Source organism: Embleya sp. AB8, from assembly GCF_049739465.1.
GTDB lineage: Bacteria > Actinomycetota > Actinomycetes > Streptomycetales > Streptomycetaceae > Embleya.
In genome coordinates this window covers 1-55928 of record NZ_JBMHHY010000022.1, presented here as the reverse complement: position 1 = coordinate 55928, position 55928 = coordinate 1, and the positions used below count along the sequence as shown (strand labels likewise).

Annotated in this window: 59 protein-coding genes and 1 pseudogene (1 of these 60 running past the window's edge); 39 read left to right on the top strand and 21 right to left on the bottom strand. The window is 71.3% G+C overall.

Features of this window, described 5'->3' with window-relative positions:
- The 4 genes from hutI to ABIA38_RS30075 all read left to right on the top strand — a co-directional run.
- Positions 1–286, top strand: the 3' end of a protein-coding gene (gene hutI, locus ABIA38_RS30090; protein WP_424642017.1) for an imidazolonepropionase. Its footprint begins 881 nt before the window's first position; the window shows 286 of its 1167 coding nt (coding positions 882–1167); the start codon falls outside the window, past its left edge; its stop codon occupies positions 284–286.
- 172 nt (positions 287–458) lie between these two features.
- Positions 459–1655 carry an acyl-CoA dehydrogenase family protein gene (locus ABIA38_RS30085; RefSeq protein ID WP_424642016.1) on the top strand — a complete coding sequence of 399 codons (1197 nt, stop codon included), beginning with the start codon at positions 459–461 and terminating at the stop codon, positions 1653–1655.
- A gap of 206 nt (positions 1656–1861) precedes the next feature.
- Positions 1862–2743 carry an alpha/beta fold hydrolase gene (locus ABIA38_RS30080; RefSeq protein WP_424642015.1) on the top strand — a complete coding sequence of 294 codons (882 nt, stop codon included), beginning with the start codon at positions 1862–1864 and terminating at the stop codon, positions 2741–2743.
- A 91-nt stretch (positions 2744–2834) separates the two neighbouring features.
- A complete protein-coding gene (locus ABIA38_RS30075; RefSeq protein ID WP_424642014.1) occupies positions 2835–3335 on the top strand; it encodes a general stress protein in 501 nt (166 codons plus the stop codon).
- A gap of 113 nt (positions 3336–3448) precedes the next feature.
- On the opposite strand, the gene corA is transcribed toward ABIA38_RS30075, so the two are convergent.
- Positions 3449–4525: a magnesium/cobalt transporter CorA gene (gene corA / locus ABIA38_RS30070; RefSeq protein WP_424642013.1), complete on the bottom strand. Its 1077-nt coding sequence runs from the start codon at positions 4523–4525 to the stop codon at positions 3449–3451.
- Between the two features lie 495 nt (positions 4526–5020).
- Between corA and ABIA38_RS30065 the strand changes: the two genes are divergently transcribed.
- The 4 genes from ABIA38_RS30065 (at position 5021) to ABIA38_RS30050 (ending at position 9264) form a co-directional block, all read left to right on the top strand.
- Positions 5021–5629 carry a suppressor of fused domain protein gene (locus ABIA38_RS30065; protein WP_424642012.1) on the top strand — a complete coding sequence of 203 codons (609 nt, stop codon included), beginning with the start codon at positions 5021–5023 and terminating at the stop codon, positions 5627–5629.
- Between the two features lie 171 nt (positions 5630–5800).
- The gene (locus ABIA38_RS30060; protein WP_424642011.1) at positions 5801–6802 is read left to right on the top strand and encodes a GlxA family transcriptional regulator; all 1002 of its coding nucleotides are present in this window, start codon (positions 5801–5803) and stop codon (positions 6800–6802) included.
- Between the two features lie 475 nt (positions 6803–7277).
- Positions 7278–8009 (top strand): SDR family NAD(P)-dependent oxidoreductase, encoded by a 732-nt coding sequence (locus ABIA38_RS30055; RefSeq protein ID WP_424642010.1) that lies wholly within the window; start codon positions 7278–7280, stop codon positions 8007–8009.
- Positions 8010–8529: 520 nt separating this feature from the next.
- Complete coding sequence (locus tag ABIA38_RS30050) at positions 8530–9264, top strand: Type 1 glutamine amidotransferase-like domain-containing protein (RefSeq protein WP_424642009.1); 735 nt, start codon at positions 8530–8532, stop codon at positions 9262–9264.
- A gap of 46 nt (positions 9265–9310) precedes the next feature.
- Here the strand turns inward: ABIA38_RS30050 and ABIA38_RS30045 are convergent.
- The 3 genes and pseudogenes from ABIA38_RS30045 to ABIA38_RS30035 form a co-directional block, all read right to left on the bottom strand.
- Positions 9311–9493, bottom strand: a pseudogene (locus ABIA38_RS30045) (IS630 family transposase); the annotation flags it as partial.
- A 584-nt stretch (positions 9494–10077) separates the two neighbouring features.
- Complete coding sequence (locus tag ABIA38_RS30040; protein ID WP_424642008.1) at positions 10078–10293, bottom strand: hypothetical protein; 216 nt, start codon at positions 10291–10293, stop codon at positions 10078–10080.
- The gene (locus ABIA38_RS30035; RefSeq protein ID WP_424642007.1) at positions 10290–11081 is read right to left on the bottom strand and encodes a phosphotransferase; all 792 of its coding nucleotides are present in this window, start codon (positions 11079–11081) and stop codon (positions 10290–10292) included. Before ABIA38_RS30035 ends, ABIA38_RS30040 begins: the two co-directional genes overlap by 4 nt.
- Before the next feature lie 658 nt (positions 11082–11739).
- On the opposite strand from ABIA38_RS30035, the gene ABIA38_RS30030 reads away from it, so the two are divergent.
- The 3 genes from ABIA38_RS30030 to ABIA38_RS30020 all read left to right on the top strand — a co-directional run bounded on the left by ABIA38_RS30030 (position 11740) and on the right by ABIA38_RS30020 (position 13346).
- On the top strand, positions 11740–12594 hold the full coding sequence (locus ABIA38_RS30030; protein WP_424642006.1) for a helix-turn-helix domain-containing protein: 855 nt from the start codon (positions 11740–11742) through the stop codon (positions 12592–12594).
- Positions 12591–12800: a DUF397 domain-containing protein gene (locus ABIA38_RS30025; protein WP_424642005.1), complete on the top strand. Its 210-nt coding sequence runs from the start codon at positions 12591–12593 to the stop codon at positions 12798–12800. Before ABIA38_RS30030 ends, ABIA38_RS30025 begins: the two co-directional genes overlap by 4 nt.
- Positions 12801–12893: 93 nt before the next feature.
- A complete protein-coding gene (locus ABIA38_RS30020; protein ID WP_424642004.1) occupies positions 12894–13346 on the top strand; it encodes a methyltransferase domain-containing protein in 453 nt (150 codons plus the stop codon).
- 183 nt (positions 13347–13529) lie between these two features.
- Here the strand turns inward: ABIA38_RS30020 and ABIA38_RS30015 are convergent, their stop codons facing one another.
- Positions 13530–13700, bottom strand: a complete 171-nt coding sequence (locus ABIA38_RS30015; RefSeq protein ID WP_424642003.1) for a hydrophobic protein — start codon at positions 13698–13700, stop codon at positions 13530–13532.
- Positions 13701–14316: 616 nt separating this feature from the next.
- On the opposite strand from ABIA38_RS30015, the gene ABIA38_RS30010 reads away from it, so the two are divergent.
- A complete protein-coding gene (locus tag ABIA38_RS30010; protein WP_424642002.1) occupies positions 14317–14931 on the top strand; it encodes a hypothetical protein in 615 nt (204 codons plus the stop codon).
- A gap of 130 nt (positions 14932–15061) precedes the next feature.
- Here the strand turns inward: ABIA38_RS30010 and ABIA38_RS30005 are convergent, their stop codons facing one another.
- Together ABIA38_RS30005 and hutH are read right to left on the bottom strand one after the other, a co-directional pair.
- A complete protein-coding gene (locus ABIA38_RS30005) occupies positions 15062–15922 on the bottom strand; it encodes a MurR/RpiR family transcriptional regulator (RefSeq protein ID WP_424642137.1) in 861 nt (286 codons plus the stop codon).
- A 215-nt stretch (positions 15923–16137) separates the two neighbouring features.
- Positions 16138–17709: a histidine ammonia-lyase gene (gene hutH, locus ABIA38_RS30000; protein ID WP_424642136.1), complete on the bottom strand. Its 1572-nt coding sequence runs from the start codon at positions 17707–17709 to the stop codon at positions 16138–16140.
- A 126-nt stretch (positions 17710–17835) separates the two neighbouring features.
- On the opposite strand from hutH, the gene fdhD reads away from it, so the two are divergent.
- Entirely contained in the window at positions 17836–18690 is an 855-nt protein-coding gene (fdhD, locus tag ABIA38_RS29995) for a formate dehydrogenase accessory sulfurtransferase FdhD (protein WP_424642001.1), read from the top strand.
- 364 nt (positions 18691–19054) lie between these two features.
- Here fdhD and ABIA38_RS29990 read toward each other — a convergent pair whose 3' ends face one another.
- Positions 19055–20857 (bottom strand): sensor domain-containing diguanylate cyclase, encoded by a 1803-nt coding sequence (locus ABIA38_RS29990; protein ID WP_424642000.1) that lies wholly within the window; start codon positions 20855–20857, stop codon positions 19055–19057.
- Positions 20858–21251: 394 nt separating this feature from the next.
- On the opposite strand from ABIA38_RS29990, the gene ABIA38_RS29985 reads away from it, so the two are divergent.
- Positions 21252–21647 (top strand): SRPBCC family protein, encoded by a 396-nt coding sequence (locus ABIA38_RS29985; RefSeq protein WP_424641999.1) that lies wholly within the window; start codon positions 21252–21254, stop codon positions 21645–21647.
- A gap of 64 nt (positions 21648–21711) precedes the next feature.
- Here the strand turns inward: ABIA38_RS29985 and ABIA38_RS29980 are convergent, their stop codons facing one another.
- The 3 genes from ABIA38_RS29980 to ABIA38_RS29970 all read right to left on the bottom strand — a co-directional run bounded on the left by ABIA38_RS29980 (position 21712) and on the right by ABIA38_RS29970 (position 24406).
- Positions 21712–22782 (bottom strand): adenylate/guanylate cyclase domain-containing protein, encoded by a 1071-nt coding sequence (locus tag ABIA38_RS29980; protein WP_424641998.1) that lies wholly within the window; start codon positions 22780–22782, stop codon positions 21712–21714.
- Positions 22783–22820: 38 nt separating this feature from the next.
- Positions 22821–23351, bottom strand: a complete 531-nt coding sequence (locus ABIA38_RS29975) for a PH domain-containing protein (protein WP_424641997.1) — start codon at positions 23349–23351, stop codon at positions 22821–22823.
- A 239-nt stretch (positions 23352–23590) separates the two neighbouring features.
- Positions 23591–24406 (bottom strand): biotin--[acetyl-CoA-carboxylase] ligase, encoded by an 816-nt coding sequence (locus ABIA38_RS29970; protein ID WP_424641996.1) that lies wholly within the window; start codon positions 24404–24406, stop codon positions 23591–23593.
- A 103-nt stretch (positions 24407–24509) separates the two neighbouring features.
- On the opposite strand from ABIA38_RS29970, the gene ABIA38_RS29965 reads away from it, so the two are divergent.
- The 6 genes from ABIA38_RS29965 (at position 24510) to ABIA38_RS29940 (ending at position 28705) form a co-directional block, all read left to right on the top strand.
- Positions 24510–26096, top strand: a complete 1587-nt coding sequence (locus ABIA38_RS29965; protein WP_424641995.1) for an acyl-CoA carboxylase subunit beta — start codon at positions 24510–24512, stop codon at positions 26094–26096.
- A gap of 72 nt (positions 26097–26168) precedes the next feature.
- Complete coding sequence (locus tag ABIA38_RS29960; RefSeq protein ID WP_424641994.1) at positions 26169–26366, top strand: acyl-CoA carboxylase subunit epsilon; 198 nt, start codon at positions 26169–26171, stop codon at positions 26364–26366.
- A 99-nt stretch (positions 26367–26465) separates the two neighbouring features.
- Positions 26466–26582, top strand: a complete 117-nt coding sequence (gene mmpB, locus ABIA38_RS29955) for a morphogenic membrane protein MmpB (RefSeq protein WP_424641993.1) — start codon at positions 26466–26468, stop codon at positions 26580–26582.
- A gap of 34 nt (positions 26583–26616) precedes the next feature.
- Positions 26617–27225 (top strand): nucleoside triphosphate pyrophosphatase, encoded by a 609-nt coding sequence (locus ABIA38_RS29950; protein WP_424641992.1) that lies wholly within the window; start codon positions 26617–26619, stop codon positions 27223–27225.
- A gap of 98 nt (positions 27226–27323) precedes the next feature.
- Positions 27324–27791: a hypothetical protein gene (locus tag ABIA38_RS29945; protein WP_424641991.1), complete on the top strand. Its 468-nt coding sequence runs from the start codon at positions 27324–27326 to the stop codon at positions 27789–27791.
- A 77-nt stretch (positions 27792–27868) separates the two neighbouring features.
- Complete coding sequence (locus tag ABIA38_RS29940) at positions 27869–28705, top strand: helix-turn-helix domain-containing protein (protein ID WP_424641990.1); 837 nt, start codon at positions 27869–27871, stop codon at positions 28703–28705.
- Between the two features lie 29 nt (positions 28706–28734).
- Here ABIA38_RS29940 and ABIA38_RS29935 read toward each other — a convergent pair whose 3' ends face one another.
- The gene (locus tag ABIA38_RS29935) at positions 28735–29265 is read right to left on the bottom strand and encodes a hypothetical protein (protein WP_424641989.1); all 531 of its coding nucleotides are present in this window, start codon (positions 29263–29265) and stop codon (positions 28735–28737) included.
- Positions 29266–29466: 201 nt separating this feature from the next.
- Here ABIA38_RS29935 and ABIA38_RS29930 point away from each other — a divergent pair, with 201 nt between their 5' ends.
- From ABIA38_RS29930 to ABIA38_RS29920, 3 genes are all read left to right on the top strand, one after another.
- Entirely contained in the window at positions 29467–29679 is a 213-nt protein-coding gene (locus ABIA38_RS29930) for a hypothetical protein (RefSeq protein ID WP_424641988.1), read from the top strand.
- A 214-nt stretch (positions 29680–29893) separates the two neighbouring features.
- Positions 29894–31660 (top strand): acetyl/propionyl/methylcrotonyl-CoA carboxylase subunit alpha, encoded by a 1767-nt coding sequence (locus ABIA38_RS29925; protein WP_424641987.1) that lies wholly within the window; start codon positions 29894–29896, stop codon positions 31658–31660.
- 110 nt (positions 31661–31770) lie between these two features.
- Positions 31771–32529 (top strand): hypothetical protein, encoded by a 759-nt coding sequence (locus tag ABIA38_RS29920; protein WP_424641986.1) that lies wholly within the window; start codon positions 31771–31773, stop codon positions 32527–32529.
- Positions 32530–32556: 27 nt separating this feature from the next.
- Here the strand turns inward: ABIA38_RS29920 and ABIA38_RS29915 are convergent, their stop codons facing one another.
- Positions 32557–33411 carry a DeoR/GlpR family DNA-binding transcription regulator gene (locus tag ABIA38_RS29915; RefSeq protein WP_078975593.1) on the bottom strand — a complete coding sequence of 285 codons (855 nt, stop codon included), beginning with the start codon at positions 33409–33411 and terminating at the stop codon, positions 32557–32559.
- 479 nt (positions 33412–33890) lie between these two features.
- Positions 33891–35309: an NAD(P)H-quinone dehydrogenase gene (locus ABIA38_RS29910; RefSeq protein WP_424641985.1), complete on the bottom strand. Its 1419-nt coding sequence runs from the start codon at positions 35307–35309 to the stop codon at positions 33891–33893.
- A 36-nt stretch (positions 35310–35345) separates the two neighbouring features.
- Here ABIA38_RS29910 and ABIA38_RS29905 point away from each other — a divergent pair, with 36 nt between their 5' ends.
- From ABIA38_RS29905 to ABIA38_RS29890, 4 genes are all read left to right on the top strand, one after another.
- Complete coding sequence (locus tag ABIA38_RS29905; RefSeq protein ID WP_424641984.1) at positions 35346–35786, top strand: gamma-glutamylcyclotransferase; 441 nt, start codon at positions 35346–35348, stop codon at positions 35784–35786.
- A 115-nt stretch (positions 35787–35901) separates the two neighbouring features.
- A complete protein-coding gene (locus tag ABIA38_RS29900) occupies positions 35902–36408 on the top strand; it encodes a hypothetical protein (RefSeq protein WP_424641983.1) in 507 nt (168 codons plus the stop codon).
- Between the two features lie 340 nt (positions 36409–36748).
- Positions 36749–37558 (top strand): purine-nucleoside phosphorylase, encoded by an 810-nt coding sequence (locus tag ABIA38_RS29895; protein WP_424641982.1) that lies wholly within the window; start codon positions 36749–36751, stop codon positions 37556–37558.
- 56 nt (positions 37559–37614) lie between these two features.
- Positions 37615–39309: a phospho-sugar mutase gene (locus ABIA38_RS29890; RefSeq protein WP_424641981.1), complete on the top strand. Its 1695-nt coding sequence runs from the start codon at positions 37615–37617 to the stop codon at positions 39307–39309.
- A 121-nt stretch (positions 39310–39430) separates the two neighbouring features.
- Here ABIA38_RS29890 and ABIA38_RS29885 read toward each other — a convergent pair whose 3' ends face one another.
- Together ABIA38_RS29885 and ABIA38_RS29880 are read right to left on the bottom strand one after the other, a co-directional pair.
- Positions 39431–39601, bottom strand: a complete 171-nt coding sequence (locus tag ABIA38_RS29885; RefSeq protein WP_424641980.1) for a hypothetical protein — start codon at positions 39599–39601, stop codon at positions 39431–39433.
- 58 nt (positions 39602–39659) lie between these two features.
- A complete protein-coding gene (locus tag ABIA38_RS29880) occupies positions 39660–40982 on the bottom strand; it encodes an MFS transporter (protein ID WP_424641979.1) in 1323 nt (440 codons plus the stop codon).
- Positions 40983–41044: 62 nt separating this feature from the next.
- On the opposite strand from ABIA38_RS29880, the gene ABIA38_RS29875 reads away from it, so the two are divergent.
- The 3 genes from ABIA38_RS29875 to ABIA38_RS29865 all read left to right on the top strand — a co-directional run bounded on the left by ABIA38_RS29875 (position 41045) and on the right by ABIA38_RS29865 (position 43917).
- On the top strand, positions 41045–41983 hold the full coding sequence (locus tag ABIA38_RS29875) for a LysR substrate-binding domain-containing protein (RefSeq protein ID WP_424641978.1): 939 nt from the start codon (positions 41045–41047) through the stop codon (positions 41981–41983).
- Between the two features lie 150 nt (positions 41984–42133).
- The gene (locus ABIA38_RS29870; RefSeq protein WP_424641977.1) at positions 42134–43267 is read left to right on the top strand and encodes an adenosine deaminase; all 1134 of its coding nucleotides are present in this window, start codon (positions 42134–42136) and stop codon (positions 43265–43267) included.
- Positions 43268–43545: 278 nt separating this feature from the next.
- Entirely contained in the window at positions 43546–43917 is a 372-nt protein-coding gene (locus ABIA38_RS29865; RefSeq protein WP_424641976.1) for a hypothetical protein, read from the top strand.
- 154 nt (positions 43918–44071) lie between these two features.
- Here the strand turns inward: ABIA38_RS29865 and ABIA38_RS29860 are convergent, their stop codons facing one another.
- The 5 genes from ABIA38_RS29860 to ABIA38_RS29840 form a co-directional block, all read right to left on the bottom strand.
- Positions 44072–45106, bottom strand: coding sequence for a trypsin-like serine peptidase (locus ABIA38_RS29860; RefSeq protein WP_424641975.1), 1035 nt, complete (start codon positions 45104–45106; stop codon positions 44072–44074).
- 133 nt (positions 45107–45239) lie between these two features.
- Entirely contained in the window at positions 45240–45386 is a 147-nt protein-coding gene (locus tag ABIA38_RS29855; RefSeq protein WP_424642135.1) for a PspC domain-containing protein, read from the bottom strand.
- A 126-nt stretch (positions 45387–45512) separates the two neighbouring features.
- On the bottom strand, positions 45513–46193 hold the full coding sequence (locus ABIA38_RS29850; protein WP_424641974.1) for a hypothetical protein: 681 nt from the start codon (positions 46191–46193) through the stop codon (positions 45513–45515).
- Entirely contained in the window at positions 46190–47908 is a 1719-nt protein-coding gene (locus ABIA38_RS29845; protein ID WP_424641973.1) for an ATP-binding protein, read from the bottom strand. Before ABIA38_RS29845 ends, ABIA38_RS29850 begins: the two co-directional genes overlap by 4 nt.
- Positions 47905–48582: a response regulator gene (locus ABIA38_RS29840; protein WP_424642134.1), complete on the bottom strand. Its 678-nt coding sequence runs from the start codon at positions 48580–48582 to the stop codon at positions 47905–47907. Before ABIA38_RS29840 ends, ABIA38_RS29845 begins: the two co-directional genes overlap by 4 nt.
- Positions 48583–48748: 166 nt before the next feature.
- Here ABIA38_RS29840 and ABIA38_RS29835 point away from each other — a divergent pair, with 166 nt between their 5' ends.
- From ABIA38_RS29835 to ABIA38_RS29795, 9 genes are all read left to right on the top strand, one after another.
- Positions 48749–49375 (top strand): SigE family RNA polymerase sigma factor, encoded by a 627-nt coding sequence (locus ABIA38_RS29835; protein WP_424641972.1) that lies wholly within the window; start codon positions 48749–48751, stop codon positions 49373–49375.
- A gap of 277 nt (positions 49376–49652) precedes the next feature.
- Positions 49653–49982: a hypothetical protein gene (locus tag ABIA38_RS29830; protein WP_424641971.1), complete on the top strand. Its 330-nt coding sequence runs from the start codon at positions 49653–49655 to the stop codon at positions 49980–49982.
- A gap of 107 nt (positions 49983–50089) precedes the next feature.
- Positions 50090–51079 carry a hypothetical protein gene (locus tag ABIA38_RS29825; protein ID WP_424641970.1) on the top strand — a complete coding sequence of 330 codons (990 nt, stop codon included), beginning with the start codon at positions 50090–50092 and terminating at the stop codon, positions 51077–51079.
- Positions 51076–52101: an endonuclease/exonuclease/phosphatase family protein gene (locus tag ABIA38_RS29820; RefSeq protein WP_424641969.1), complete on the top strand. Its 1026-nt coding sequence runs from the start codon at positions 51076–51078 to the stop codon at positions 52099–52101. Before ABIA38_RS29825 ends, ABIA38_RS29820 begins: the two co-directional genes overlap by 4 nt.
- 224 nt (positions 52102–52325) lie before the next feature.
- Positions 52326–52481, top strand: a complete 156-nt coding sequence (locus tag ABIA38_RS29815) for a hypothetical protein (protein ID WP_424641968.1) — start codon at positions 52326–52328, stop codon at positions 52479–52481.
- Between the two features lie 40 nt (positions 52482–52521).
- Positions 52522–52812, top strand: a complete 291-nt coding sequence (locus ABIA38_RS29810) for a hypothetical protein (RefSeq protein WP_424641967.1) — start codon at positions 52522–52524, stop codon at positions 52810–52812.
- A complete protein-coding gene (locus ABIA38_RS29805) occupies positions 52809–54134 on the top strand; it encodes a hypothetical protein (RefSeq protein ID WP_424641966.1) in 1326 nt (441 codons plus the stop codon). Before ABIA38_RS29810 ends, ABIA38_RS29805 begins: the two co-directional genes overlap by 4 nt.
- Positions 54135–54222: 88 nt before the next feature.
- Positions 54223–54951: a hypothetical protein gene (locus ABIA38_RS29800; protein WP_424641965.1), complete on the top strand. Its 729-nt coding sequence runs from the start codon at positions 54223–54225 to the stop codon at positions 54949–54951.
- Positions 54948–55664: a hypothetical protein gene (locus ABIA38_RS29795; RefSeq protein WP_424641964.1), complete on the top strand. Its 717-nt coding sequence runs from the start codon at positions 54948–54950 to the stop codon at positions 55662–55664. Before ABIA38_RS29800 ends, ABIA38_RS29795 begins: the two co-directional genes overlap by 4 nt.
- Positions 55665–55928: the final 264 nt, after the last annotated feature.

Here is a 55928-nt window from a genome sequence, read left to right as displayed (position 1 = left end):
CGAGATCGCGCTGTCCACCGACTGCAACCCCGGCTCCAGCTACACCACGTCGATGCCGTTCTGCATCGCGATCGCGGTCCGCGAGATGGGCATGACGCCCGATCAGGCGCTGTACGCGGCGACGGCGGGTGGTGCCCGTGCGCTGCGTCGCACGGATGTGGGGGTGTTGCGTCCGGGCGCCCGCGCCGACGTGGTCGAGTTGGCCGCGCCCTCGCACGTCCACCTGGCCTACCGGCCCGGCGTACCGCTGGTGCACAGCGTGTGGCGGGCGGGGGTAAGGGTCTGACCGGGGGCGATGCGCCGACAGACCGTTCGAAATCGCGGCGCCCACGTTACGGACCCCCTCTGTCGCGACGCCTCGCGCTCGTGGATACTCCCCGGTAACTCTCTCAACCAGAAGCGTGGCCGGGACCCCGGTGGTGGGGCCCGGACATGCGCAGACGGAAGGAGCGCCGCCCATGGGCCGCCTCGCACAGACCGACGGACTCACCGAAGTCCAGCGGGAGATCCTGGCAACCGTCCGCACCTTCGTGGACAAGGAGATCATCCCGGTCGCCACCGAGCTGGAGCACCGGGACGAGTATCCGGCGGAGATCGTCGAGGGCATGAAGGCCATGGGCCTGTTCGGCCTGATGATCCCGGAGGAGTACGGCGGCCTCGGCGAGTCGCTGCTGACCTACGCACTGGTGGTCGAGGAGATCGCGCGCGGCTGGATGAGCGTGTCCGGGATCATCAACACACACTTCATCGTCGCGTACATGATCAAGCAGCACGGCACCGACGAGCAGAAGGCGTACTACCTGCCGAAGATGGCCGAGGGCGAGATCCGCGGCGCGTTCTCGATGTCCGAGCCGCACTGCGGATCGGACGTCTCGGCGATCCGTACCAAGGCGGTGCCGGACGGCGAGTTCTACGTACTCAACGGCCAGAAGATGTGGCTGACCAACGGCGGTACGGCCAACCTGGTCGCGGTGCTCACCAAGACCGAGCTGGGCGAGGAGTCGGTCTACCGGAACATGACCACGTTCCTCGTGGACAAGGAGTCCGGCTTCGGCGAGACCCGGCCGGGGCTGACCATCCCCGGCAAGATCGACAAGATGGGCTACAAGGGCGTCGACACCACCGAGATGGTGCTCGACAACTGTCGGGTGCCGGCCGATCGTATTCTGGGCGGGGTGCCCGGCAAGGGCTTCTACCAGATGATGGACGGCGTCGAGGTCGGCCGGGTGAACGTGGCCGCGCGCGGCTGCGGGGTCGCGCAGCGCGCGTTCGAGCTGGGCATTCGGTACGCGCAGCAGCGGGAGACCTTCGGCAAGCCGCTGACCGGCCACCAGGCGATCCAGTTCAAGCTCGCCGAGATGGCCACCAAGGTCGAGGCCGCGCACGCGATGATGGTGAACGCGGCCCGCAAGAAGGACGCGGGCGAGCGCAACGACCTCGAGGCGGGGATGGCCAAGTACCTGGCCTCCGAGTACTGCAAGGAGGTCGTCGAGGACGCGTTCCGGATCCACGGCGGGTATGGCTTCTCGAAGGAGTTCGAGATCGAGCGGCTCTACCGCGAGGCGCCGATGTTGCTGATCGGCGAGGGCACGGCCGAGATCCAGAAGATGATCATCGGGCGGCGGTTGTTGGAGGACTACAAGCTGCGCGGCTGACGGCCGGGGGCGGTGCACTCCGTCCGATGGCTCGGATGGCGGGGCGGGGGCGGGGTGCACGGGCGTTGGCCGGCGGTCGGGGCACGCCGCCAAGTGGGTTTGGTATGGGTCCGGTTGGCGGTAATGGTCGCGTCGTTGCCGGTTCGGGCCTCGGGTGCGACCGATGATGGCGAAATCTGCCACCGCCAGTGATCGGGGAGCCCACCATGGCTGCGAAACGCCCGGTGCCGGTCCCGCCCGGCGAGTTCGTCCGGATCGACGGGACCGCGCTGCATGTGGTCCGCGAGGGCACCGGCCCGGTGCTGATCGCCACCAGCGGACTCGCCGGCGCGTGGTTCGACTGGGACCCGGTGGTGCCGCTGCTCACCCCGCACTGCACGGTGGTCCGTTTCGACCGCCCGGGACTCGGCTTCTCCCAGCCGGATCCGCGACCGCCGACGCTGGCCCGCGAGGCGGACCGGATCGCCGGGCTCGCCGACGCACTCGCGCTGCCCGGGCCGTATGTACTGCTCGCCCACTCGCTCGGCGCGTTCCACGTCGAGGGCTTCGCCCGGATGTATCCCGAGCGCACCGCGGGCCTGGTCCTGGTGGACCCGAGCAACGAGGAGAAGCCGCGCCCGCGCCCGGCCCGGCGGGCTCGGGTGCGGGCCGCCCGGATCGGCGGGGGCGCGATGCGGGTCAGCGGCCTGGCCCACGCGATCGGCCCGGCGGCGCGGCGTTCGATCCTGTTCACCCAGTCGCGCCGGCACCGCGATATCGCGGATACGCGGTGGGTGCGCGGTGCGTATGGATCGGGCCGCTTCTTCGCCACCGCGCTGACCGAGAACACCACGTACTTCGACGTGGCCGCCGAACTGGTCGAGTTGCGCCGGGACGCACCGCTGCCGGATGTACCGCTGCGGGTATTGGCGGCGGCCGGTGGCTACGAGAGCCTGGCCGCGCGGGCCCGCTGGGTACGCGCGCTGCGCACGTTGGCGAATCTGTCCCCGCAGGGGCGGTGCGAGGTACTGGACGACTCGGCGCACTACGTGATGCTGGATCGACCGGACGCGGTGTCGGACGCGGTACGTGAGGTCCTGTCGGATTAGTCACGTGTTGTCGCGAATAGCACCGGGTACAGGTGCCGGGTTGAACAACCCCCCGGTCCACCACCCGGCAGCAGCGAGGCGAGGCATCAACATGTTCGGTCAGCAAAACGTTCCCCCGGGCGCCGGCGCGTCCGGCCCCGACCTGGCGAACACCGGCACGGTCATCGCGTCGTACGCGAACTACGCGGGCGCCCAGCGCGCGGTCGACTACCTGTCCGACAACGAGTTCCCGGTGCAGAACAGCGCGATCGTCGGCGCCGACCTGCGGATGGTGGAGAGCGTGCTGGGCCGGCTCACCGCGAGCAAGGCGGCGGCGTCCGGCGCGGCCAGCGGAGCCTGGTTCGGGCTGATGATCGGGTTGTTCCTGGGCATCTTCGCGGTCCGCGCGCACGGTTGGTTGTGGCTGGTGCTGATGGGGCTGATCTGGGGCACCGCGGCGGGCGCGTTGTTCGGCTGGCTGGGCTACCGGGCGATGGGCGGGCAGCGCGACTTCGTCTCCACGAGTCAGATCGTCGCGTCCCGCTACGACGTGATGGTGCGCCCGGACCTGGCCGAACGGGCGCGGAACCTGGTGGGACGACTCGATCTGTAGCGCTTCTTCGGGCTGTGGCGCTTCCTCGGGCTGTAGCGCTTCTTCGGGCCGTAGCACTTCTTCGGGCTGTAGCGCTTCTTCGGGAGCGCGGTCGGGGCGGGCGGTCGGGTGGGCTACAACCAGCCGTTACGCCGGAAGCCCCGGTGCATCAGCGTGCAGACGAGCAGGGTCACCGACATCGTCATCGGGTAGCCGTACCGCCACTTCAACTCCGGCATGTACTCGAAGTTCATCCCGTACACCCCGGCGATCATCGTGGGTACGGCGAAGATCGCCACCCAGGCCGAGATCTTGCGCATGTCCTCGTTCTGCGCGACGGTCACCTGCGCGAGGTTGGCCTGCAGGATCGAGGTCAGCAACTCGTCGAACGAGGCCACCTGTTCGCTCACCCGGGACAGGTGGTCCTCGACGTCGCGGAAATACTCGCGGATGTCGGGGTGCACCTGGCGCATCGGCCGCTCGGCGAGCTGGTGCAGCGGGCGGGCGAGCGGGGCGACCGCACGCTTGAGTTCGAGCAGTTCGCGCTTGAGCTGGTAGATCCGGCCCGCGTCGCCGGCCCCGCCGCCGCCGAACACGTCGTTCTCGACCTGGTCGATGTCGTCCTGGATGAGCTGCGCGACGTCGAGGTAGGTGTCCACCACCCGGTCCGCCACCGCGTGCAGCACCGCCGACGGCCCGGCGGCGAGCAGTTCGCCGCCGTCCTCCAGCCGACAGCGCAGCTCGCCGAGCGCGCCGTGCCGGCCGTGCCGCACGGTGACCACGAAGTCGTTGCCGAGGAAGACCATGATCTCGCCGGTCTCGACGATCTCGCTGGTGGCGGACAACTGTTCGTGCTCGACGTAGGTGACCGTCTTGAACACCGCGAACAGGGTGTCGTCGTAGCGCTCCAGCTTGGGTCGCTGATGCGCGTGTACCGCGTCCTCGACGGCGAGCGGGTGCAGGCCGAATCGCTCGGCGATACCCGACAGTTCGAGCGCGCTGGGCTCGTGCAGGCCGATCCAGACGAAGCCGCCGCCGGCGCGCACCTCGTGGATCGCCGAGTCGGGGTTCGCGTAGCCGTCCAGGCGCCGACCGTCCCGATACACCGCGCAGTCCACCACACAGTTCCCGGTCGGCGCGGGCGTGTGCGCCGGCAGCGGGGCGCGGCGGTGCGGGCGGACGGCGGCGCGGAGGTCGCGGATCATCGACATGACGGGCTCCTGGACTGACCGGCGCGTGCCGTCGTCGAGGCACCGCGGCGGGCAGGCCGTGATGCGTCGCTCGGGTCGACACGGGCAAGCGGAACGAATCACCGAAAGAACGGCAAAGGATCCTGATCCTGACGCCCCGTCACGGAGGACATTCGGAGCACGAGGACCGGGCCGATCGACGGCGGTCGGAACTCGCGGAAGGTCTCGGAATCCCTCAGAAAGGGCGGGGCGTGCGACTGGATCGGGGAAGATCGGGTGAGCCGCCGGTACTGCACGGTGTGCTGGTATGCACCACGATCACCTCCCACTGCCGGTCCCCGCTGGGGGAAGGCTCCCGCGCGTCGACCGGGTGGGTCGGGGCGAGAACGAGTCCGTCATCCCAAAGGCGCGCGCGAGATGTCCACATCCGGCGGGCCGACTAGGCAGAGTACACCAGAGTGGCGGTGCCAATGGCCGGTACGCCAACGGCTCCTGACGGCGAATTAGCATGCGGGCATGTTCGACTTCACGCCGGGACCCGAGCCCGTCGACCCCACCCCGCAGGTCGAGGCGCACCTGACGGCGACCTTCGGCGACCCGACCGGGCGGGCCGGCGTCACCTTCGTCGGCACGGACCGGATCGAGGTACTGCGTTTCGGCCCGGACGCCGACGGCGTGGTCCGCTACGCGACGCTGGGCATGTCCCGGGCGCCGATGGCCGACCCGGCGGCACTGCTGGCCGACCCGATCGCGGGGCCGCGGGGGGAGTTGGTGCTGTCGGTGCGGGGTGGGCACGACTCGGTATTGCGGCCCCTGGCGGTATTGGCGTCGACGCCGCAGGTGGAGGGCCTGGTGATCGCTCCCGGTGCCTCCCTCGATTTGGGCGGGCCGCTGTGGGAGGGCGGCGCGTTTCATGCGGTTCTGGTCGCCGAGCCGGGGGGCCTGTTGGCCGATCTGCCGCTGCCGGCCCCCGCCGACCCGGTCCGCTTCTTCCCGCTGCTCCCGATGACCCCGGCCGAGGCGGCGTGGAAGCGGGCCCAGGGCGCGGAGGCCCTCCAGGAGAAATGGCTGAAACACGGCACCGACCTGAGGGACCCGAACCGGCGCGCGGTGTTGCTGGGCTGAGGGATCGACCTCGGCGGCGGGCCCGGTGCCGCTGGGCTGAGGCATCGACCGTCGGCGGGCGGCCTACCGGGGAGGCGAGCCGGCCGGCACGCCGGGGAGGCGAGCCGGGTGGCGTGATTTGTGGGGTGTGCGTCGTTGACGCCATTCCCACCGCGCGGGCAGCCTTATGCCATGCGTCGAGTGGTTTTCGTAGTGTTCGAGGGGTTCCAGGCGGTCGACCTGGTGGGCCCGCATGCGGTGTTCCATTACGCCCAGCAGACGGTCGGCGGCTACGACTGCCAGGTGGTGGCTCCGAACGCCGGTCCGGTCCAGTCCTCGAGCGGTCTGCCGATGCTCGCCGCGTACGGAATCGAGGACCTCGGCCCCGAGGGACTGGACACCCTCGTCGTGGTGGGCGGACCGGGTGTGAACGATGCCCGCCGCGACCCCGCACTGGTGGCCTGGATCGCCGCCGCGGCGTCCGGTGCCCGGCGGGTGGCATCGGTGTGCAGCGGCGCGCTTCTCCTCGCGGCCACCGGGTTCCTCGCCGGGCGACGGGTCACCACGCACTGGGCCCGTGAGCGGCAACTCGCCGATGAGCACCCCGAGCTGACGGTGGACTGCGACCCGATCTTCATCAGGGACGGTTCGGTGTGGACCTCGGCCGGGGTCAGCGCCGGCATGGACCTCGCGCTCGCCTTGGTGGAGGACGACCACGGTCCGGAGGTCGCGCTGGCCGCCGCCCGCGAGATGGTGCTCTACCTCCGACGGCCGGGTGACCAGTCGCAGTTCAGCGTCCCGCTGTGGTCGGCGCAGCCGACCACCGGCCCGATTCGCAAAGCCGTCCGGGCGATCCAGGACAAACCCGGCGGCCGGCACAACGTCGCAGAGCTGGCGGCCTGCGCCGGCCTGAGCCCGCGTCACCTGCAGCGGCGCTTCACCGCAGAGGTCGGCGTGGGACCGGCGGCCTACGTCGAACGTGTCCGGGTGGAGGCGGCCCGACGGGCGCTCACCGAGGCGGACGAGCCGGTAGCCGTGCTGGCCCGCCGCCTGGGCTTCGGCACCGCCGAAACCATGCGCCGCACCTTCCACCGCCGCGTCGGCATCGCCCCCGGCGAATACCGCGACCGCTTCGGCTCGACTGCGACACGAGGCCCTGCCCTCGACCGGGAGGCCGGCGCCGAAGCGGTCTGAAGGGCGAGGTCGTCTGAAGGACGGAGTCGTCTGAAGGGCGACGGCGGACCGCCCCGGAACCGATCGGCGCGGAACAGCCGCGCGCCGGGACCGCCGACAGCGCTTGCGCGTGCGCTGCCCGGCGCTGCCCGGCCCGGCACAGCCGGGCAAAACCAGGGCGAACGAACCAACCCTCCGCAACGCCCGTTCCGCCGCCGAAGCCCCTACCAGGGGCCGCTGCCGGACACCCTCGGCCGCCACGAGCGGCGGCGCCTGCGCTTGCCGATGCTCTCTCGGCAGCGCCAGCAGCGCCCACTGCCGCACCGCTCACGCGGGCGGGGCACAACGACTCACCGACCGACCGCCCTACCCACCAGGGGCTGCCTTCCGCACCGGAAGGCAGCGGCACCATCGCCGCACGCCCCGCGACCGAGCAGCACAAGCAGCACGAACTACACGAGCAACGTCGAATACGCACACATCCTGGGAGATGAACATGCAAGCACAACTCGTGACGGTGGTCACCGGCGGAAGCCGCGGGATCGGCGCAGCAGTCTGCGCGCGCCTCGCGAGCGAGGGACACGACATCGTCCTCGGCTACCACTCGGACAGCTCCGCAGCAGCGGCGGTTGCCGCAACCGTCCGGCAGGCCGGCCGCAAGTGCGTCACCGTCCGTGTGGACACCGCCGACGAGACGGACGTCAACCACCTCTTCGACCGAGCCGCCGACATCGGTCCCGTCACCGCGCTCGTGAACAACGCCGGGACCGGCGGCCCGAACGGACGGCTGACCGATGCCGACCCTGCCGGTATCCGCCGGGCACTCGACGTCAACGTGCTCGGATACCTCCTGTGTGCCCGGCGTGCCATCCAGGACATGGAACGCAACGGCGGCGGAGCGATAGTCAATATCTCCTCGGCCGCGGCCACGCTCGGCAGCCCGGGACTGTACGTTCACTACGCGGCGGCCAAGGCCGCTGTCGACGCGATGACCATGGGGCTGTCCAAGGAGGTCGGCCCCCAGGGCATCCGCGTCAACGGCGTTGCACCCGGCACCATCTGGACCGACTTTCACCAGGACCCCGAACGCCCCGGCAAGGTCGCCGCCGCCATCCCCCTGGGTCGCGCCGGACAGCCGGAGGAGATCGCCGCAGCCGTCTCCTGGCTGCTCTCCACCGATGCGTCGTATGCAACCGGGGCGATCCTCCGGGTGGCAGGCGGACTCTAGTCCGATCGTCCACGCGGCCCCGGTCGAACCGCCTCGTCGCACACGGGAGTTGCTCTCGTCGTTCCTCGTCGTTCCTCGTCGCCGGAAACCGGCTCACCGCCCCGCGGCAGGCCCGCCATGGCACGCCCATGGCGGGCCTGCCGCAGTGTCCGGCCCTAATGGCGCGCCGAACCGGGGCCACCTCGACCAGGCCGAACGCGCAGGTGCGCCGCCCTCGCGCCTGCGTGTCAGTGAACACACCTCCGCGCCCGGAGCAGGTGTCGCGGCAACTCGCCCGTCGGTAGCGCTCGATGAACGCGCGGCCCTGGTCGAGGTCCCAGGTGCTCTGACCGCTTACGTTGGCCGGGTTGTGTCGTACCTGCCTTTTAGGGTGTCGGGGTGTCTCGTTGTCGTGATCGGACCGATGTTCGGGCGGTGCGTCGCACCACCCGGATCGGTCTGGATCTGACCCAAGCGCAGGTCCAGCGAGGTTCGGGGCGCAGCGAGTGCTCCGCAGTAGGCAACTCAGGGAGGTAGGCACATGAGAGCACTCCTCACGTCGTCCGGGATCAAGAACGCCAGCATCCATGACGCGCTGGTCGACCTGCTGGGCAAATCGATCGCCGAGTCCAACGCCTTGTTCATCCCCACCGCCATCTACCCCTTCCCCGGCGGGCCCGGCATGGCGTGGCGGGCGATATCCGGTGAGGGTCCGTCGCCGTTGTGTGGATTGGGTTGGAAATCGTTGGGGATTCTGGAGCTGACGGCGCTGCCGAGCATCGAGGAGGCTGCTTGGGTGCCAACGGTCCAGGCCGCCGACGCACTGCTGGTATGGGGCGGCGACCCGCTGTTTCTCGCCAACTGGATGCGGCGCTCCGGTTTGACCGGCCTACTGCCGACGCTGCGTTCCGAGGCGGTCTACGTGGGGGTGAGCGCCGGGAGCATGGCTGTTGCCTCCACCTTTGTCGAGACCTACCACGAACCGCCCCGCGGGAACGATGGACCGTTGAGGTCGGAAGACATCGTCTTCGCCACGCCTGAGGGTGACGTCGACAGAATCCTGGTCACGGGACAGGGGGCAGGACTCGTCGACTTCGCGGTGATCCCGCACCTGGAGCACCCGAACCACCCCGACGCCTCCTTGGCCAACGCGGAGAGGTGGGCGGCACGGATTCCCGCGCCGACGTATGCGATCGACGACCAGACCGCCATCAAGGTGGTCGACGGCGCCGCCCAAGTCGTCTCCGAGGGGCAGTGGAAACTGTTCCAGCCCTGACCGCACCGGGCAGTTCCTGAAGGGAACGTCGGTCGGGTCGTTCCCTCGTCGACCTGTCCGTCCGCACGAGTTGGGCGACCACCGGCACCCGGTTCCCGCCGGCCGAGGCCGGCAGCATCATCGCCCGCCGGTAGCGCACCGAACTGGTGCTGCCCCGCCGCACGATCCTCTGTAACTGCCGGCCCTCCTGGTCGGTCAGCCTCCGGACCTTGACCGACGCTGCCGCCACGCCTCCTGCATCGGATCGGATGTCGGCCTACATCCCACCGGTTAAGGCGCCGTCACCACCAACCCGGCGAACGTTGTCGGTCACAGCACTGGCTCGTACTCCCCGGAACCCGCCGCCGGGTACTCACCGTGTGCCCCGCCGGCCTGCCCGGAACGCGCGCAACCACACGAGCAACCGCCACAGCCGGCGCGGTCGCCCGCTCGGTGTCGGAGGCGGCGCCGGTAGGGGCATCTCGACGTCCGCCCCGTCGACCCACTCCCGGACCAGCAGACTCAACCGCTCGTCCTGGACTCGATCCACGGTCGACGTGTTCGGCGGAGCACCGCGTGTCCACCCGAATTGGTATGTCATCGCGGGTACGTCTCTTCTCTGTCGGGGCGCGCGGGGTGGGGTCCACTTCCAAGGTCGAGCCCCACTCCCACACCCGTCTCCTGATGCACCGGCCGGATCAACTCCCTTGCCAGACACAGGAGTTGCTTGCGCCAGTCATCGTCGCCGGGAACCGGCTCGGCCGGCGCGATCGGCAACCCGCCTCAGGACATCGCCATCGGCACGCCCTCGCGGGCCGGCCGCAGTGTGCGGCCCTAATCGGCGCGCCCGACCGGGGGCGCCTCGACCAGGGCGAATGGAAACGACCGCCGTCGCCCGTCGCGGTCCTCCACCGTGACCGTGCCTCCCGGCAGGTCCACGGACACGACGTGTCCCGACCCGATCTGGTCGCCGTCGGGGTGGAAGGTCCACACGAAGTCCCCCACATCACAGGGGACTTCCTCCTCCTCGTCGGGAATGCACCCGCTCATCGCCCCACCTCGCCGCATCGGACCGGGGCATCGGCCAGGTCGAGCCACCAGGTCGCCTCGCCCGCCGTATGCCCCACCATCGCCTCCGCCAACGCCCGCCGAGCCGAATGCGGGGTCCGACGCCACTCGGGAAACCGCCACATCCACCGCCGCACCTCACCCAACTCGTTCCCGGCACCCACCAGATGCGACCCGAGAAACCCGACCTCCGCCCACCGCGGTCCGACGGCCACCCGACCCCAATCCACCACGGACACCCACCCGTCCGCCCGACGGATCATGTTCGCCGACGTCAGATCGGTGTGCAGCAACCGATCCCCACACAACGGCCCGCCACGCCCCTGCGCAACGTGCTCCCGCAACCGCCCCACCAACGTCGGCAACCCCGCACCGCGCCCCGGCCGAATCCGCCCGATCCGATCCACGACACCCACCACCTGCGCCAGATCCTGCGACCCCAGAGCCAACCGCACCGGCCGCCCCTCGACATGCTCGAACACCAGCACCCGCCACCCGTCCACACACCCGTGCCCGAGCAACCGAGGCGACAAGACCCCGACCACCGCACTCGCCGCAACCTCACTGGTCTGCGCCCGAGCCGACAACGGCGCAGTGGCCTCCTCCGCCACCTTCACGAACACCGTCCCGGAAGCAGTGGTCACCGCCCCGGTAAAGGAACTGGTGTACGGCCCGACCACCGGCACCACCGACTCGACGGGACCGACCATCGACGTGACGAACTCCCATACCAGAACCGGAAGTTCCGACCACCCATAACGTGGACTCATCCCGCCACCCGCACCGAAACACCCCGCGCAGTAGGCGGCAGGCAGCCAACCCCGACCGGCAACGCCACCGCCTCCAACGCCCGCCCGAGATGATCCACCCGCCACAACTCCCTTACCACCGAGGCAGGTTCCGCATCAGAATCCGCCTCCGAATGACCGACCGAGCACCAGTGCGCCGACCGCCCAACCGGTCCATCCGCCTCCCGAGCCGTGACGACCTCGCCAACGACCGCACCGGCCATCCGAAGGACGTCCGAGTCGCGGTGATCGCAGGCGTGGCGTGTCGCGCGGGTGATCCTGCGCATACGTTCGACGTGTCCGGCGCGAGAGTCGAACTCCACCTCGATGCAGCCGCGTTCGAGTCCTCCGAGGACCGACACAGGTGATTGCGCGAAGGTTGGCGGCAGTTCTGCCAGTAGCTGATGTCGAAGCACAGCCAGTCGCCTCCAAAGGGACGCACGCGGGCAGCAGTGAGCAAGCGTGACGGCAGCGCCGATCACACCCCGCGTGGATAAGATCACTACACGTAGTGCTGGTTGCGTCAGAATCTCTCGCGCAACTTCTATTTGCAACACGCATCAGTCAAGCGAAGGTAAAATCTGGCAGCACCATGCGTGCATGGCGCTTCACTGGTGCGCTGACCAGGGAGGGACAACAGATGCCTACGACACCGATGTTGGCTCGACGGAGGCTCGGCAATGAACTCCGCACGTTGCGAGAACTGCGGCGACTCACGGTCGAGGAGGTAGGAGCACAGCTCGGGTGGCACAAATCAAAGGTGTCGCGCATCGAGAATGCGCAGTCCGGCGTCACGCGTCGCGATCTGTACAAGCTCATGGAGTTGTACGAGGTCGACTCGGACGGTCGGGACAAATGCGAAGCGCTGGTCGCGGATGGGCGAGAGCGCTCTTGGTGGGCAGTAGCGCCGTATGCCGACGTCCTCAACAACGACTACCAGGAGCAGATCGGGCTTGAGGCGGAAGCCGCTGCGGCGTGGGAGTACCAACCGCTGCTCATCCCAGGCTTGTTGCAGACGGCCGACTACTCGCGGGCGGTCATCGGGAGCGGGCCGTTCGTTCAGGATGAGGAGGACATCGAAACGCTCGTCGAGGTACGCCAGCGGCGCCAGCGCGTGTTGCTCACCGAGGACGACCCCGTGGAGTACTCGGGCGTGATCACCATGGCAGCCCTCATGTACGAGATTGGCGGGAAACACGCACTGCGTGCCCAACTCGCACACCTGCTGGACGTGGCCGAGCGACCCAACGTCACGGTGCAGGTGATCCCCTACGACGCGGCGGCGCCAACTACTGCCGGTCTGACGCTCCTGCACTTTCGAGACGCCCAGGATCCGAGCGTTGCCTTCGTGGACACTGTTTCTGTGAGCTTTCAGCGGGATAATGCCCGTGAGATCCGACGGTACGTACGGTTCTTCGATTACCTGCGCACCCACGCTCTCGATAGCCAGAACACCCAAGCGATCATCAAGAAGCGACTGGAAGACCTCAAGTGACTCAGCTTCCCCCCGTCGTGCAGCAGGCGTCCGAGTACGGCCACCTGACCTGGTTCAAGAGCACCCGCAGCGGCCAGCAGAACGGCTGCGTTTCCGTGGCCCACACGGACGTCCAGACGGCCGTTCGTGACAGCAAGAACCCCACAGGGCCCGCCTTCGCGGTCCGGTCCGACGCCTGGACGTCGTTCATCGCCGCAGTTCGCTGACCTTCGGGAACGCGAAAGCCCCTCCCTTGGAGGGGCTTTCGCTTTTTGTGGCACTGCTTGTCGCAAACAGGACGAAGAATATTAGTTGCAAACATGGCGTCCTGGACCAACTCGGCATACGACAACCGAACGCTGGTGACACAGGTCGGGGACGCGCACGCCGACACGGCCGGCGACGACGTGGTGCCGGCCTCCGATCGACCTCCCACCTCGTCATCGACGTTGCCCTCGCTCGTGCTGCGCATGTTCGACGTCGCGGAGATCGAGGAGGGCATGCGGGTGCTCGACCTCGGTACCGGCAGCGGCTATTCGGCCGCCCTGCTCGGACGTCGCCTCGGTGACGATCACGTGCTGTCGGTGGATGTGGACGAGTATCTGGTGAACGCCGCCCGTCAGCGGCTCGGTCCGGTTCACCGGTGGTTCATTCGTCAGGCCCGTTCGACTTGTGGGGGCAACTCGAACGCGCGCGGCACTTCATCGCGGAGTATGGACCGGTCGATCCGGCCTCCCTCCGTATGGAGATCACCGCAGACAGTCAGCAGATGATTTGGCCTGCCGCGAGCCTGACGCTCCCCCTTTGACGAACCGCTCGTATCACGACCGCCCGGGCAGCACCATCAACCGGTCAACGGCGAAAACCTCGCCCATCGCGATGAGTTCCTCGACTGACGCCGACGGGTTGCGGAACCGTGCCCGACTACGTGACGGCACCGTCGTGGGGCGGCACTGCTACCAGCGGTACCAGCGGCCACGGCCGCCACCGCTGCCGGTCGAACGGACGACGAAGCCGAGTGCCCAGACGATCAGGACGACGATCGCGGCCCACCAAAGGATCTTCACCGCGAAACCGGCACCGAAAAGGATCAGGGCGAGGAGCAGAACTACAAGCAAGGGAACCATTGTTTTTACCTCCGCCACTCTTGTGCCCAGCCAATTCGGGTGCATGCCTCGAAAAAAGGCCGTTTGCCGGGCCTATTTTCGGGCAGGGATCGCAACTGATTCTTCGCTCGGCAATCATTGCGCTTTCCCCCGTCCAGGGCCTGTTCCTCTTTCCTCGCGCGCGCGGGCGAGGAAAGAGGTCGCCGACCCGCAGTAAACGTGTTGGCGTCCGGGCGCCCGGATCGCCGACGATCCCCGTCGCCGGACTCCCGCGCGCCGCGCCCAGCACCCCACGCCCCGCGCCCAGCCCCAACGCGGCGTAACTGCGCCGGTCAGGGCAGGTCCACCAGCCCGCTCGGCTACACCCACGGCGCTCGGGCCCGCCGTCGCCGGACTCCCCGGCCGCACCTCGCGTCCATCGCGCACACGCCCGCCCGGGGCGTCCCTCGGGGCATCGGGTGACCCTCATATCGTGATCGGAAAACGATATTTACCGCGAAAGTTCGACCAATGCAGCCGAGTGGAGAAATATAATCGGCAAATCGGGGTCGGAATGGGAGATTCCTGCTTAGAGTGATTTCTGTCGGCCGGAGAATTTCTCCGACCGTACACATCGAAAGGCACTCTCATGCGCTTCATGCGCACTCCCGCCATTTCCCGGACCCTCGTGGTCGCCGCGATCGCCGTGGCCGGCCTGGCGACCCCAACCCTTGCCTCCGCGTCGGCCCTGGCCGACGCGGGCGGCGCTGGGACCCACATCAGCCTCGGCATTCTCGGCTTCCCCGGTAACAACGGCGCCAACGGCGTCGGCACCCACGGTGGCCTCGGCGGCCTGGGCGGTACCGGCGGCGCGGCCGGTGCCAACGGCAACGGCGGCATCGGCGGCGCCGGCGGCAACGCCGACGGCAGCGCAAGCGTCGGCGGCGGTGGCGGTACCGGTGGCGCGGGCGGCGCCAACGGCAACGGCGGCAGTGGTGGCAGCGGCGGCGCGGCCACCCTCGGCGGAACCGGCGGCAAGGGCGGCGTGGGCGGTGTCGGCGACGCCGGCGCCGGAATCGCCGGCGGCAGCGGCGGCAACGGCGGGGCCGCCACGGCGGGTGGCGGCCACAAGGGCGGCCTCGGCGGCGCCGGCGGCGCGGCCAGCCCGGTCTGCCCCGGCAAGCCCGGCGGCAACGGCACCGCCGCCACATTCACCGCGGACGGCACCACCGGCGCCACCGGCGCCGCGGGCCACACCACCCTCCCCTGCTGAATCGACACCCGATCACCGACCGCTGACGCGCGGTGAACGAAAATCGGCTGGGCGGCGCTCCGTCGGGACTTCCCGGCGGAGCGCCTACCCATCGCGGTCCGAGGTCTTCGGGCCACCCGCCGCCGACCGATCAGACGTCGAACAGTCCGCGCTCCCCCGCCTGGCGTTCGAAGTCCTCCAACCGGGCCTGGGCGCGGGCCGGTTCGATGTCGCACATGGCCTGGAGCAGGATCTGGCCCATCAGGATCGGCGCCCCGTACGAGTCGAAGACCAGCTGGGAGCCGACCCCCGCGATCAGCACCGCGTCGGACAACACGGCCGCCGGTGCGAACGGGCTGTCCGTCACGGTCACGATCCGAAAGCCCAGATCCCGCGCGATCCGCAGCCCGTCGCCCAGTTCCCTCGGATAACGCGGCAGCGCAAAGCACAGCAGCCCCGTCGCCCCCGCCGCCCGCGCCTGGTCCAGCCGGTCCACCAACTGCGAGCCGCCCTCGTCCAGCACCCGCACCTCGGGCAGCACCTTCGCCGCGAAGTAGCCGAACCCCCGCGCCGGCGCCATCCCGGTCCGCAACCCGAGCACCACCAGCGGACGCGACGGCGCCAACAACGCCGCCGCCCGCGCGATCGGGCCGGGGTCGGCGAGCTGCTCGGCCAGCCTGCTCAGGTTGGCGATCTCGGCATGCACGGCGCCCACGTACTCGTTGCGGTCCACCTCGGCGGAGGACTCCGCCGTCGTCGGCAGGCCGAGTTCGCGCAGGTGTCGGCGCAGCGCCGGATAGCCGTCGAAGCCGAGCGCGACCGCGAAGCGGGTCACCGACGGCTGGCTGACCCCGGCGAGTTGGGCCACCTCAACGCTGGACAGGAACACCGCCTCGCCCGCGTGCCGCACCAGGCAGTGCGCGATCCGACGCTGCGTGGGCGTGAGCCGGTGGCGCTCGAACAGGGCGAGCAGGCGGGCGGAAGGGCTCGCGTCGTCGTCGGCCACCGACAGGGTCTCCTCGCAACTCGGGTGGTACGGGCGGTACAGGCAGCACGGGCGGTACAGGCAGCACAGGCAGCACAGGCGGTACAGGCGGTATGGGTGTTACAGGCGGTACAGGTGGAACGGGCGGAACGGGCGGAACGCGGACCGCCGACGATGGCGGCGATCCGCGTCCGGCAATCCTGCCTGATCTGACGGCAGGTCAGCTCAACGAAGGCTCCAGGTCAGTTCAGCTCACCGGCCGCCGAGGCCGCCGCCCGAACCACCCCACCGCTGCGCACGAACGTGTCGGCGATCTCCAGATCCGGGGCCAGGAAGCGGTCCGGCCCCACCCCTTCGCCGCCGTGCTCGCGCAGCGCGGCGACCACCGCGGCCGTCGCCGGCGCCGGCGCACCCAGGCCCGCCGCCACGCGCATGTCCAACGCCCGCGCAGCGGTGGTGAGTTCGATGGCCAGGATGCGGTTGAGATGGTCGATCGCGCGACGCAGCTTGCGGGCCGCGCTCCACCCCATCGAGACGTGGTCCTCCTGCATCGCCGAGCTGGGGATCGAGTCCGCCGACGCCGGCACTGCCAGCCGCTTGCACTCGGAGACCAGCGCGGCCTGCGTGTACTGCGCGATCATCAGCCCGGAGTCGACACCCGGATCATCCGCGAGGAAGGCCGGCAGCCCATGCGAGCGCGACGGGTCGAGCAGCCGGTCCGTACGCCGCTCGGCGATCGAGCCGAGGTCGGCCACCGCGACGGCGAGGAAGTCGAGCACGTAACCGACCGGTGCGCCGTGGAAGTTGCCGTTGGACTCGATCCGGCCGTCCTCCAATATCACCGGGTTGTCCACGGACGCGGCCAGTTCGCGCTCGGCGACCAGCAGCGCATGGGCGAGGGTGTCCCGCCCGGCACCCGCGACCTGCGGCGCGCAGCGCACCGAGTAGGCGTCCTGTACGCGCGGCGCGGCGTCCTGGTGATGCCCGGTCAGCGCCGACCCGTCGAGCACCCGCAACATGTTGGCCGCGCTGGCCGACTGGCCCGGATGCGGCCGGATCGCGTGCAGCGCCGGGTCGAGCACCCGGGAGGTACCGAGCAGCGCCTCCATCGTCATCGCGGCGGTGATGTCGGCGGTGGTGAACAGGCGGGCGAGGTCGGCCCCGGCCATCAACAACATGCCGAGCATGCCGTCGGTGCCGTTGATCAGCGCCAGACCCTCCTTCTCCTTCAACTCGACCGGCTCCAGACCGGCCGCCGCGAGCAGCTCGGCGGCGGGCCGCACCACGCCGTCCGGGCCGGCCGCCTCCCCCTCACCGGTGAGCACCAGGGCGCAGTGCGCCAGCGGGGCCAGGTCGCCGCTGCACCCGAGCGAGCCGAACTCCCGCACCACCGGCGTGATCCCCGCGTTGAGCAGACCGGCCATGGTGCGCGCGACGATCGGCCGGACCCCCGTACGCCCCGAACACAGCGTCTTGAGCCGCAACAACATCAGCGCGCGGACCACCTCGTCCTCGACGCGCGGCCCCATCCCGGCGGCGTGCGAGCGGACCAGGGAGTGCTGGAGGCGGGTACGCAGTTCGGGGCTGATGTGCCGGACGGCGAGCGCGCCGAAGCCGGTGGACACCCCGTACACGGGTTCCGTACGCGCGGCGAGCCCTTCGACCACGGCCCGCGACGTGGCCATGGCCTTGATCGCGGTCTCGGCCAGCTCGACGCGCGCGCCGGCGCGGGCGACCGCGAGAACGTCCTGGGGGGACATCCCGGCCTCGCCGATCAGGACGGTGGCGGGGGTTGCCTCGGGGGTGCTGTGCAGATCGCTATTCACTCGAACATTATGTGCATGGATCGCGACAACACCAGGGCGGCTACCGTGCGGGGAGACATCCGGACGTCGGCCGTCGGGTAGACAGTCCGGATCGGATCGAGGAAAGGCAGTGCCGTGGGTCGGGTCACCTCTCGCCACAAGGTCCTGCGGCTGGGCGGCGACGCACCGGCCGTGGCCCGGATCGACACGCTCGTGGCCGAGGAGCCGCTGGACATCCGGATCGGCGGACGCACGATCACCGTGACCATGCGCACACCGGGCGACGACTTCGACCTGGTCGCCGGGTTCCTCGCGGCCGAGGGGGTGATCGGCGCGGCCGGGGACCTGACCGCGATGCGCTACTGCGCGGGCACCGACGAGGACGGCCACAACACCTACAACGTGGTGGACGCGGTACTCGCACCACACGTACCGGCCCCGGACCCGGGCCTGATGCGCGGGGTATGGACGTCGAGTGCGTGCGGGATCTGCGGCAGCACCGGCATCGACGGGCTGCGCCGGATGTCCCGCTTCGACGTACGCGCGGACGACGTGCGGGTGGACGCGGAGGTGCTGTACGCGCTGCCCGATCGGCTGCGCGCGGCGCAGAAGGTGTTCGCCAGCACCGGCGGCCTGCATGCGGCGGGCCTGTTCACCGCCGACGGCGAGGCGGTCTGCGTACGCGAGGACGTCGGCCGGCACAACGCGGTGGACAAGGTGGTCGGCTGGGCGCTGCGCGAGGGCCGGCTGCCGCTGGCGGGACACGTGCTGATGGTCAGCGGGCGGGCCTCGTTCGAACTGACCCAGAAGGCCGCGATGGCGGGGGTGCCGATGATGGCCGCGGTATCCGCCCCCTCCGGCCTGGCGGTGGAACTCGCCGAGGACGCGGGGGTGACCCTGGTCGGCTTCCTGCGTGGCCGCTCGGCCAACGTGTACACCCACCAGGACCGGGTGACCGTACCCGTACACCCGACCGAGCCACCGGCCTGAGCACCCGCACGCCTGCCGAACCCACACGCACCCGAGCCTGCCGAATCCAAGCGGTCCGGAGCCTGCCGATTCCGGGCGCTGCGGATCGCATCTGGCCCGGGTCGCGTGTGGCCCGGGTCGCCAGGCACTCGGGTCGCCGGCCCGAGCCGGTCGGGTGGCCCGCCGCGCGGCACCGCCGTCACCGCGGTCACGGCCCAGGTCGCGCTCGTCGCCCGAGTCGCTCCGGGGGCTCGGGTCACCCAGGTCGCGCACGTCACCCAGGTCGCGCACGTCGCCCGGGCAGCGCACGTCGCCCCGGGCGCTCCGACCGCTCGGGTCACCCACCGACTCAAACCACCCGCCCCACCCGCGCCCCCGCACCCCCTCACTCCGGCAGCGACGCCCCACCCGTCAACGCCACCGCAACCAACGCCCGCAGTACCGGCGCCAGTCCCGTGACGCTCAGGCTCAGATCATCCGCGTAGATCTCCACCAGCCACCCACCCGCGGCGTTGCTCCCGCCCGCCGCGACCATCGCCTTGTAGCCGCCGACCAGGAGCAGGTCCTCCTCGGCCGGGTCCGTCCCCGGGTCGCCCAACTCGGCGACGAAGCTGCCGCCCTGTACCGCGTCGGCCGTCGCCGGATAGTGCGCCAGGTCGTATTCGGCCGCGACCGCGTCATAGCGCGAGCCCGACTCGCTCTGCACGCCGGTCAGCCGGTGGATCGAGTACCGCACCGTACGCAACACCCGCCCGCCCGGCGGCAGATAGGACACCCACCAGGCGACCCCGTCCAGCATCCGGGCGAAGGTGTCGGCGACGATTTCCAGCCGGCCCAGCGTGTCCGCACGATGCACGCTCTTCGGCTCGCGCTCGTCGAGCACCGCCAGCACCGCGGCCAACAACCGCCCCGGCTCGGCGTTGTGCAGCGCGCCGCGGAACCGGCGGCGGTCGCGATGCGGGCCCGGGCCCTCGGTCTCCGCCTCGTCCTGCGCCTCGCGCGCCAGGGACAGGGTCAGGTCGGGCTGTTGGCCGCGCCCGGCGACCACCGGGCGGGTCGAGCGGGAGCCCTTGGCCCGGTACTGCGCCGCGTCGGCGAGCCGGAACAGCCGGTCCGCGCTGGTCACCGGGCCCACCGGATCGCCCGTGGAGGCCACGCCGCAGGCCACCCCCTCGCCGTTGTGCATCCGCAGCGCCCGTCGACACAGCTCCTCGGCGACCACGACCACGTCGTCCGGCGGATAGCCCTCGACCAGGACGCAGAACTCGTCGCCGCCGAGCCGGGCGGCCGTCGCACCGGGCAACATCGCGCTGCACGCGGAGAGCTGGTCGGCGAAGCGTTCCAGGAGCCGGTCCCCCACGTCGTGGCCGCGTTCGTCGTTGAGCCGCTTGAGGCCGTTGACGTCGCACACGATCAGGCTGACCACCACGCCGTCCCGGTAGTGCCGGGCCATCGCCTCGTCCAACCGCGCGTCGATGGCGCGCCGGTTGGCCAGTCCGGTCAGCGGGTCGGTGAAGGCCAGCTTCTCGATCCGCTCGAAGTGTTCCGCCTGGGCCAGACCGGCCGAGATCTGCGCGGCCAGCACCCCGGCGAACTCGGCGTCCACCGGCTCGAAGCGGGGCTGGTCGGCGCGCCGGGCCAGATACAACTCGCCCCACACCCGGCCCTCGACCATGATCGGCGCCACCATGCAGTCGTGCCGCCCCCGCCGCCGCATCGCCGCGACCCGTTCGGGGTCGTGTACGGCCTCGTCCTCGGCGTCGTCGACGCAGCGCGACCAGGTGGTGGGCCAGGCCGCCGACTCGATGATGTCCGGGAAGTCGCTGACGGGGTAGCTCTCCGCGGTCGGCAGCGGCTCCTCCCCCTCGGCCAGTTCGCCGTCGTTGACCAACACCCGCAGTCGCCCGGTGTCCCGTTCCCACACCGAGATCGAGGCGTGCGCGGCACCCATCGCCAGCCGTGCCTGGGTCGCGGACACCCGGACCACCTCGGAGAAGTGGTGGGTCGTGGCGAGCGTCTTGGCCAGGTGAATGATCGCGTGCAGCCGGCGGGCCGCGTCGGGGCCCTCGACCAGGGCGGCGGGTTCCGGACAGGTGTCGCCGGGCATCCCGGGCAGGTCGTCGGGCGGGCCGCCCGAGCCCTCGGTTCCGGGAGCGCTCGAATCGGGTCGCGAAGCTACTGTCCTCACCCCCAATCCACCAGCACCGAGACCAGAGGATATGTCATGTATTGCCCGATTAACGGCAAGGTGCACCCGCGTCATGCCGCCACCTCAACGGGTCGCTGTTCGCGCGCGTTCCGGTCGCCGACCCCCCGGTCGGCTCCGGTGCGTCCGCCGAGCGCCCGCGCGCGAGCCCGGCGCCCGTCCCGGTCCGAGCGAAGCGCTTGTACACCCCGGCTTCGTACACCCCGGCTTCGCGTCCTGCGCACATTACTCCTGTGCCGGCCGCCCGCAACGCCCCGTGTCCGGGCCGTAGCGCAGCAGGGCGTACCGGGTCGCCGGCTTGTGAAGACACCGTGGAGGGGTCCCACGATCTCGGCCGAAAGAGTACGGTCTCGGGCACAGTCCGAAGGAGTGTCGCGTGCCCACGCTTTCCGTCATCGCCGCGATCGATGTACCGGCCGCCCGCATCTGGGAGGCGGTAGGCGACTTCGAGGACCCGTCCGGGTGGTATCCGTGGCCGGTCGAGGAGCACACCGACACCGAGCGGCGGGTACGCGGGCCGGACGGGACGAGCGTGCGCGAACGGCTGGTCGAGCACGACGAGGCGGGACACACGTACAGCTATCGGGCGCTGGACGGCCTGCCGCTGCTGGGCCGGATCGCGCTCGAATCGATCGCCGGCGGCACGATGTGCCTGGTGGTCTGGTCGGTGCGGTTCCAGAGCACGCCGGCCGAACAACTCGCGGTGCTGCGCGAACTCGAACACGCGGTCATGCGGCCTGCGCTGCGTTCGCTGCGGGCGTCGTTCGCCTGACGGGGTCGCGAAGGAGTCGCAAGGAAGATACGCAAGGAAGATCCAAGCGCCCCGGACCCGCCGGTCATTGCGGTATCGGATCCCCCGGCCGGCACACCGTCCAGGGTTCGACCAGCCCCAGGCCGCGCACCGGGCGGCGCCACATCGGATGCAGTTCGTAGCGGGTGTCGCCCTCCAGAGCGGCGGCCAACTCGCGGTCGACCACCACGGCGTCCTTGGGGCTGAGCGCGGTCAGCCGGCTGGCCAGATTGACGGTGGTGCCGAACACGTCGCCCATCCGGGAGAGCACGTGGCCGTACGCGATGCCCACCCGCAGCGCGGGCAGGATCTCCTCCTGAGCCATCGCCTCGACCAGGCGCAGTCCCAGTTCGACCGCCGAGTCCGGCGAGAAGGTCACGAACAACACCTCGTCGCCCAGCGTCTTGACCAGGCGCCCGCCCTGTTCGGCGATCACGTCGACGGCGGTGTCCTCGAAGGTCTGTACCAGGCGGCCGAGTTCGGCCTCCTCCAGGTTGCGCGAGAGCCGGGTGAAGCCGACCAGGTCGGCGAAGCCGACGGCCAGCGACTGGCCCACCGTCTGTGGATCGGTCAGCCCCTGCATCGCGCGCGAGCTGGCCGCGGCCAGGTGCCGGCGCCAGGCGTAGATGACCAGCGGTTCGAGTTCGAGCATCACATCGCCCGCGGTGGTGACCACCTGTTCGGAGCGGCGACCGGTGAGCTCGGTGCCGATGTATTCCACCCACGCCTCGGTCTGCCATTCGGCGAATCGGGCCATGGTCTGGCCCACCGAGCGGACGAACTGCGCCGCGACGGCGGCGGGCAGCAACCCGGACTCGGTCAGCTCGCGCAGGTGCTTGAGCGCGGCCACGTCGGCGTCGGTGAACGCGCGGGCCGGGCCGAAATCGGCGAAGCCCAGGCCGCGCCACAACTTGCGGGCTTCTTCCAGGGGCACCCCGACCAGGTCGGCGACCTGGCCCGAGGTGTAGCGCCGGGGGGCGCCCAGGACGACCTGTTCGACGTCGGCGATCGTGTTGTTGACCGCCTCGATGTCGGACAGATCGGGCAGGGCGGGCTGATCGACCGCGTCGGCCCCGGCGCCCGCGCCGGGCTCCACGCGGGTCCGTTCCTCGGGCATGTGGCTCCTCTCGTCGGAGCCACACTACGTGTCGGGGGTCACAAAGGTTCGGGGTCGGCCGCTGCCATGTGCTTCTTCCGCTCGGGCGCGGCCCGCGCCACGAGTACGAGCAACTCGCTCTGCAGGCGCACCACGTGCGGCAGACCCGGGAGTTCGAGCCGCTCCCGGTCGCCGGTGGGCACCAGCACGACGGTGCCGGCGCCGAGGATCCGATCCACGAACGACGCGTGCTCGATCAGTACATCCGCCACGCGCGTGAAGGGGACCACCCGCGTCTCCCGGGTCAGCGCACCGGTACGCACGATCAGCCGATCGACGGCGACCGAGTACAACGTGCCCAGCCAGGCCAGCCACGGAGCGACACTCCACCGCACCAGCGCGGCAAGCCCGCCCAGCAGCACGGCGGGCAGGATCCAACCTCTGGCCGCGCTCGGCGAGAACAACGCAGCCAGGAAGCCGGTAACGGCAACGGTGGCAAAGAGGGAGAGGGCGGGACGCACAAGATGCATCCAGTGCGGACGCACCACAAAGAGCGTGTCGTCATCGACCTCGGCAGCGCCAACAAACACCGGGCCTCCTCGGGGGGTCCCCCGATTGTGCAACCGACGCCCCGGGAAGGCCCGGAGGCGTGCCGAGACCAAGAACTTCCGCGCCCACCCGCGCACCCGTTACGTCGGGCGCGACGCCGGCGGCTTTCGGGCGGGAGGGGTGAGTCCGACACGGCCCCGCAGCGCACATGCGCCCACCCCATGCCCGAATACCGCAGGCGATTCACCCGACGTAACGGGTGGGCGGGTGGGCGCAAAACCTACGTCGCCGGACGGACGTGCACCACGTCCCCCGCACCCACCGGCGTCGGCCCGTCCGGCCCCGTCACCACCAGGCGCCCGTCGTCGTCGATCGCAGTCGCGGCCCCCTCCAAGGCCGGACCGGCGGGGAGGTCCACCCGGACCCGCCGGCCGATCGTGGCGCACGCCTCGGTGTACGCCGTGAGCAGGCCGCTCGCCCGCGCATCACCCTCGGCCAGGCGCCACCGGGTGTACCACTCCTCCAGCTCGCGAAGCAGCGCCCGCAGCAGCGGGTCCCGGTCGATGTTCTCGGCGCCCGACAACAACAACGAAGTGGCCGTCGGGACCGGCAACTCGTCCTGGCGCAGCGAAACGTTCAGCCCGATGCCCAGCACCACCGCCGTGCCCGCCCGCTCGGCCAGGATCCCGGCCAGCTTGCGCTCGCCCACCAGCAGGTCGTTGGGCCACTTCAGGCGCACCTCCACGCCGCTCACCCGGGAGACCGCCGACGCCGCCGCCACCCCGGCGAGCAGCGGCAGCCAGCCCCAGCGCGCGACCGGCACCTCGTTCGGCGCCAGCGTCACCGACACCGCGAGCCCCGAGCGCGGCGGCGCGGTCCACCGGCGGTCCAGCCGACCCCGGCCCGCCACCTGCGACTCGGCGACCAGTACCAGCCCCTCGGTCTCGTCGGCCCGCCGGGCCAGGTCGGCGTTGGTCGAACCGGTCTCGGGCAGCACGTCCACCTCGCGCCACAACCCGCCGGGCACCAGCAGGGCCCGACGCAGGGCCGCCTCGCGCAGCGGGGGACGGTCGAGATCCGTGAAAGGAGAGTCCATCCGATCACCCTAGAAGGCACCGCGAGGCAGGGCGGTGATGGTCGCCGGCGTGGCGCGGATACGCTACCGATCGCCGCCGTTCGACTTGACAGGAGCCAGCACGATGGACCCAGTACAGGGCGATCCCGACATCCACACCACCGCCGGGAAGCTGGCCGACCTCGAGCGTCGCATCGACGAGGCGGTACACGCGGGCAGCGCCCGCGCGGTCGAGAAGCAGCACGCCAAGGGCAAGATGACCGCCCGCGAGCGGATCGAGTATCTGCTCGACGAGGGCTCGTTCGTCGAACTCGACGAGTTCGCCCGGCACCGCTCCACCAACTTCGGCCTGGAGAGCAACCGCCCCTACGGCGACGGCGTGGTGACCGGCTCCGGCACGGTGGACGGCCGGCACGTATGCGTGTTCTCCCAGGACGTCACGGTCTTCGGCGGCAGCCTCGGCGAGGTGTACGGCGAGAAGATCGTCAAGATCCAGGACCTCGCGATCAAGACCGGCGTCCCGCTGGTGGGGATCAACGAGGGTGGCGGCGCGCGCATCCAGGAGGGTGTCGTCTCGCTCGGCCTCTACGGCGAGATCTTCCGGCGCAACGTGATCGCCTCCGGGGTGATCCCGCAGATCTCGCTGATCATGGGCGCGGCGGCGGGCGGCCACGTCTACTCCCCCGCGCTGACCGACTTCGTGGTGATGGTCGACCAGACCTCGCAGATGTTCATCACCGGCCCCGACGTGATCAAGACGGTCACCGGCGAGGACGTCACGATGGAGGACCTCGGCGGCGCGCGTACGCACAACAGCAAGTCCGGCAACGCGCACTACATGGGCGCCGACGAGAAGGACGCCCTGGACTACGTCAAGGGCCTGCTCTCCTACCTGCCGAGCAACAACCTGGAGGAGGCGCCGTCCTTCGACGAGGCCGCCGACCTGGAGACCACCGACTTCGACCGTGACCTGGACACGCTGATCCCGGACTCGGCGAACCAGCCGTACGACATCCACACGGTGCTCGAACACGTCCTGGACGACGCGGACTTCCTGGAGGTCCAGCCGCTGTTCGCGCCGAACATCGTGGTCGGCTTCGGCCGGGTCGAGGGCCGCTCGGTGGGCATCGTGGCCAACCAGCCGATGCAGTTCGCCGGCACCCTGGACATCGACGCGTCCGAGAAGGCCGCACGCTTCGTGCGCACCTGCGACGCGTTCAACATCCCGGTGCTGACCTTCGTCGACGTACCCGGCTTCCTGCCCGGCACCGACCAGGAGTGGAACGGCATCATCCGGCGCGGCGCCAAGCTGATCTACGCCTACGCCGAGGCCACCGTGCCGCTGGTGACGATCATCACCCGCAAGGCGTACGGCGGCGCGTACGACGTGATGGGCTCCAAGCACCTGGGCGCCGATGTCAACCTGGCCTGGCCGACCGCGCAGATCGCGGTGATGGGCGCGCAGGGCGCGGCCAACATCCTGCACCGGCGCACGATCGCCGCCTCGGACGACCCCGAGGCGACCCGAGCGCGGCTGATCCAGGAGTACGAGGACACCCTGTGCAACCCGTACGTGGCCGCCGAACGCGGCTACGTGGACGCGGTGATCCGGCCCTCGTCGACCCGGGCGCACGTGGTCAAGGCACTGCGCGCGCTGCGCGGCAAGCGCGAGACGCTGCCGCCGAAGAAGCACGGCAACATCCCGCTGTAGTCGGACCACTCCGGGCCGGACCCGCCGTGCCGAGGCGCGGCGGGCCGGGCCGGTCAGGGCCTGGAGGTCCCCATGATCAAGGTGGTGCGGGGTGAACCCACCCCGGAGGAGTTGGCCGTGATCGTCACCGTCGTGGCGGCCAAGGCGAGCGGCGGTACGGCCGCGGCGGTCCCACCGGCCCCGTCGCAGTGGAACGCGCCGGCCCGGCTGGTCCGCCGACCGCTGCGGCCCGGGCCCGGTGCCTGGCGGGCGAGCGGGTGGCCGTTCTGAGCGACCGGACAACCCGGGGCGGACGTCGATAAATCGCACGAGCCGACTTGAGTATTCGTACTCAGGATCCCCCGGGGCTCCACGGCGCACGATGGGCGGATGCGCGACCGTGACGAATTCTCCGAGGAAACCCGGCGCGCCGTGGCCCAGCTGCGGCGCGCCGTGTGGATCCTGCCCGCGCTGCTGATCCTGGGCCTGCTCCTGCTCGGCCGTTGACCGGGCGCCGGGCCGTCCCCGGTACGTTGACGCCATGACCGACCGCATCCCCTCCCGCACCCTCGTGCTCGCCTCGGCCTCCCCCGCGCGCCTGAAGTTGCTGCGCGACGCCGGGCTCGACCCCAAGGTCCAGGTCAGCGGCGTCGACGAGGACGCGCTCACCGCCGCCTCGCCGCGCGAACTCGCGCTGCTGCTCGCCGAGGCCAAGGCCGACGCGGTCGCGGCCGAACTGACCGGCGACGAACTGGTGATCGGCTGCGACTCGGTGCTCGAACTGGACGGCCGCGCGCTCGGCAAGCCGGCCGACGCCGCCGAGGCACTGGCCCGCTGGCAGGCGATGCGCGGGCGCGCGGGTGTCCTGCTGACCGGGCACTGCGTGATCGATCGGGCGAGCGGCCGGCGGGTGTCCGAGGTCGCGGCCACCACGGTGCGCTTCGGCACCCCCTCGGACGACGAGGTGGCCGCGTACCTCGCCACCGGCGAACCGCTGCACGTGGCGGGCGCGTTCACCCTGGACGGCTATGCGGCGCCGTTCGTGGACGGCATCGACGGCGACCCGGGCAACGTGATCGGCCTGTCGCTGCCGCTGCTCCGCCGGCTGCTCGCCGACCTGGAGGTACGCATCATCGACCTGTGGACCTGACCGGGTCGCGACCACCGGGCATTACCTCCGAGGGAATCGACCGGCCGCGGTACGCCCGGCACAGTCGTGGGTGTCGGCAGACGACCCTGGAGGAGCCCATGAGTGCCCAGTCCCTCAATCCCACGTTCGCAACCGGCGGGCCCGGTGACGGTGCCGGCACCGGTACCGCCGTGCGCGGCGACACCGGTCTGCTGCGCGTCGCACTTCGGCTCGACGCGATCGCCACCGGCGCGGTGGGGCTGGCCGCGCTGGTCGGCTGTACCGCCTTCGACGCCGCGCTCGGCCTGCCCACCGCGTTCCTGGTCGGCCTCGGTGCCTTCCTGGTGCTCTACGCGCTCGGCGTGTGGCAAATCGCCCGGCGGACCACGCCGCACCGCACCGCCGTTCGTGCGGTGATCGGGCTCAACCTGCTGTGGTTCGCGGACAGCCTGGTGATGGCGATCGCGGGCTGGCTCGACCCGACCGGGCTCGGCACCACGCTGATCGTGTTGCAGGCGATCGTGGTGCTTGCCTTCGCCGATCTGCAGTTGTTCGGCCTGCGCAGGGCCCGCAGGTCGGTGCGCTGACGACCCGCCCCGGCGCCGCCGGGCCGCACCGGGCGCGGCGTGCCGGATCGGCGGCGCACCGCGTACGGTCGGGTCCCATGAGTTCGGCAACCACGAGCACCGAGCATCCCGTCGAGCACCTCGCCGAGCACGCCGCCGGCCGGCGGGCGACCGGCGAGCTGATCCGGCACTGGCGCCGGCACCGGCGGCTGAGCCAGTTGGAACTGTCCGTCGAGGTCGCGGTGTCCACCCGGCATCTGAGCTTCATCGAGACGGGCCGTGCGGTGCCCAGTCGGGAAATGGTGTTGCGACTGGCCGAATACCTGGAGGTCCCGCTGCGCGAACGCAACCGCCTGCTCGTGGCCGCCGGGCACGCTCCGGAGTATCACGAGAGCCGCCTGGACGCGCCGGAACTGGACGCGGTGATGGGCGCGATGCGGCAGATCCTGACCGGCCACGGCCCGTATCCGGCGGTGATCGTGGACCGCGCGTGGAACGTCCTCGACGCGACCGCGAGCGTCGCGCTGTTCACCGAGGGCGTGGCCGCCGAACTGCTCACCGCCCCGCTGAACGCCTACCGGATCAGCCTGCACCCGCGGGGCCTGGCGCCGCGGATCGTCAACCTCGCCCAGTGGCGCGCGCACCTGCTGCACCGGCTGCGCCGCCAGGTCGCGATCACCGGCGACCCGCTGACCCGGGAGTTGTACGACGAGGTGAGCGGCTACCCGGGCGACGCACCGCCGAACGCGGCCGGCCCCGGCGCACCCGCCGTCCCGCTGGGCATCCGGCACGGCGACGAGGTGTTGTCGTTCGTCAGCACGGTGGCCACGTTCGGTACGGCGGTGGACATCACCGTCGACGAGATCTCGATCGAATCGTTCTACCCCGCCGACCGGCGCACCGGACGGGTACTGCGCGAACTTTACGGCGACTGACCGCGGGTGCCGCATGTGTGTGCCGCGGCTCAGCCGCGCAGTCGCTGCCCCCAGACGTCGGCGGGTGCGCCGGCCCGGTCCGGTTGCCACTCGCCGAGCAGGTCCCAGTCCCAGGACCGGAAGGCGGTCAGCGCGGCGTGGTTGTCCCGGGCCACCCGCACCGCGGCGAACTTCGCGTCCGTCCCGGCGAGCAACTTCTCCCGCATCCGGCCGGCCAGTCCCTGTCGCCGGTGTTGCGGCACGACCATCATTTCGACGATCACGAACACCTTTCCGGCCGCCGCGAGTTCCGCGACGTCCTCGGGCAACTCGCCGTGGAATCCGGTCCACCAGCCACTGGCCCGCCGAGGCGGGAAGCCGTACGTACAACCGGCCGCGCCGGCGCCGTTGGCGACGACCATCTCGAATCCGGGCTGTTGGATGTGCTCGGCATAGCGCCGCAGGAAATCGGGGCGGCCCGGCGGGTTCTCGCCGTAGGTCTGGACGTACGTATTCGCGACGGATTCCCGTTGTTGGTCGGCCTGCCAACGGGTCAACCGGCGCAAGAACACCTCTGCCACCTGTACCTCCTGTCCAGGCATGGGATGCCGAAGACGTTCACATCGTGGCAGCCGGCCCCGTCCCGGGGAAACACCGCACGCCAAAAGCCGCCCGGTCGAGTGCAGGTGGGCGCCCCACGCTGGGGCGATTCCCCTGTTTTCCCCTCCCCCGGGCGCCCGCGCTCGTAGCCTGCGCACGGAGAAAAGCAGAGGAGCGGTCGAATGACGCGAGACGCGCGGGAACCGAACAACGCGTGGGACATGTGCGCCGACGGTCACGACGACCACGAATGGGTCTACCAGTACGGACCCGAGGGGCCGGCGGGCAATCCCTGGGCCAAGGCCTGCAAGCACTGCGGGAAGATGGCCGGGGCGAACGTCCCCGAAAGCGGGCTGCTCGGGCGCGCGGCCGGCGGCGACTGCATGGGCGGTTGACCGACTCGACCAACAAACTGCAACACGTTTCAGGTATACCCGACGGTAGGTGGCCGGCTCGCCCGGAGTACGTTGACCCCACCGGCAACGTGGCCGGCAGCTCCACCGCAGGCCATGAACACGGCGGGTTGCCGTACCCATGAGGACGTGGGTCGGCGGATCGTGCCCGCCCCCGAATCCCTAGACTCTCCGCAGTTGAGGAGGGAGCCAGATCGTGCGCAAGGTACTCATCGCCAACCGTGGGGAAATCGCGGTCCGCGTCGCCCGAGCATGCCGGGATGCCGGTATCGCCAGTGTGGCCGTCTACGCCGAGCCGGACCGGGATGCGCTGCACGTGCGGGTGGCCGACGAGGCCCACGCGCTCGGCGGCAACACCCCGGCCGAGAGTTACCTCGACGTGGCCAAGGTGTTGTCGGCCGCCCGGGACTCCGGCGCGGACGCCGTGCACCCCGGATACGGATTCCTGTCGGAGAACGCGGAATTCGCCCAGGCCGTCCTGGACGCCGGACTCACCTGGATCGGACCGCCGCCGCAGGCGATCCGCGATCTGGGCGACAAGGTGGCCGCGCGACACATCGCCCAGCGGGCCGGCGCGCCCCTGGTCGCCGGCACCCCGGACCCGGTCTCCGGGTCCGCCGAGGTCGTCGAGTTCGCGAAGGCCAACGGCCTGCCGATCGCCATCAAGGCCGCGTTCGGCGGTGGTGGTCGCGGCCTCAAGGTGGCCCGCACCCTCGAAGAGGTCCCCGAGTTGTACGACTCGGCGGTGCGCGAGGCGGTGGCCGCGTTCGGTCGCGGCGAGTGCTTCGTCGAGCGTTACCTGGACCGGCCCCGGCATGTGGAGACGCAGTGTCTGGCCGACACCCACGGCAACGTGGTGGTCGTCTCGACCCGGGACTGCTCGCTGCAGCGCCGGCACCAGAAGCTGGTCGAGGAGGCGCCCGCGCCGTTCCTGACCGACGAGCAGAACGCCGAGCTCTACCGCGCGTCCAAGGCCATCCTGCGCGAGGCCGGCTACGTCGGCGCCGGGACCTGCGAGTTCCTGGTCGGCCAGGACGGCACCATCTCGTTCCTGGAGGTCAACACCCGCCTGCAGGTCGAACACCCGGTCACCGAGGAGGTGTCCGGCATCGACCTGGTGCGGGAGATGTTCCGGATCGCCGACGGCGAGGCGCTCGGCTACGACGACCCGCCGCTGCGCGGGCATTCGTTCGAGTTCCGGATCAACGGCGAGGACCCGGGGCGCGGCTTCCTGCCCGCCCCCGGCGAGGTCACCACGTGGCTGCCGCCGTCCGGGCCGGGCGTGCGCCTGGACTCCGGCGTCGAGCAGGGCTCGGTGATCGGCCCGGCCTGGGACTCGCTCCTGGCCAAGCTGATCGTCACCGGCCGCGACCGCGCGCAGGCGCTGCAGCGGGCCAAGCGCGCGCTCGACGAGTTCGTGGTGGACGGCATGGCGACCGCGCTCACCTTCCACCGCGAGGTGGTGGTGGACCCGGCGTTCGCCCCCGAACTCACCGGTTCGACCGAGCCGTTCGCGGTGCACACCCGGTGGATCGAGACCGAGTTCGCGAACACGATCGCCCCGTTCGGCGGCGGCGCGCCGACCGGCCAGGAGCCCGGCGAGCGCGAGACGGTGGTGGTCGAGGTCAACGGCCGCCGCTTCGAGGTCACCCTCCCGGCCGGCCTGGGCGCGTCCGGCGCGGCCCCGGCCGCGGGGAAGAAGGCGCCCAAGCGCGGCGGCGGCAAGAAGGCGGGCGCCGCGGCGAGCGGCGACTCGCTGGCCAGCCCGATGCAGGGCACCATCGTCAAGGTCGCGGTCGAGGAGGGCCAACAGGTCGCCGAGGGCGAACTGATCGTGGTCCTGGAGGCGATGAAGATGGAACAGCCCCTCAACGCCCACCGAGCCGGTACCGTCAAGGGCCTGGTCGCCGAGGTCGGCGCCACGGTCACGTCCGGCGCGATCCTGTGCGAGATCAAGGACTGAACCGAAACACCCACCGCCCCGACCCGGGCGGGAACTTCGACCGCCCCCGCCCGAACCCTCGGCACGGGGGCGGTCGCGACTCCGGACCCGGTCGAGTCGAAGGGGGCGCCATGGATGTCTGGCTCACGGTCGCCACGGTGCTCGCGGCCGGCGGCACCGGGGCCGCCCTGGGGATGCGGTGGTCGAGTCGTCGCCGCATGACCCCGCCCGCCGAGCCGACCGAGCCCGGCGCGGCGGCGCCGCCCACGATTCCCGCCGCGCTCTACGAACGGGCTCGGGCCGAGTCGGTCGCGGCGTTGCGCGCCGAGGCCACCGCTCGACTCGCGGACCTGGCGGCCCGGACCCAGGCGCTGGTACCGGCGGCACATCCGCCCGCGTTGGCCGCGCAGTTACGGGCGCTCGACGCGTGCGAGGCGGCTGCCTGGGTGCTGCGGGACGCCGACGATCTTCCCGATCTCGCGGGCGTCCTGGTGCTGGTCCGACACGGTGTCCGGGCACTCGACGTGGCCGCGGACCGGGCCGGGCGGGCCCTGCCGGCGGACGAGGTCGGGGCCGACGACCGGTTCCGGGTCGCGGTCTGCCTGCTCAACCCGCTGCACGGGACCGCGGTCGGCCCGCTGCACTGGGCGATCCGCGGCCGGACCCGGCTTTCCGTACCCGCGTGCCACGCGTGCCTGGTCGCCGCGAGCGAGCGCACCATGGCGGATGTGCTGACCCAGCGGGTGGCGGATGGCGCCTATCTGGCCTACTACGAGATTCCGGCGGAGCGGAGTGTGTGGTCGGCGACGGGGTTCGGGGCGTTCGGCGGGGATCTGGTCGCACGGGTGCTCGACGCGCGGCCCGGGGGGCGCCGGGCGGGCGGCGGATGACAACCGGTAAGGGAGGGCGCGGCGGAGTCACTGGTCGGGCATCACCCCCGGGACGCGCATGTCGCGCATCCGCTCCCCGTTGAACTCCGCGCGGGCGCCGGGAACGGCCCGCTGCGGCAGGGGGGCGATGTGCACCTGGGCGCCCAGCTCGGCCAACGCCTCGCTCTCCGGACCAGGGGCGTCCTCGTCGGTGACGAGGTGCGTGATCCGCTCCGGGGCCACCGTCTGGAACATGGTGTCCACACCGATCTTGGTGTGGTCGACCATGACGACGACCTCGTGCGCGGCCTGGATCAGGGCGCGGTCCACACTCGCGGACAACATGTTGGGGGTGGACAGGCCACGCTCGGCGGTCAGCCCGTTGCCGGACACGAACGCGCGACGCACGCGCAGACCCGCGAGGGCCTGCTCGGCACCGCTGCCGACCAGCGCGTAGGACGACCCGCGCAACGTGCCGCCGGTCATCACCACCTCGACCCGATTGGCGTGGGCGAGTACCTGTGCGACCAGAAGGGAGTTGGTCACCACGGTCAGACCCGGGATCCGGGCCAGCCTGCGGGCCAGCTCCTGCGTGGTGGTGCCGGCGCCCACGACGATCGCGTCCCCCTCGTCGACGAGGGAGACCGCGAGGTCGGCCATGGCCGCCTTCTCCGCCGCCGCGAGGTGGGTCTTCTGCGAATAGCTCGGCTCACGGGACAGCCCACCGGGCAGCACCGCCCCACCGTGCCGACGGTCGAGCAGCCCTTCGGCTTCCAGGGCCCGCACGTCCCGCCGAACCGTCACCTCGGACGTCTGGACCACCCGGGCGAGTTCCCGTAGGGACACCGCTCCGTTGGCCCGCACCATTTCAAGAATCAGTTGACGACGCTCTGCTGCGAACACGTGACGAAGGTAACGTGAACGACCGGCTCTTATCAGCCGGTTGCAACTCTTACCCGAAGTTGTTCGGCAAAGTGATTAGAGTGCTTCGGTTTCCGGGCGCAGCACAGCCGCAGCGTTCGCGAGGACCAACCACAACGCTGCCCACCGGGAGCCGGATACCGCTGCTGTACGCCGGATTTGATTCCGTGTCAGCAGGACTCGACGGACCTCGGACACACCGCGAGGCGGCGGTCGCACCCGGTTCGATTCGAGTATGCGCGGCGGCCTCGAAGCACATCGGATGTTCGAGAAAAGCCACCCGTAAGTGGAGTACCCGGGAGCGCGGATTCCGAATTCCGCGCGCCCCTCGCGCGCCGGTGGGCATCCGGCGCGGGCGGCAATGATCTTGGCGCCGCCGACGACCCGGGGTGCGCCGGTCGAAAAGCAGCGCATCGGCACCCCCCGGGCACGGCACTGGGTCGATTCGCCCCCCGACCGGGTCAGGAACGCTCGCGCCGGTGCAATTGCCGGGCGGCTTCCGCGATCGAACCCGAAAGGGACGGGTAGACGGTGAATCCGCTGGCGATCTGGTCGACGGTCAGATGCAGGTCGACCGCGAGCGCCACGGTGTGGATCAACTCGCTCGCCCGCGGCGCCACGATCACGCCGCCGACCACGATGCCGGTGCCGGGACGACAGAACAGCTTCACGAAACCGTCGTGGATGCCCTGCATCTTCGCGCGCGGGTTGCGCGACAGCGGCAGCTTGACCCCACGCGCGTCGATCTCGCCCGCGTCGATCGCCGCCTGGGTGTATCCGACGGTGGCGATCTCCGGGTCGGTGAACACGTTCGAGGACACGGCCTTGAGGTTCAGCGGCGCCACCGCGTCGCCGAGCATGTGGTACATCGCGATCCGACCCTGCATCGCGGCCACCGACGCGAGCGCGAACACGCCGGTGCAGTCGCCCGCCGAGTAGACCCCGTTCGCGGTGGTCCGCGAGACCCGGTCCACCCGCACGTGTCCGGTGTCCTTGAGGAAGACGCCGGCCTCCTCCAGACCGATGCCCGCGGTGTTCGGGATCGCGCCGACCGCGACCAGGCAGTGGCTGCCCTCGATGATCTGACCGTCGGTCAGCGTGACGATGACGCTGTCCCCGTCCCGCTTGACGCTCTCCGCGCGCGAGCGCGACATCACCCGCATGCCACGCCGCCGGAAGACGTCCTCCAACACCTCGGCCGCGTCCGGGTCCTCGCCCGGCAGCACCCGATCCCGGCTGGAGACCAGGGTCACCCGCGAGCCGAGCGCCTGGTACGCACCGGCGAACTCGGCGCCGGTGACCCCCGAGCCGACCACGATCAGCTCGCGCGGCAGCTCGGACAGGCCGTACATCTGCTTCCAGTTCAGGATCCGCTCGCCGTCCGGCTCCGCACCCGGGATCTCGCGCGGGTGGGCGCCGGTGGAGATCAGGATCGCGTCCGCGTCCAGCGAGCGCTCGGTGCCGTCGGCCAGGTCGGCCACCACGCGGCGCGGCCCGTCCAGGCGGGCGGTGCCGCGCAACACCCGCACCCCGGCGCGCGTGACGCTCTGCGCGATGTCGTTCGACTGCGCCTTGGCCAACTGCAGCACGCGCCGGTTGACCACGCCCAGGTCCACGCCCACGATCGGGCGGTCCAGCGTGCCGGGCGTGCCGTCGTCGACGTAGATGCCGAGCTCGTGATGCGAGTCGGCGAAGTTCGTCATGACCTCGGCCGTGGCGATCAGCGTCTTGGACGGGACACAGTCCGTCAGTACCGCCGCACCACCCACCCCTTCGCGCTCTACCACCGTCACCTCGGCTCCGAGCTGTGCCGCGACCAAAGCCGCCTCGTACCCGCCGGGTCCTCCGCCTACGATCACAATCCGAGTCACGGGTGTCATTCTCTCCCATGACCGCGCGTCGCGTAGGCTGCGGCCATGCCCCTCTACGCCGCGTACGCAAGCAACCTCGACGCGCGGCAGATGGCCCGGCGTGCCCCACACTCCCCTCTGCGCCACACCGGTTGGCTGCCCGGCTGGCGGCTGACCTTCGGCGGCGAGCAGTTGGGTTGGGACGGCTCGCTGGCCACGGTCGTCGAGGACGAGTCTGCCCAGGTGTTCGTCGCGCTCTACGACCTGGCCGAGATGGACGAGCCCGACCTCGACCGCTGGGAGGGCATGCCGCTGGGCCTGTACCGCAAGGTCCGGGTCCGGGTGGAGTCGCTGTTCGGCGAACAACTCGCGTGGCTCTACGTGCTCAACGACTACGAGGGCGGCCTGCCGTCGGCCCGCTACCTCGGCATGGTCGCCGAATCCGCCGAATCCGCCGGCGCCCCCGACGACTACGTCAAGGAACTCCGCAACCGCCCCTGCGGGTAGGCCGTACGGCCGGGGGGCCAACCGGCCGGACCGGACCGTCGACCCACCCACGGCGATCGCCCGACGTACTGACACACTCGGCTCGTCGGGTCGTGCGAGTCGGGGGGAGCGCGCCGTGTCGGAGATCCGTTTCACGTTGAGCCTGGGCCAGCGGGCGATGTTCCTCGTCATCGCGGCTTCGTTCGTCGTGTTGTCCGGGTTCGAATTCGCGGCCGGCGGCGACGGGCCGGACGGCCGCTACCCGCTCTTCCTGGCCTTCCTGTTCGTGCTGAACTTCCTGGTGTACTCCCGCGTCGATACGCGAATCACCCCACAGGGCATCACCTGGCGCCGGTATCGCGCCCAGCACCTGGACTGGTCCCAGGTCGCGCACATCCGGCAACGAAGCCTCCTGGGCAGCCGCTACATCCAGGTCGTGCGCGCCGACGGCAAGGTGCGGAGCCTGTCCGCCCCGCTGGACACGCTGTTCCAGCGGGACCGGGACTACGACGCCAAGTTCGCCACGATCCGGAACGCCTGGGCCGGCGCCACCGGCCGCGCCCCTTACCTCCCCGGCCCGAATGCCCCCGAGCACTGGGATGCGGCAAGGTCCCCCGAGGTGTACCCGCCGCACGGAGCGTGACCCGGCCGCACCCGAACCGCCCGAAACCCACCACCTCGCCCCGGAGTCGGTACGCATCGCCCGAGATCGTCGGGGTCCGCGAGGAACGCGCCTGCGGCAAGCGCGAGTTGGACCCGCAACCGATCGGCGGACGGACCGTGCGACCGCCCGCGCCCCGGGCCGGCTGCGTACCACGCCGGCTGCCAGGCCATTCGCCGCGCCGGAACGCATCGGCTGAACGGACGTATCGCCACCTACCCGTACGAGTCGTCCCCCGCTGTCATTGCGGTCGTATCACAGTCTTCTACGCGCATAGACCCCGCCCGCGCCGTTCCGGGGTACAGCATTTACGCTCATCGATGTGAACGTATTGGATAGCCACGACCCGTACACGGCCGCCGCCGAGGCCGCCGAAAGCCTTCAGCGGCTCACCGGTGCCGCGACGCACGACATCGCGCTCGTCATGGGCTCTGGCTGGGTGCCCGCGGCCGACATGCTGGGCGAGCCGGAACACGAGTTCCCGGTCACCGAGCTGCCCGGCTTCCCGCCGCCCGCCGTCGAGGGCCACGCCGGCACGGTCCGCTCGCTGGTCATCGGCGACCGTCGCGCGCTGGTCTTCCTCGGCCGCACCCACCTGTACGAGGGCCGCGGCGTCGCGTCCGTCGCACACGGCGTGCGCACCGCGATCGCGGCCGGCTGCAAGGCCGTCGTACTGACCAACGGCTGCGGCGGCCTGCGTCCCTCCTTCGTGCCCGGCCAGCCGGTGCTGATCAGCGACCACATCAACCTCACCGCCGCGTCGCCCATCGTCGGGGCCAACTTCGTGGACCTGACGGACCTCTATTCACCGCGGCTACGCGCGTTGTGTCGCGAGGTCGAACCCGACCTCGAAGAAGGCGTATACGTACAATTCCCCGGCCCGCACTACGAGACCCCGGCCGAGATCGGCATGGTCCGCGCGATCGGCGGGCACCTCGTCGGCATGTCCACGACCATCGAAGCGATCGCCGCCCGCGAGGCCGGCGCCGAGGTCCTGGGCATCTCGCTGGTCACCAACCTCGCCGCGGGCATGACCGGCGAGCCGCTCAACCACGAGGAGGTCCTGGCCGCCGGACGCGCGTCCGCCGAGCGGATGGGCCGCCTGCTCACCCAGGTCCTGCCGCGCATCTGAGCGCCCGCAGGTCCGCACCCCCCGCCATCCCCGATCCCTTCCGCACCGAGGAGTCCGTGTTGAGCGACGTCATCGAGATCGCGCGCGCCTGGCTGGCCGAGGATCCGGACCCGGACACCCGGGCCGAACTCGAGGCGTTGCTCGCGGCGGACGATCGGGAGGGGCTCGCGGATCGGTTCGCCGGGCTGCTCCAGTTCGGCACCGCGGGGCTGCGCGGCGAACTGGGCGCCGGGCCGAACCGGATGAACCGGGCGGTGGTCATCCGCGCGGCGGCGGGCCTGGCCGCCTACCTCAAGACGGCCTACCTCACCGACACGGTCGCCCCGGAGGCGATCCGCAACGCGGTGGTGATCGGGTTCGACGCGCGGCACAAGTCCGACGTGTTCGCCCGGGACACCGCCGCCGTGCTCGAGGCCGCCGGGCTGCACGCGCTGCTGCTGCCCCGGCCGCTGCCGACGCCGGTGCTCGCCTACGCGATCCGGCATCTGGGCTGCGTCGCGGGCGTGATGGTCACCGCGAGCCACAACCCGCCGCGCGACAACGGCTACAAGGTCTACCTCGGCGACGGGTCGCAGATCGTACCGCCCGCCGACGCGGAGATCGCCGGACACATCGCGGCGGTGCGCTCGCTTGCCGAGGTGCCGTTGGCCGAGGACGGCTGGGAGACGCTCGGCGAGGCGCTGATCGACTCCTACCTCGACCGCGCGGTGACCGTGCTCGACCCGGCCGGGCCGCGCGGGGTGCGGATCGTGCACACCGCGATGCACGGCGTGGGCACCACCGTGATGCTCGGCGCGTTCGACCGCGCGGGCTTCGCGGACGTCCGACCGGTGCCCGAACAGGCGGACCCGGACCCGGACTTCCCGACCGTGGCGTTCCCCAACCCGGAGGAACCCGGGGCGATGGACCTGGCGTTCCGGACCGCGCTCGCCGAGGACGCCGACGTGGTGATCGCCAACGACCCGGACGCCGACCGATGCGCGGTCGCCGTACCGGACCCGGCGGTCCCGGGCGGCTGGCGGATGTTGCGCGGCGACGAGGTCGGCGCCCTGCTCGGCGCCGAGGTGGCCCGCCGCGGCACCACCGGCATGCTGGCCACCACGATCGTGTCCTCCTCGCTGCTCGGCACGATCGCGCGCGCGAACGACATCGCGTACACCGAGACGCTGACCGGCTTCAAGTGGCTCGCCCGGGTGCCGAACCTGGCCTTCGCCTACGAGGAGGCCCTCGGCTACTGCGTGGACCCGGCCGGGGTGTGCGACAAGGACGGCATCACCGCCGCGCTGATGCTGGCCGAACTCGCGGCCGGCGCCAAGCGCGACGGCCGCACGCTGCCCGCCCTGCTCGACGAGATCGCCACCCGCTACGGCCTGTTCGCGACCGACCAGTACTCGGTACGGGTGGACCGCCTGGACCTGATCGCCGACGCGATGCACCGACTGCGCGCCGAGCCGCCGACCTCCCTCGGTGGCCTGACCGTCACGACGGCCGAAGACCTCCTGCACCCGCCGGCCGACGGCCTGCCGCCCACCGACGGCCTGCGCTACACCCTGGCCGGCGACGGCAAGGACCTGGCGGCCGGCCGCGTGGTGGTCCGCCCGTCGGGCACCGAGCCCAAGCTCAAGGCCTACCTGGAGGTCGTGGTGGCCCCGACCCGAATCGCCGAGGTCGGCATCGAGACCGCCCGCGCGGCGGCCCACACCGCCCTGGAGCAGCTCAAGCGGGACCTGGCCACGACGCTGGGCATGTAAGTCCCGAGCCCGAACGGGCTGGTGGACACGTGTGGGGCGGGGCTGCCGACCGGCGGTCCCGCCCCACCCGCAGGTCGAGGTGCCATCGGGGGACACATCGGCGTCGGGCACCCGACCACGCTCAGCCGACCGCGTGCCGGATCAGGACGAAGATCAGGACGGCCACCGCGACCAGCACCACCAGACAGCCGACCGCACACCCCCGGCCCGTGCCGTGCGGGTGGTAGACCCGGCCGTCGGCGTCCCGATCGCCCGGCCGGGGGCCACGCGCCCGGGGATGCCGCTCGTCCATCGCCCCAGCATGCCAAGCCGGGGCCGGGCCCCACGCGGGAACCCGACCCCGGTCCCGCTCAGGCCGCCGACCGGGCGTGCGTGCGGGGCCGGCGCCCGACCTCAGCCGCGTCGTCCACCCCCGCCGCCGCCACGGCCACCCGCCCGGTCAGTCCCGCCGCCACCCAGCCCGCCGCGGCCATCAACCCGAGCACCAGGACCACCGCGCCGGCCCACCCCCGGCCGTGGAAGGCGACTCCGCCGACCGGGCCACCCACGCTCGCGCCCAGGTAGTAGGCCGCCAGATAGAGCGCGGACGCCTGCGCGCGGCCCTCGGTGACCCGCAGTCCCACCGCCGAACTCGCCGCCGAGTGGCCCGTGAAGAAGCCCGCGGTGAGTACGATCAGGCCCACCACGACCAGCGTCAGGTGGTCCGGCAGGGTCAACAGCGCGCCCGCCGCGGTGATCGCCGCGGCGGCCCACAACGTCGCGCGGTGCCCGAGCCGGCCGACCAGCCGCCCCGACGCGGCCGAACTGAACGTGCCCGCCAGGTAGATCACGAAGATCGCGCCGACCACGGTCGGTGGCAGCCCGAACGGCTCGGCGAGCAGCCGGTAGCCGAGGTAGTTGTACACGGTGCCGAACGCCGCCATGAAGACCATGCCGAGCAGGTAGAGCCGGCGCAACACCGGGTCCGCGAGGTGCGCGCGCAGTACGCCGGCGAGTTGCCGGACCGAACTCGTCGACGGGGTGAAGTTGCGCGACGGCGGGAGCAACACCCGGAAGACGATCGCCGAGCCGAGCGCCAACAGGCCGACCGCGACCAACGCGACCCGCCAGCCGCCCAGATCCGAGGCCAGTCCGGTGACCAGCCGACCGCCCATGCCACCGATGCTGTTCCCCGCCACGTAGAGCCCCATCGCCGAGCCGAGCGAGGGCCCGTCCACCTCCTCCGCGAGGTAGGCCATCGCGGTCGCCGGCAACCCGGCCAGCGCGACGCCCTGCACCGTGCGCAGCGCCACGAGGGTGCCGAAGTCCGGGGCGAACGCGGCCAGTACGCCGAGCAGTGCGGCGCCGAACACCGAGATCGTCATCACCCGCGAGCGGCCCCAGCGCTCGGACAACATGCTCACCGGGATCACCGCGAGCGCGAGCGCGCCGGTGGTCACCGACACGGACAGGCTCGCCGTCGCCGGGTCCAGGTGGAACCCGTCGGACAGTTCCGGGAGCAGTGTCTGGGTCGCGTAGAGCATCGCAAAGGTGGCGCAGCCCGCGGCGAACAGCGCCAGGTTGGCCCGGCGATACTCGCGCGAACCGCGCGCGTGCCGCATCGAAGGGGTGGACGAGGTGGTGGACGACGGGCCGGCCGGGGTGGGATCCGAAGCGGTGTTCGATGCGGACATGTCCCGAAACTAGGCCGCGTCGTTTCATGCGTCCAATGCATGTTTCGGCCAGGATTCATGCCATGTCGTATGACAGCAGATCAGCGGAGGTTTCCGCGGCCATCGCCCCGCTTCTTACGCAATTCGCGGCGGTGGCCCGCGAGGAGCACATCACCCGGGCCGCGATCGGCCTGGGCATCCCGCAGCCCACGCTGAGCCGGACGATGGCCCGCCTCGAGGCCGACGTCGGGGTGCCGCTGCTGGCCCGGACCGGGCGCGGGGTCGTGCTCACCCGGCAGGGCCACACCCTGCTCGGCTATGTGGAACAGGCCCTCGCCCTGCTGGAGCGCGGCCTGGACGAGGTGATCGAGGACGTGGGCGAGGCGCGCGGCAAGGTCGCCTTCGGGTTTCTGCACACGATGGGGCCCGAGGCGGTGCCCGGTCTGCTGCGTGCCTTTCGGGTGCATCACCCCGGCATCCGCTTCCAACTGGTCCAGGATTCCGCCTCGGCGATGCTGGAGCGGATGCGGGCCGGCGAGCTCGACCTGTGTCTGACCGCGCCGCTCCCGGACGCGCCCGATCTGGCCGTGCGCGCGCTCGACGATCAGCGGCTCTACCTGGTGGTGCCGGCCGACCACCGGCTGGCGAACCGGCGGCGGGTCCGGCTGGCCGAGGCGGCCGAGGACGCGTTCGTCGGCATGGAGCCGGGCTACGGCCTGCGCCGGATCACCGACGCGCTGTGCGCCCAGGCCGGTTTCGTCCCCCGGATCACCTTCGAGGGCGAGGAGACCGAGACGTTGCGCGGCCTGGTCGCGGCCGGGCTCGGCGTCGCGCTGCTGCCCGCCCCCGACGCACCGCGACCGGGCACCGTACATCTCGCGGTGACCGCGCCCCGGGCGTTTCGCACCATCGGCCTGGCCTGGGTCCCGGGCCGCCCGGAGACCACGCCCGTCCGGCTGTTCCGCGAGTTCGTGCTGGGCCGGCGGGGCGAGCTGCTGCCACCGAATCGCCCCGAGGAGTAAGCGGCGTACCGGAGTTGGCGCAGCCCGCGCGGGACTCGCGGGCCCTTCGGCGCGGCGGTGGGACCCCGATCGGCCGCCGGACGTGTGCACATGGCCGAATCTTCACGTCGCCGACACATGATCTACGCGCGTAGGCAGTAAAGTCCTTTCATGTACAGCAGTCACCCGAACACGCCCGCTGCCTCGCCCACGGTCGAGCAGATCCGGCGCACCCCCAAAGTCCTGCTCCACGACCACCTCGACGGTGGGTTGCGGCCCGCCACGATCATCGAACTCGCCGACGCGGTCGGCTACGACCGCCTCCCCACCACCGATCCCGAAGCACTCGGCACGTGGTTTCGCGAGGCGGCCGACTCCGGCTCGCTGGAGCGCTACCTGGAGACCTTCGACCACACGGTGGCGGTGCTGCAGACCCGCGAGGGCCTGTTCCGCGTCGCCGCCGAGTGCGCCGAGGACCTCGCCGCGGACGGCGTGGTCTACGCCGAGATCCGCTACGCGCCCGAGCAGCACCTGGCGGCCGGGCTGACCCTGGACCAGGTGGTCGAGGCCGTCACCGAGGGCTTCCGCGAGGGCGAACGCCGCGCGGCGGCGGCCGGCCGGCGGATCAAGGTCGGCGCGCTGCTGACCGCGATGCGGCACGCGGCCCGCTCCCTCGAGATCGCCGAACTGGCCAACCGGCACCGCGACTTGGGCGTGGTCGGCTTCGACATCGCCGGTGCCGAGGCGGGCTTCCCGCCCACGCGGCACCTGGACGCGTTCGAATACCTCAAGCGGGAGAACAACCACTTCACCATCCACGCCGGCGAGGCGTTCGGCCTGCCGTCGATCTGGCAGGCCCTGCAGTGGTGCGGCGCGGACCGGCTCGGCCACGGCGTACGGATCATCGACGACATCACGGTCAAGGACGACGGCAGCGTCGAACTGGGCCGGCTCGCGGCGTACGTGCGCGACAAGCGCATCCCGCTGGAGATGTGCCCGACCTCCAACCTCCAGACCGGCGCCGCCGTCTCCTACGCGGACCACCCGATCGGCCTACTGCGCCGACTGTATTTCCGGGTCACGATCAACACGGACAACCGGTTGATGAGCGGTACGTCCATGACACAGGAGTTCGAGCACCTCGTCGAGGCGTTCGGCTACGGCCTGGACGACCTCCAGTGGTTCACCGTGAATGCCATGAAGAGCGCGTTCCTGCCCTTCGACGAGCGGCTCGCGATGATCAACGAGGTGATCAAGCCGGGCTACGCCGCGCTCAAGTCGGAGTGGCTGTTCGGCCGGAACTGACCTCCCGGGAGGGCGCCCGCCGGCTCGACTCGCGGGCGCCCCCGAACCCCGGCCGGCGGCCGGGCAAACCGTCGCTCCCGCCGCGAAGGGGGCGTTTTGCGCATTCCGCATCCGGTTCGCTACGTTGCGGTCTCACTTCGTAACGGGGTGTGTCTCGCCCCGCCCGAATCGAGAAACCGAGGATGCACATGCGATCGGTAACGCGTAAGGCGGCTATCACGGCCGGGCTCGGTGCGGCACTCGCAGCGGGCGCTGCCGGCTCCGCGAGTGCGATGCCGGTGACCGACCTGGTCGACGAGCTGGCCCCGGCCGCCTCCTCGGTCCAGTCGGCCCTGCCCGCCGCCGCCAACCCGTTCCCGGTGAGCCAGGTCACCGACACGCTCCCCGTCGACCAGGCGCTCACCCCGGGCCAGTCCCCCCTCGACAGCGTGGCCGGGAACATGGCCCGCAACCTGCAGCAGGGCATGGGCAACCGGGCCGACCAGGGCGGCGGCAAGGGCACTCCGGCCGCTCAGCCCACCCCGGCTGCCCAGCCCGCGCCGGCCGCCCAGCCCGCCCCGGCCAAGGGCGGCCTCGGCTCGCCGCTCAACGCGCTGCCGATCGGCGCCTCGCCGCTCAACGGTCTGGGCGGCGGCGGCCTGCCGCTGTAGCCGGCGCGCCGGGTTCCGCCGCTGCCGCCGGGCCGGGTCGCCGGCGCGGAACCGATCGGCCGGCCGTCGTACGAGCCGTGTCCATCGCGTATCGATCCTGCGCGAGGACACGGCTTCGGCACACCCGCGCTCACCGGGTCGCCCCCGGCCACCGCTACAGCGAGTCGTACATGTCCTTCGCCACGTCGCCCAGATACGGCCCGGTCATGGTGCGCGAGGTCGTCGTGGTCACCCCGAGCGAGACATTGCTGACCAGGACGGTACGCCCGGCCACGTCGGCGAACCAGCCGCCGCCCGAGGAGCCGCCGGTCATCGTGCAGCCCATCCACAACATGTCCGGCCGCGGCCAGCCGTCCTCGCGGAAGTCGGTGGTCGGCGACGCGCACGTGTACAGCGTGGTGCCGTCGTAGGGCGTGTCACCCGGATAGCCGAACGACTGCACCGCAAGATGCCGCGGCGCGTTCCAGAGCACCTCGGCGCCCGGCCCCACCGCCTGCTCCAGCGTCTTGCCGCCGCGCGAGTCGACGATGAACGCGCCGTAGTCGTACGGGGACGCGCTCGCGTCCTTGCCGCCCGGGTCGGCGTTCTGCGCCCACTGGGTGCTCACCGTGGTCCGCCGGGCCGGCCACCGGCCGTACGGTTCGCGCTCGGCCGGGGTGCGGCCCGCGCCGTTGTAGCCGGGCACGAAGGTGACCTTGTCGTAGAAGTCGCCGCTGCGACCACCGTGCAGGCAGTGCCCCGCCGTCCAGACCATGTTGCCGCTCGAGTGGTGCACCACCGTGCCGCTGCACTCGGCGACGCCCTCCGGCATCCGGAAGAAGATCTTGCCGCGGATCGCCATCCCCGGCTGGGTGTAGGGCGCGTTCACCCGGCGGGCCTGGATCGTCGGCGGTTGCCGGTAGTCCGCGTCGGGCTGCGGCTGTCCCTGATCCGGCAACTGCGGCGGCTGCTGACCGGGCGAGATCTCCGGGGCACGCGGCTTGGCCTGGTCCTGTCGGTTCTGGTCCCAGAACCCGCGGGTGTCCTCGACATCGCGGTCGCTGTACTGCTTCGAGTGCATCGCCTGCGTGCGCCCGGCCTTCACCGCCAGGGTGCCGCTCAGCACCAGCCCCACCAGCGTGACCAGCACACCGGCGAACACCGACATGGTCACGATGAGGTTCTTGTTGTGCGTGCTTCCCGGTTGCATGTCCCCGCCCCCCGATCGAGCGCCCGGCCCGGAACCCTCCGGTCCCCCGAGACCACTCGATCGACCCGCCTACCCATCCGTTGATCGGATGATAGGCGCCGGCATGCCCGCGCCGTGCGGCGTCCCGGTTCGCTCAGTCCTCGGGGATCAGCATCCACAGCGCGATGTACAGCAGGAACTGCGGACCGGGCAGCAGGCAGGAGAGCAGGAACCCCACCCGGACGGTGGTCGGCGACCAGCCGTAGCGACGGGCGATGCCGGCACACACACCGGCGATCAGCCGCCCATGCTCGTGATCGTGCTCATGACGCTTCCTCCTCGATCCGGCGACGCCCGGTGCGGCGTCGTCGTACTTCGAAGGTAGGTCGAGACCGGGCCCGCCACATCAGCCGCGGGACGTCGGTGCTCATCCGCCCTGGGGACTAGGGGATTTCCCGGAAGGGCGGGAGGACTGCGGCCAGTCCTTCTCGGTCGTCGACGGTGGCGTGGTGATCCGGCCGCCGGTGGTGGGCAGCGCGGAGTTCTTGCGGATGATGTCGAGATAGTTCTCGCAGCGGTAGTTCTCCGGCGGCATTCGTCGGCTCGCGAGCTGCACCGTGTCGCCGCCGGACGCGCTCTGCAGGGTGCACACCACCTGACCCAGGGCGATCGTGGCCAGCGCGGACAGCGGTACGTCCAGGCGGAACAGGGTGGGCGGGTCGCCCGGTTGCCGTTCCGCCGCGATCAGGCCGCCGGCGGGCAGGGCGGTGGTGTAGCCGCCCAGCGCCTCGGCGTCGTTGGGGCCCAGGTGCAGCTCCTCCAGGAGCTGGTTGAGCTGATCCGTCCGGGACTTGTCCGGGACCGCGTCACCGGGCCGCAGTTGCAGCCGACCGGGCCTGGGCAACGCCTGGAGCCGGTTGTCCTTCACCAGGTAGACGATGTGCCGCTCCGAACCGGGCAGTTGGCTCTGTGCGGACGGCGCGATCCGGTTGGCCGGTTTTCCGGCGCCCACCGGTCCCTCGGTCGGCCGGATCCCGCAGGACGTGAGCGCGGCGAGCACGCCGGTGGTCGCGAAGACCGCGATCGGAAGCCGCCGGCGAGGTCTCAACGCACACCTCCTCGCTCGTCGTGGTTGCCGGATCCGGATCCGGTGTCGGCATTCGCCGCGGGCCTGCTCCGGTCGGCGTTCCCGCTCGGACCGATGCCCTCGGCGCGCTCGCGCTGTTCGGCGTTCCCCGCGCTCTCGGCGTTCTCCGCGTCCAGGTCGGCGTGTACGCCGTCGTCCTCGACCCCCTCGTCCGGGTCGATGATCTCCTCCAGCTCGGGTGGCACCAGCGGCAGCCGCAGGGTGAACTTGGCCCCGCCGCCGGGCATGTTCGAGGCGAACGCGGTGCCGCCGTGGATACGCGCGTTCTCCATCACGATGGACAGGCCCAGACCACTGCCCTCGGATCGGGCGCGCGAGCTGTCCGCCTTGTAGAAGCGGTCGAACACATGCGGCAGTACGTCCTCGGGAATGCCCGGCCCGGTGTCCGAGACCTCGATCACCAGGTCCTGTTCGACCGGGGCGTCGAGCATCCCGGGTACCGACAGGCGAGGTGCCCGGTGGATCTCGACGGTCACCGGCGAGCCACCGTGCCGCAGTGCGTTGCCGACCAGATTGGAGACCATGACGTCCAGTCTGCGCGGGTCCACCCTGGCCAGGATGCCCCGGGGGGCCCGCAGGTCCACCGCGTCCATCCAGGCGCGCGCGTCCAGACACGCGGTGACCAGGTCGGTGATGTCCACCTCGTCGGCCACCAGGGCGGCGGTACCGGCGTCGAACCGGGACACCTCCATCAGGTCCTCGACGAGGGTGGCCAGCCGCTCGATCTCGGCCACCACCAGGCGGGCGGCCGGCGCGCCCTGCTCACCGAGGCTGTCCGCCTCCTCCTCGAGCAGTTCGCTGACCGCGGTCATCGCCGCCAGCGGGGTGCGCAGCTCGTGCGAGACGTCCGCGACGAAGCGGCGCGAGGAGGACTCCAGGGCACGCAGCTCGGCGACGCTGCGCTCGAGCTTCTCCGCCGCGTCGTTGAAGGTTCGGGACAGGTCGGCGAGCTCGTCCGAGCCGCGCACGTCCAGCCGGGTGTCCAGCCGGCCGGCGCCCAGTTCGCGAGCCGCGTGGCCGAGTCTGCGCACCGGGCGCAGGATGTGCCGGGCGGCGAACCACGCGACCACCGCCGCCGCGCCGAGCGCGAGCAGCGTGCCGACGATCAGGTAGCGGGCCAGCGAGTTGAGGTCGGCCTGTTCGTCCTTGAGCGACTTGAACATGTAGCCGGTGGCGCCGTTGGGCACCACCCGGGTGCCGCCGACCAGGTACGGCTGGCCGTCGATGTCGATCCGCTGGAAGTACATGTGGTACCCGCCGTTGCCGTCGGCGCTCTGCACCACCCGCTGCAGCTTCGCGGGCACCCGCTCCAGCGGGAAGCGGGACGGGTTGGAGGCCACCGGGAGGTGGTCCGAGCCGACCAGGACCACGGAGTAGCCGAAGCTGCTGTTGCGCATCTGATCGACGGCGGGGCCCAGATCGGCCTGGTCCGGGTTCTCCCGCATCCCCGCCGAGACCCGACCCAGATTGTCCCGGAACTCGGTGAGCACGGAGTCCTGCGCCCGCTCGAGCACGGCGGTCCGGGTCAGCCAGTAGGCGATGCCGGACGCGGCCACCGCCGAGATCAGCGCGACCAGGGCGAATGCGACGAGCACCCGAAACCGCAGCGAGCGCAACTTCAGGGTCGGGGCGACCCGGCGGACGAACCTGCGGACCAGGGGCGGCCGGGCGGTCACTGGGGCGGATCGAGGCGGTAACCGACGCCTCGGACCGTGCGGATGAGTGTGGGCGCGGACGGGGTGTGCTCGACCTTGGCGCGCAGCCGCTGTACGCACGCATCTACCAGGCGCGAGTCGCCGAGGTAGTCGTGCTCCCACACCAGGCGCAACAACTGCTGTCGGGACAGCGCCTGGCCGGGGCGCCGGCTCAGCTCGACCAGGAGCCGCAGCTCGGTCGGGGTGAGCTGGAGTTCCTCGCCGGCCTTGGTCACCGTCATCGCGTTGCGGTCCACCACCAGGTCGCCGAACACCGACGCGTCGGACACCTCACGCTCGCCGCGGCGCAACACCGCGCGGATCCGGGCGTCCAGCACCCGCGGCTGGACCGGCTTGACCACGTAGTCGTCGGCGCCGGACTCCAGGCCGACCACCACGTCGATGTCGTCGTTGCGCGCGGTGAGCAGGATGATCGGCAACGAGTCGGTGCGGCGGATCCGCCGGCACACCTCGAAACCGTCGATGCCCGGCAGCATCACATCGAGCACGATCAGGTCGGGGCGCTGCTCGCGCCACCGCTCCAGGCCGGCCTCACCGGTGGCGGCGGTGACCACGCGATGGCCCTGGCGCCCCAGGGCGAGTTCGAGTCCGGTTCGTACGGACTCGTCATCCTCGATAAGCAGCAGGTAGGGCACGCAGGCCATTGTGTCTGACGTCACGGCTGGGAAGAACACGGGGCGGCCCCTCGCGGTTCGCCGCCCCCGGCGCCTGTTGCATACCTGTGACAGCTCACCGACGTTCCGATGAAGCCCGCCCAGCAGGCTGTACATCGTGAACGAGCGCCGAACCGGGGGAGAAGTCATGCAGACCCAGACGCAGTCGCAGGGCATCCGCAAGGAGAACCGTCGTACCGTCGTCGCCCTCGCCCCCCTGAACGGCAACGCGCGTAGCGTTTGCTCGGACACGGAGAGTGTCGACGACGAATTCACCGCGTACGTCCGCGAACGCCGCTCCGCCCTGTTCGCCACCGCGTACCACCTCACCGGTGACCGCAACGAGGCCGAGGACCTGTTGCAGAGCGCGCTGATGAGCACCTACCAGGCGTGGGGGCGGATCCAGGACAAGGCCGCGCTCGGCGGCTACCTGCGGCGCACGATGACCAACCTGCACATATCGGCCTGGCGTCGGCGTCGGATCAACGAGTACCCCTCGGAGGAGCTGCCCGAGCGCCCCGACGGTTCGGACTCGATGGGCGACACCGAGCTGCGCGCCGTGTTGTGGCGCGCGCTGGCCAAGCTGCCCGAGCCGCAGCGCACGATGCTCGTGCTGCGCTACTACGAGGGTCGGACCGACCCCGAGGTGGCCGAGGTGCTCGGCTGCAGCGTCGGCACGGTCAAGTCGAGCATCTGGCGCGCGCTGCGTCGGCTGCGCGAGGACGACGCGCTGAGCTTCGGCGCGGACGAGGCGTTCGCCGAACTCGTCGCCTGATCCGCTCGCGCCTCTCGTACGCCTGTCTTCCACGGTTCTTCCACTGTGCAGTTGTGTCCCGGTCGGGTCTGTACTTGCCTCCCGGTCGGGCCGTCGCCCGGGTCCGCCGGTGTTCATCGACTGGGACGGCGAATGGGGCTGTGACGGTTCCGTCGAATTCGGAGCCGATTCGGGACATCGGACCACGGGGCGCCGAATTGCGCTTTTCGTGGTCGAGTGGCTACGTTGCGTGGTCAATCCCGCAATCGACCCATTCGACAGGGAAGGGCCACCTGCTATGTCCTCCGTTCTGCGCACCGTGCTCGCCGCGACCTCGCTGGGCGCCGCCGCCACGTTCGGCCTGGCCGGGAGCGCCACGGCCGCGACCCCGGTGAACGGGATCTCCCAGCCGGACCTGCCCGCCGCAGGCACCGGCGCCGCCGCCGCGACCGGCGCGGTGCTCGGCGCGGTGCAACAACTGCAGCTCAACCCGATGAACGGCGGCGGGCTGAACCCGCTGTCCAACAGCGTCGGCACCGACGTGGGTGGCGCGAACGTCGGCACCGACCTGGCCACCGGCGATCTGGCCAAGGGCATGACCGTGGGGCAGGCGATCGACAAGCTCTGAACCCGGGTGTGTGCGCGGCCGGCTCCGGCCGGTTTCCGCCTGTCCCCGCCGGAGCATCCTCGCCCGTCTACCCTGAGCGGCTGATACGGCCACGGGGAGGCAGTCGGATGCGACAGGAAACGGATCGTTTGCGGGAACCGGCGGCATGGGCGCTGGTGGGCTTCCTGGCCCTGCGCCTGACGGTCGACGCACTGCGGGTGTTGTTCGGCGTGGGATCGGGCGTGTCCGACTTCCGGGCACGGGCCTACGGCGGTCAGTCCGCGCTGCTCGACGTACTCACACCGGCATTGCTCGCGGCCGCGGTGTTGCTGGTGACCCACGCGGGACGGCCGACGCCTCGGGCCCGGATGATCACCCGGGTCGCGCTCGGGGTGCTCGGTGTACAGGGGATCGTGGGACTCACGGTGGCCCTGGGCGGGCTCGCCTACGACGGCGGCGGCTTCGCGGACATCCCGGCGGGCGCGCGCGTCGAGCAGAGCGCGGTGAACGTCGGCGTGCTGGTGTTGTTCGCGCTGTGCGCGTACTTCCTGATCGTCGTCCTGGGCGCGCCGAGCCCGCCGACGGTCACGCGCGGCAAGTCGCTGCCGCCTCGGGAGTGGCCCTCGTACGGGCGGGAGGCGACGGGGGTCGGACAGCCGAGCGGGCAGTACGCGGGAGCCGGGACCGAATACGAATACGAATACGAATACCTGGGGCAGCCGTCGGCGGGGGCGACCGGGCAGTACGCCGGGGGTGATCGGACCGGGGTGCGAGCGGCGCCGCAGGACGCCGGGTACGGCGCGCGGGCGTCGGCCGGGGTGACCGGGGCGTATGCCGGGGGCGACCGGACCGGGCCGCAGCGTGTTGCCGCCGAATACGCCGGGGCGAGTGGGGCGGATCGGGCTCCGGTGAGTGATCCCGGGGGTGGTGCTCCTGCCGCGTCGCCGCCCGCGTCACCAGCACCGGCTGCACCACCCGCCCCACCAGCCCCACCCGCGGCGCCGCAGGTTGGGACCACCGGGTCGCAGGCCACGACCGGGGGCGACCCGGCGACCGGGGCGGCCCCGGTGCCGCCTCGGCCTGCCGCGCCGCCGCCGCCCGGGCGGGCCCGACCGTGACCGCGTGGGTCGAGGCGGCGGATCCGGCGGAGGAGATTCCGCCGCCGCCTCGGCTGTGGCGGTTACGGCGTCGGCTGCGGGCGCTCGGGCGCAATGTGGTCGGGCTGGTCTTCGCGGGCGCCGTCCTGGTCACCGGCGCCCGGTTGCTGGTGTTCGACGCGATGTGGCCGGTGGCGATCGTCACCGTCTTCGCACCGTACGCGGCGGCGGCCGCCGTACTCGTCGTCCTCGGCGCCGCGCTGTTGCGCATGCGGCTGACCCTGCTCGTCGCGCTGGGCCTGGTGGTTGTGCACACCCTGTGGATGTTGCCGCGCCTGACCGCCGGCGGCGGCCCCGCGCCGGGTGGCACCCGGGTACGGGTGATGACTGCCAACGCCTACTTCGGCAGCGCGGATCCGGCCCGCATCACCGAGTTGGTGCTGCGCGAGCGGGTGGACGTACTGGCCGTGGAGGAGCTGACCCCCGAGTTGGCGGCCGGGCTGGAGCGGGCCGGGCTGGCCCGCGAACTCCCGTACACGGCCGGGCACGGCGAGTCCGGCGCGGCCGGCCTGGCGATCTACGCACGCCGACCGCTGACCGACGAGCGGCTCCTGCCCGAGCGGACCACGATGCCGATGCCGGGCGCCACCGTGGAGATCGACGGGCGCCGGATCCGGATCCAGGGCGTGCACACGATGCCGCCGCTGCGCGGGCAGGCCGGGAAGTGGGCGCACGACCTGGACGCGCTGCGCCGCGAGGCCGAGCGGCGCACGCTGCCCACGATCTTCCTGGGCGACTTCAACGCGACCCCGGACAACGCCTCGTTCCGCGCGCTCACCGGCGCCGGACTGCGCGACGCGCACGAGGAGCGCGGCCGGGGATTGGCCCGCACCTGGCCGATGGCGTACTTCCACGGCCTGCCGCCGCTGTTCGGACTCGACCACGTCCTGGTGGCCGGCGGGATCGAGGTGGCGTCGGTGTCCGAACACCGGGTGCCACACACCGATCACGCCGCGGTGATCGCCGAGTTGGCGCTGCGCTGAGCGGTTGTCAAGATCCCGTCAGGAACGCCCCGACCTGCGTCGATGCCGCGTCAAGGGGGCCGAAACGGCGGTTGTGCGGGCCTAGCGTCGATTCTCGAACGTATTTGAACGCAGTTGAGCGACGTTGAGCGAAGTTGAATGCGCTCGAATGCGCTTGAACACCGTTTGAACACATTGAACACACTCGGCTCACGCAGTTTCGGCAATTTCAAGGATCTGATCGCATGTCCGCTCTGCTCGCCCTTTTCGCCCTCGTCGTGATCGCCCGCGTCCTGGCCACGTGGAAGTTGTCCACCCGGCAGGCGGCGGTCGCGACCGACGGGGCACCGTCGAGCGGTCCGACCGGCGAGACCCGCGCCGACCGCGTGCTCGCGGCCTGAGTCGCCGCGATCCGAACCACCGCACGGGGGAACTACGCGTATGGACGGATACCGGGCGGACACGATCGCCCTGAACCTGCTGGTCGACCGGCTCACATCGTGTACCGAGTCGATGGACAAGGCGCTCAACGCGCTGGAGGACGCGGGGCCCAAGAGCCTGGGCACCAAGGGGCTGGACGACGCGTGTGACGATTTCCACGACGAGTGGCAGTACGGGCTGAAGATCATCCGTGAGGACATCGCCAAGGTCGTCGACGCACTCCGGCAGAACGTGGTCAACTACGACGGCATCGAGGAGCAGATCTCCGGTCGCCTGAGGTTGTCCGCGTGAGCGGCCCGGTCGGGCCGGGCGGCCCGTGGATGTGGGGCGGCGGCCCCCCGCCGGACGCCGCGTTTCCGGGCATCGGCTACGACCCGGCCCCGGGGAAACCGGCGAGTTGTGAGCCGCTGGTGGCGAATCTGACCAAGGCCGCGAACGAGATGGTCACCGCCCAGGGCATCCTCAAGGGCATCACACTCGGCGGCGGCGCCTGGGAGGGTGAGGCCGCGCACAAGTTCGTGCAATCCGAGGTGATGGAGAAGCTGCCCGGCCGGTTGCGCGACGCCGAGGCGGCGATGCGCAAGGCGGCGACCCAACTGGAGGAGTGGCGCGGGCAACTGACGCGGTATCAGAGCGAGGGCGGGTCGTTCGAACGAAACGCGGTCGAGGTCCGGCGCAGGCGGGACGCCGCCCAGGAGGACGTGAACCGGGCCAAGGACGACCCCGCGTTCGGCTACGCCGGCCAGTGGTTCGACACGAAGGAAAACCTCGCCGAGGCGGAGCGGCGACTGCGCGAGGCACAGGCCCGACTGGACGCCGCCGGTGGGCGGTTGACCGGCGCGAACAACGAGCTGGATCGGATCCTGCAGGACGCGCGGACCCTGCTGGACAAACACGCCACCGACGCCGCCGCGCACGCCCGGGTGATCGACGAGGCCGCCGACGACGCTCCGGACAAGCCGTTCGACCTGGCCGGATTCCTGAACGGGGTCGGCGACTTCCTGTCGGTGGCCGGTGCGGTGTTGGGCGTGGTCGCGCTGTTCTGCCCGGTGCTTGCTCCGCTCGCGGTGCTCACCTCGCTCGCCGCGCTCGGGATGCATGCGACGAGCTATGCGATGCAGGGCAAGTTCGACCAACCCGGCGCGTGGCTCACCCTCGGCGGCGACGCGCTGGGCGCGCTGCCCGGGATCGGCGCGCTGGCGAAGGGGGTGAGCGCCGGCCGGGCGGTCGTCGGTACGAAGGGCGTGGTCTCCGGGATCGGAACCGGGATCAAGACCTTCGGCGGCCAGGCGCCGGCCATGTCGAGCCTGATGGCCAACCCGGCGATCATCAAGCCGGCCGCGTGGGCGGCGGGCAAGGTGGGTGCGAGCGCGGGGGCCGCGGAGAACATCGGCAAGGGAGTACAGGGCGCGATCACGGCCGGCCTGACCTACCCGACGGCGGCGTCCCTGCCCAACGACGACTGGCCGGGCACGACGGACTCGACCGCCCCGGGCGGCGTGAACAATGTCCTGGGCGGCCTCGGCTTCGCGGGCACGAAGGGTGCCCCGGGAGGGGTACGCGGGGCGGGCGGCGCGGCGGCGGTGCTGTCCGCGTGGGCGGCGTTCCTGTGACGGTGGGATCCGGTGTCCCGGGCGCGCTCGGGGCGCCCGGGGAGTTCGGGACGCGCCGGGCGGGTCGGGCCTTTCGGGCGACCGGGCGGTGAGTCGGGCGTGGTGGTTGCTCGTGCTCGCGGCCCTGGTCGCGCCGTACTGGCTGCTGTCCCGGTCCCGCGGGCGGCGGCCGGTGGGGCGGCAACGCGGGGACGTGGTACGGGCGTTGCTCACCACGAGCGGGGACGCGGTGCGGTTGTGGTCGGTCGACCACCCGGGCCCGAGCCTCGACTGGCAGCGCACGGTCGCGGTCGGGTACGGCTTTCGACCGGCCCCGACCCTGGCCACGCTCTTCGAGCGCAGCGGTCCCGGGTGGGCCGAGGGTCTGGGGCGGTACGCGGGTGGTCCGGCGTACGGCGTGCTGCGTACCCATCCGGCGGCGGTCGCCGCGGCGGCCGAGGTGGCCGGACGGGGCGGGTTCGACGTGCTCGACCCGGTGGCGGTGGGCCGGCTCCGGGCCGAGGCGGACCGGATCGCGCGCGGCATCGGGCGCTGGACCGTGCCGTTGGCGCTGTGCGTGGCGGGCCCGGTGGCATTCGGCCTGCCCGGGGCGGTGGCCGGAGCGGTCGGCGGGCGCCCCGAGGTGGCCCGAATCGCCCTGGTAGCGCTCACGATCGGGGTCGGCGGCGCGGGCCTGTGCGGCTACGGCCGACACCGCGCACGGACGGCCTTCGAGCACGCGGTGGGTGACGGAGTGGCGGCCTATCGCGAAGTGGTGGCGGCGATGGCGGAGGCCGAGGCGGCTCGGCTCGGGGCGACGGAGGAAGGCAGTCGGTGAACGTGGACGAGGTCGCGCCGTGGTTCGTCCTGCCGGACGGTTTCGAGGTCTTCGCGATGGACCGCGATCCGGCCGAGCGGATCGCCGAACTCGTGTTGCTCCTCCAGGACTTCTGGCCGGACGCGACGCCCGAACAACGAATCCAATGCGCCCTCACCCAGGACGCGTTCCTGACCGGCCTCAACCGCGAGGGCATGGTCCACCTGTCCACGTGCCTGGCCCGCAAGGACGACGGCGGCCTCACCTCGGCGCTCCTCGTGGTGACGGTGAGGCACTTCGCCACCGAGTCCGGACTCCCTTTCGCCGAAGGGGTGTTGCACCGACTCGGGCCACCCACGACGGACCGGGACATCGCGGTCGCCGCCACGCCGCTGGGCCGAATACCGGTGTTGGTGGCGGACACAACACCGCGCATCCCCGGCCAACTCCTCGGCGCCACCCAGGACTTCGGCATCACAACCCGCTCCGCCCAAGCCTTCTTCCCATTCCCCGGACAACCCAGGATGGCCGTCTTCACCCTGTCCACCGAAGACCTGGACACCTGGCCGCACTACGTCGACCTGATGGCCGCAATCTGCGCATCGGTAACCTTCACCCCACCGGCAGCGGCAACGGCAACGGCAACGAGGGTCGCAAACGCCCTGGACGGCGGCAATCCGGAGCCCACCGCAACCGGCCCCAGGCGAGGCCGAATCACCGATTTGTTCGGCTGACCAAGCTGGGGGGCAGTCGGGGGGCTCGGGTGCTTGGGGTGCTCGGGGGCTTGGGGTACTCGGGGGCTCGGGGGTGGTTGCGGCTGTGCCGGACCTGTTCCTTGATTCGCGGCGGGGGCGGTTGGCCGCTTGGCGTCGTGCTGTTGGGCCGGTGCGGGGTTGGCCCTGGGTCCGTTCGGCGGGGCCGGGTCGTGACAGCGGCCACCGCCTCGTCGCTGCACGTCCCCTCCGGGGCCGGGGTCTTTGCTTGGTGCTCCGCATCCG

Excerpts from the sequence above, each read along its gene's own strand:
- ABIA38_RS30085 (WP_424642016.1), top strand. The coding sequence starts at position 459 with ATGGGCCGCCTCGCACAGACCGACGGACTCACCGAAGTCCAGCGGGAG.
- ABIA38_RS30080 (WP_424642015.1), top strand. The coding sequence starts at position 1,862 with ATGGCTGCGAAACGCCCGGTGCCGGTCCCGCCCGGCGAGTTCGTCCGG.
- ABIA38_RS30075 (WP_424642014.1), top strand. The coding sequence starts at position 2,835 with ATGTTCGGTCAGCAAAACGTTCCCCCGGGCGCCGGCGCGTCCGGCCCC.
- corA (WP_424642013.1), bottom strand. The coding sequence starts at position 4,525 with ATGTCGATGATCCGCGACCTCCGCGCCGCCGTCCGCCCGCACCGCCGC.
- ABIA38_RS30065 (WP_424642012.1), top strand. The coding sequence starts at position 5,021 with ATGTTCGACTTCACGCCGGGACCCGAGCCCGTCGACCCCACCCCGCAG.
- ABIA38_RS30060 (WP_424642011.1), top strand. The coding sequence starts at position 5,801 with ATGCGTCGAGTGGTTTTCGTAGTGTTCGAGGGGTTCCAGGCGGTCGAC.
- ABIA38_RS30055 (WP_424642010.1), top strand. The coding sequence starts at position 7,278 with ATGCAAGCACAACTCGTGACGGTGGTCACCGGCGGAAGCCGCGGGATC.
- ABIA38_RS30050 (WP_424642009.1), top strand. The coding sequence starts at position 8,530 with ATGAGAGCACTCCTCACGTCGTCCGGGATCAAGAACGCCAGCATCCAT.
- ABIA38_RS30040 (WP_424642008.1), bottom strand. The coding sequence starts at position 10,293 with ATGAGCGGGTGCATTCCCGACGAGGAGGAGGAAGTCCCCTGTGATGTG.
- ABIA38_RS30035 (WP_424642007.1), bottom strand. The coding sequence starts at position 11,081 with ATGAGTCCACGTTATGGGTGGTCGGAACTTCCGGTTCTGGTATGGGAG.
- ABIA38_RS30030 (WP_424642006.1), top strand. The coding sequence starts at position 11,740 with ATGCCTACGACACCGATGTTGGCTCGACGGAGGCTCGGCAATGAACTC.
- ABIA38_RS30020 (WP_424642004.1), top strand. The coding sequence starts at position 12,894 with ATGGCGTCCTGGACCAACTCGGCATACGACAACCGAACGCTGGTGACA.
- ABIA38_RS30015 (WP_424642003.1), bottom strand. The coding sequence starts at position 13,700 with ATGGTTCCCTTGCTTGTAGTTCTGCTCCTCGCCCTGATCCTTTTCGGT.
- ABIA38_RS30010 (WP_424642002.1), top strand. The coding sequence starts at position 14,317 with ATGCGCACTCCCGCCATTTCCCGGACCCTCGTGGTCGCCGCGATCGCC.
- ABIA38_RS29980 (WP_424641998.1), bottom strand. The coding sequence starts at position 22,782 with ATGCCCGAGGAACGGACCCGCGTGGAGCCCGGCGCGGGCGCCGGGGCC.
- ABIA38_RS29970 (WP_424641996.1), bottom strand. The coding sequence starts at position 24,406 with ATGGACTCTCCTTTCACGGATCTCGACCGTCCCCCGCTGCGCGAGGCG.
- ABIA38_RS29965 (WP_424641995.1), top strand. The coding sequence starts at position 24,510 with ATGGACCCAGTACAGGGCGATCCCGACATCCACACCACCGCCGGGAAG.
- ABIA38_RS29960 (WP_424641994.1), top strand. The coding sequence starts at position 26,169 with ATGATCAAGGTGGTGCGGGGTGAACCCACCCCGGAGGAGTTGGCCGTG.
- mmpB (WP_424641993.1), top strand. The coding sequence starts at position 26,466 with ATGCGCGACCGTGACGAATTCTCCGAGGAAACCCGGCGCGCCGTGGCC.
- ABIA38_RS29950 (WP_424641992.1), top strand. The coding sequence starts at position 26,617 with ATGACCGACCGCATCCCCTCCCGCACCCTCGTGCTCGCCTCGGCCTCC.
- ABIA38_RS29945 (WP_424641991.1), top strand. The coding sequence starts at position 27,324 with ATGAGTGCCCAGTCCCTCAATCCCACGTTCGCAACCGGCGGGCCCGGT.
- ABIA38_RS29940 (WP_424641990.1), top strand. The coding sequence starts at position 27,869 with ATGAGTTCGGCAACCACGAGCACCGAGCATCCCGTCGAGCACCTCGCC.
- ABIA38_RS29930 (WP_424641988.1), top strand. The coding sequence starts at position 29,467 with ATGACGCGAGACGCGCGGGAACCGAACAACGCGTGGGACATGTGCGCC.
- ABIA38_RS29920 (WP_424641986.1), top strand. The coding sequence starts at position 31,771 with ATGGATGTCTGGCTCACGGTCGCCACGGTGCTCGCGGCCGGCGGCACC.
- ABIA38_RS29910 (WP_424641985.1), bottom strand. The coding sequence starts at position 35,309 with ATGACACCCGTGACTCGGATTGTGATCGTAGGCGGAGGACCCGGCGGG.
- ABIA38_RS29905 (WP_424641984.1), top strand. The coding sequence starts at position 35,346 with ATGCCCCTCTACGCCGCGTACGCAAGCAACCTCGACGCGCGGCAGATG.
- ABIA38_RS29885 (WP_424641980.1), bottom strand. The coding sequence starts at position 39,601 with ATGGACGAGCGGCATCCCCGGGCGCGTGGCCCCCGGCCGGGCGATCGG.
- ABIA38_RS29880 (WP_424641979.1), bottom strand. The coding sequence starts at position 40,982 with ATGTCCGCATCGAACACCGCTTCGGATCCCACCCCGGCCGGCCCGTCG.
- ABIA38_RS29875 (WP_424641978.1), top strand. The coding sequence starts at position 41,045 with ATGTCGTATGACAGCAGATCAGCGGAGGTTTCCGCGGCCATCGCCCCG.
- ABIA38_RS29870 (WP_424641977.1), top strand. The coding sequence starts at position 42,134 with ATGTACAGCAGTCACCCGAACACGCCCGCTGCCTCGCCCACGGTCGAG.
- ABIA38_RS29860 (WP_424641975.1), bottom strand. The coding sequence starts at position 45,106 with ATGCAACCGGGAAGCACGCACAACAAGAACCTCATCGTGACCATGTCG.
- ABIA38_RS29835 (WP_424641972.1), top strand. The coding sequence starts at position 48,749 with ATGCAGACCCAGACGCAGTCGCAGGGCATCCGCAAGGAGAACCGTCGT.
- ABIA38_RS29830 (WP_424641971.1), top strand. The coding sequence starts at position 49,653 with ATGTCCTCCGTTCTGCGCACCGTGCTCGCCGCGACCTCGCTGGGCGCC.
- ABIA38_RS29825 (WP_424641970.1), top strand. The coding sequence starts at position 50,090 with ATGCGACAGGAAACGGATCGTTTGCGGGAACCGGCGGCATGGGCGCTG.
- ABIA38_RS29815 (WP_424641968.1), top strand. The coding sequence starts at position 52,326 with ATGTCCGCTCTGCTCGCCCTTTTCGCCCTCGTCGTGATCGCCCGCGTC.
- ABIA38_RS29810 (WP_424641967.1), top strand. The coding sequence starts at position 52,522 with ATGGACGGATACCGGGCGGACACGATCGCCCTGAACCTGCTGGTCGAC.